The 56,812-nt window shown below is 69.9% G+C and carries 51 protein-coding genes (1 of these 51 cut by a window edge); 29 read left to right on the forward strand and 22 right to left on the reverse strand.

Annotation, left to right across the window (positions count from 1 at the left end; all coding sequences use genetic code 11):
- Positions 1 to 295: 295 nt before the first annotated feature.
- Entirely contained in the window at positions 296 to 1,246 is a 951-nt protein-coding gene (locus NS354_RS03660; protein WP_058593258.1) for a COX15/CtaA family protein, read from the reverse strand.
- A 283-nt stretch (positions 1,247 to 1,529) separates the two neighbouring features.
- Between NS354_RS03660 and sufB the strand changes: the two genes are divergently transcribed.
- The 12 genes from sufB (at position 1,530) to NS354_RS03720 (ending at position 14,027) form a co-directional block, all read left to right on the forward strand.
- On the forward strand, positions 1,530 to 2,948 hold the full coding sequence (gene sufB, locus NS354_RS03665) for a Fe-S cluster assembly protein SufB (protein ID WP_058593384.1): 1,419 nt from the start codon (positions 1,530 to 1,532) through the stop codon (positions 2,946 to 2,948).
- On the forward strand, positions 2,948 to 4,135 hold the full coding sequence (gene sufD / locus NS354_RS03670; protein ID WP_058593259.1) for a Fe-S cluster assembly protein SufD: 1,188 nt from the start codon (positions 2,948 to 2,950) through the stop codon (positions 4,133 to 4,135). The genes sufB and sufD overlap by 1 nt, the downstream gene beginning before the upstream one ends.
- Complete coding sequence (locus NS354_RS03675) at positions 4,135 to 4,461, forward strand: non-heme iron oxygenase ferredoxin subunit (RefSeq protein WP_058593260.1); 327 nt, start codon at positions 4,135 to 4,137, stop codon at positions 4,459 to 4,461. Before sufD ends, NS354_RS03675 begins: the two co-directional genes overlap by 1 nt.
- A 3-nt stretch (positions 4,462 to 4,464) precedes the next feature.
- Complete coding sequence (gene sufC, locus NS354_RS03680; protein ID WP_010157221.1) at positions 4,465 to 5,223, forward strand: Fe-S cluster assembly ATPase SufC; 759 nt, start codon at positions 4,465 to 4,467, stop codon at positions 5,221 to 5,223.
- A 17-nt stretch (positions 5,224 to 5,240) separates the two neighbouring features.
- Entirely contained in the window at positions 5,241 to 5,591 is a 351-nt protein-coding gene (locus tag NS354_RS03685) for a metal-sulfur cluster assembly factor (protein ID WP_010157222.1), read from the forward strand.
- A 164-nt stretch (positions 5,592 to 5,755) separates the two neighbouring features.
- The gene (zwf, locus tag NS354_RS03690) at positions 5,756 to 7,291 is read left to right on the forward strand and encodes a glucose-6-phosphate dehydrogenase (protein WP_058593261.1); all 1,536 of its coding nucleotides are present in this window, start codon (positions 5,756 to 5,758) and stop codon (positions 7,289 to 7,291) included.
- On the forward strand, positions 7,288 to 8,226 hold the full coding sequence (locus NS354_RS03695) for a glucose-6-phosphate dehydrogenase assembly protein OpcA (RefSeq protein ID WP_058593385.1): 939 nt from the start codon (positions 7,288 to 7,290) through the stop codon (positions 8,224 to 8,226). The genes zwf and NS354_RS03695 overlap by 4 nt, the downstream gene beginning before the upstream one ends.
- Positions 8,223 to 9,677, forward strand: coding sequence for an NADP-dependent phosphogluconate dehydrogenase (gene gndA, locus NS354_RS03700; protein ID WP_058593262.1), 1,455 nt, complete (start codon positions 8,223 to 8,225; stop codon positions 9,675 to 9,677). The genes NS354_RS03695 and gndA overlap by 4 nt, the downstream gene beginning before the upstream one ends.
- A 13-nt stretch (positions 9,678 to 9,690) precedes the next feature.
- Positions 9,691 to 10,410: a 6-phosphogluconolactonase gene (pgl, locus tag NS354_RS03705; protein ID WP_058593263.1), complete on the forward strand. Its 720-nt coding sequence runs from the start codon at positions 9,691 to 9,693 to the stop codon at positions 10,408 to 10,410.
- Positions 10,411 to 10,675: 265 nt separating this feature from the next.
- Positions 10,676 to 11,368 (forward strand): hypothetical protein, encoded by a 693-nt coding sequence (locus NS354_RS03710; RefSeq protein ID WP_153002101.1) that lies wholly within the window; start codon positions 10,676 to 10,678, stop codon positions 11,366 to 11,368.
- Between the two features lie 173 nt (positions 11,369 to 11,541).
- On the forward strand, positions 11,542 to 12,276 hold the full coding sequence (locus NS354_RS03715) for a hypothetical protein (RefSeq protein ID WP_153002102.1): 735 nt from the start codon (positions 11,542 to 11,544) through the stop codon (positions 12,274 to 12,276).
- Positions 12,277 to 12,428: 152 nt separating this feature from the next.
- Positions 12,429 to 14,027, forward strand: a complete 1,599-nt coding sequence (locus NS354_RS03720) for an ABC-F family ATP-binding cassette domain-containing protein (RefSeq protein WP_058593266.1) — start codon at positions 12,429 to 12,431, stop codon at positions 14,025 to 14,027.
- A gap of 69 nt (positions 14,028 to 14,096) precedes the next feature.
- Here NS354_RS03720 and NS354_RS03725 read toward each other — a convergent pair whose 3' ends face one another.
- From NS354_RS03725 to NS354_RS03740, 4 genes are read right to left on the reverse strand one after another with little or no spacing between them, the layout of a single operon-like run.
- The gene (locus NS354_RS03725; protein WP_058593267.1) at positions 14,097 to 15,029 is read right to left on the reverse strand and encodes a cutinase family protein; all 933 of its coding nucleotides are present in this window, start codon (positions 15,027 to 15,029) and stop codon (positions 14,097 to 14,099) included.
- Complete coding sequence (locus NS354_RS03730; RefSeq protein WP_082677875.1) at positions 15,022 to 15,954, reverse strand: SURF1 family cytochrome oxidase biogenesis protein; 933 nt, start codon at positions 15,952 to 15,954, stop codon at positions 15,022 to 15,024. Before NS354_RS03730 ends, NS354_RS03725 begins: the two co-directional genes overlap by 8 nt.
- Complete coding sequence (locus NS354_RS03735) at positions 15,947 to 16,192, reverse strand: hypothetical protein (protein WP_058593268.1); 246 nt, start codon at positions 16,190 to 16,192, stop codon at positions 15,947 to 15,949. The genes NS354_RS03730 and NS354_RS03735 overlap by 8 nt, the downstream gene beginning before the upstream one ends.
- Positions 16,189 to 16,563 (reverse strand): DUF3099 domain-containing protein, encoded by a 375-nt coding sequence (locus tag NS354_RS03740; protein ID WP_058593269.1) that lies wholly within the window; start codon positions 16,561 to 16,563, stop codon positions 16,189 to 16,191. The genes NS354_RS03735 and NS354_RS03740 overlap by 4 nt, the downstream gene beginning before the upstream one ends.
- A 131-nt stretch (positions 16,564 to 16,694) precedes the next feature.
- Between NS354_RS03740 and fabG the strand changes: the two genes are divergently transcribed.
- Together fabG and NS354_RS03750 are read left to right on the forward strand one after the other, a co-directional pair.
- Positions 16,695 to 17,405, forward strand: a complete 711-nt coding sequence (gene fabG / locus NS354_RS03745; RefSeq protein ID WP_058593270.1) for a 3-oxoacyl-ACP reductase FabG — start codon at positions 16,695 to 16,697, stop codon at positions 17,403 to 17,405.
- A 61-nt stretch (positions 17,406 to 17,466) separates the two neighbouring features.
- On the forward strand, positions 17,467 to 18,276 hold the full coding sequence (locus tag NS354_RS03750) for an isocitrate lyase/PEP mutase family protein (RefSeq protein WP_058593271.1): 810 nt from the start codon (positions 17,467 to 17,469) through the stop codon (positions 18,274 to 18,276).
- 15 nt (positions 18,277 to 18,291) lie between these two features.
- On the opposite strand, the gene serB is transcribed toward NS354_RS03750, so the two are convergent.
- On the reverse strand, positions 18,292 to 18,942 hold the full coding sequence (serB, locus tag NS354_RS03755; RefSeq protein ID WP_058593272.1) for a phosphoserine phosphatase SerB: 651 nt from the start codon (positions 18,940 to 18,942) through the stop codon (positions 18,292 to 18,294).
- 24 nt (positions 18,943 to 18,966) lie between these two features.
- Here serB and NS354_RS03760 point away from each other — a divergent pair, with 24 nt between their 5' ends.
- Together NS354_RS03760 and NS354_RS03765 are read left to right on the forward strand one after the other, a co-directional pair.
- Positions 18,967 to 19,758 (forward strand): ABC transporter ATP-binding protein, encoded by a 792-nt coding sequence (locus NS354_RS03760; protein WP_058593273.1) that lies wholly within the window; start codon positions 18,967 to 18,969, stop codon positions 19,756 to 19,758.
- Between the two features lie 121 nt (positions 19,759 to 19,879).
- Positions 19,880 to 20,128 (forward strand): type B 50S ribosomal protein L31, encoded by a 249-nt coding sequence (locus NS354_RS03765; RefSeq protein WP_010157237.1) that lies wholly within the window; start codon positions 19,880 to 19,882, stop codon positions 20,126 to 20,128.
- 76 nt (positions 20,129 to 20,204) lie between these two features.
- Here the strand turns inward: NS354_RS03765 and NS354_RS03770 are convergent, their stop codons facing one another.
- Complete coding sequence (locus tag NS354_RS03770) at positions 20,205 to 20,903, reverse strand: exonuclease domain-containing protein (protein WP_058593274.1); 699 nt, start codon at positions 20,901 to 20,903, stop codon at positions 20,205 to 20,207.
- A gap of 100 nt (positions 20,904 to 21,003) precedes the next feature.
- On the opposite strand from NS354_RS03770, the gene NS354_RS03775 reads away from it, so the two are divergent.
- Genes NS354_RS03775 through NS354_RS03785 form a run of 3 tightly spaced genes read left to right on the forward strand, consistent with a single transcriptional unit; the run spans position 21,004 to position 23,635 of the window.
- A complete protein-coding gene (locus NS354_RS03775; RefSeq protein WP_082677876.1) occupies positions 21,004 to 21,993 on the forward strand; it encodes an alpha/beta fold hydrolase in 990 nt (329 codons plus the stop codon).
- Positions 21,990 to 22,844, forward strand: coding sequence for a TrmH family RNA methyltransferase (locus NS354_RS03780; RefSeq protein ID WP_058593275.1), 855 nt, complete (start codon positions 21,990 to 21,992; stop codon positions 22,842 to 22,844). The genes NS354_RS03775 and NS354_RS03780 overlap by 4 nt, the downstream gene beginning before the upstream one ends.
- Positions 22,841 to 23,635 (forward strand): phosphatase PAP2 family protein, encoded by a 795-nt coding sequence (locus tag NS354_RS03785; RefSeq protein ID WP_058593276.1) that lies wholly within the window; start codon positions 22,841 to 22,843, stop codon positions 23,633 to 23,635. Before NS354_RS03780 ends, NS354_RS03785 begins: the two co-directional genes overlap by 4 nt.
- Before the next feature lie 370 nt (positions 23,636 to 24,005).
- Here the strand turns inward: NS354_RS03785 and chrA are convergent, their stop codons facing one another.
- Positions 24,006 to 25,229 (reverse strand): chromate efflux transporter, encoded by a 1,224-nt coding sequence (gene chrA / locus NS354_RS03790; protein WP_058593277.1) that lies wholly within the window; start codon positions 25,227 to 25,229, stop codon positions 24,006 to 24,008.
- 147 nt (positions 25,230 to 25,376) lie between these two features.
- On the opposite strand from chrA, the gene NS354_RS03795 reads away from it, so the two are divergent.
- The 5 genes from NS354_RS03795 to NS354_RS03815 all read left to right on the forward strand — a co-directional run bounded on the left by NS354_RS03795 (position 25,377) and on the right by NS354_RS03815 (position 33,541).
- A complete protein-coding gene (locus tag NS354_RS03795) occupies positions 25,377 to 26,033 on the forward strand; it encodes a phosphoribosylanthranilate isomerase (protein WP_058593278.1) in 657 nt (218 codons plus the stop codon).
- Positions 26,030 to 27,997 (forward strand): BCCT family transporter, encoded by a 1,968-nt coding sequence (locus tag NS354_RS03800; protein WP_058593279.1) that lies wholly within the window; start codon positions 26,030 to 26,032, stop codon positions 27,995 to 27,997. Before NS354_RS03795 ends, NS354_RS03800 begins: the two co-directional genes overlap by 4 nt.
- A gap of 207 nt (positions 27,998 to 28,204) precedes the next feature.
- Positions 28,205 to 31,210: a glycosyl hydrolase gene (locus tag NS354_RS03805; RefSeq protein WP_058593280.1), complete on the forward strand. Its 3,006-nt coding sequence runs from the start codon at positions 28,205 to 28,207 to the stop codon at positions 31,208 to 31,210.
- Between the two features lie 38 nt (positions 31,211 to 31,248).
- Entirely contained in the window at positions 31,249 to 32,574 is a 1,326-nt protein-coding gene (locus NS354_RS03810; RefSeq protein ID WP_193750695.1) for a carboxypeptidase-like regulatory domain-containing protein, read from the forward strand.
- A 103-nt stretch (positions 32,575 to 32,677) separates the two neighbouring features.
- Entirely contained in the window at positions 32,678 to 33,541 is an 864-nt protein-coding gene (locus NS354_RS03815; protein WP_241490327.1) for a M23 family metallopeptidase, read from the forward strand.
- Between the two features lie 52 nt (positions 33,542 to 33,593).
- Here NS354_RS03815 and trpD read toward each other — a convergent pair whose 3' ends face one another.
- Positions 33,594 to 34,664: an anthranilate phosphoribosyltransferase gene (gene trpD, locus NS354_RS03820; protein ID WP_058593283.1), complete on the reverse strand. Its 1,071-nt coding sequence runs from the start codon at positions 34,662 to 34,664 to the stop codon at positions 33,594 to 33,596.
- Between the two features lie 195 nt (positions 34,665 to 34,859).
- Between trpD and ctaE the strand changes: the two genes are divergently transcribed.
- Genes ctaE through qcrB form a run of 4 tightly spaced genes read left to right on the forward strand, consistent with a single transcriptional unit; the run spans position 34,860 to position 39,091 of the window.
- A complete protein-coding gene (gene ctaE / locus NS354_RS03825; RefSeq protein ID WP_010157250.1) occupies positions 34,860 to 35,474 on the forward strand; it encodes an aa3-type cytochrome oxidase subunit III in 615 nt (204 codons plus the stop codon).
- A gap of 20 nt (positions 35,475 to 35,494) precedes the next feature.
- Positions 35,495 to 36,304, forward strand: coding sequence for a cytochrome bc1 complex diheme cytochrome c subunit (qcrC, locus tag NS354_RS03830; RefSeq protein WP_058593284.1), 810 nt, complete (start codon positions 35,495 to 35,497; stop codon positions 36,302 to 36,304).
- A gap of 46 nt (positions 36,305 to 36,350) precedes the next feature.
- Entirely contained in the window at positions 36,351 to 37,466 is a 1,116-nt protein-coding gene (qcrA, locus tag NS354_RS03835) for a cytochrome bc1 complex Rieske iron-sulfur subunit (RefSeq protein WP_058593285.1), read from the forward strand.
- Positions 37,463 to 39,091 (forward strand): cytochrome bc1 complex cytochrome b subunit, encoded by a 1,629-nt coding sequence (gene qcrB, locus NS354_RS03840; protein ID WP_058593286.1) that lies wholly within the window; start codon positions 37,463 to 37,465, stop codon positions 39,089 to 39,091. Before qcrA ends, qcrB begins: the two co-directional genes overlap by 4 nt.
- 816 nt (positions 39,092 to 39,907) lie before the next feature.
- Here qcrB and NS354_RS03845 read toward each other — a convergent pair.
- The 6 genes from NS354_RS03845 to NS354_RS03870 form a co-directional block, all read right to left on the reverse strand.
- On the reverse strand, positions 39,908 to 40,381 hold the full coding sequence (locus NS354_RS03845; RefSeq protein WP_058593287.1) for a TetR family transcriptional regulator: 474 nt from the start codon (positions 40,379 to 40,381) through the stop codon (positions 39,908 to 39,910).
- A 2-nt stretch (positions 40,382 to 40,383) separates the two neighbouring features.
- Positions 40,384 to 40,827, reverse strand: a complete 444-nt coding sequence (locus tag NS354_RS03850) for a GNAT family N-acetyltransferase (protein ID WP_010157256.1) — start codon at positions 40,825 to 40,827, stop codon at positions 40,384 to 40,386.
- 12 nt (positions 40,828 to 40,839) lie between these two features.
- The gene (gene ctaF / locus NS354_RS03855; protein WP_010157257.1) at positions 40,840 to 41,262 is read right to left on the reverse strand and encodes an aa3-type cytochrome oxidase subunit IV; all 423 of its coding nucleotides are present in this window, start codon (positions 41,260 to 41,262) and stop codon (positions 40,840 to 40,842) included.
- 18 nt (positions 41,263 to 41,280) lie between these two features.
- Complete coding sequence (gene ctaD, locus NS354_RS03860; RefSeq protein ID WP_058593288.1) at positions 41,281 to 42,924, reverse strand: aa3-type cytochrome oxidase subunit I; 1,644 nt, start codon at positions 42,922 to 42,924, stop codon at positions 41,281 to 41,283.
- Between the two features lie 17 nt (positions 42,925 to 42,941).
- Positions 42,942 to 43,790 (reverse strand): aa3-type cytochrome oxidase subunit II, encoded by an 849-nt coding sequence (ctaC, locus tag NS354_RS03865; protein WP_082677877.1) that lies wholly within the window; start codon positions 43,788 to 43,790, stop codon positions 42,942 to 42,944.
- A gap of 161 nt (positions 43,791 to 43,951) precedes the next feature.
- Positions 43,952 to 44,326 (reverse strand): HesB/IscA family protein, encoded by a 375-nt coding sequence (locus NS354_RS03870; protein WP_058593290.1) that lies wholly within the window; start codon positions 44,324 to 44,326, stop codon positions 43,952 to 43,954.
- Positions 44,327 to 44,474: 148 nt separating this feature from the next.
- Between NS354_RS03870 and NS354_RS03875 the strand changes: the two genes are divergently transcribed.
- Complete coding sequence (locus tag NS354_RS03875; protein ID WP_058593291.1) at positions 44,475 to 45,044, forward strand: DUF3043 domain-containing protein; 570 nt, start codon at positions 44,475 to 44,477, stop codon at positions 45,042 to 45,044.
- On the opposite strand, the gene NS354_RS03880 is transcribed toward NS354_RS03875, so the two are convergent.
- The 7 genes from NS354_RS03880 to NS354_RS03910 all read right to left on the reverse strand — a co-directional run.
- Positions 45,041 to 46,102: a quinone-dependent dihydroorotate dehydrogenase gene (locus NS354_RS03880; RefSeq protein ID WP_058593292.1), complete on the reverse strand. Its 1,062-nt coding sequence runs from the start codon at positions 46,100 to 46,102 to the stop codon at positions 45,041 to 45,043. The two genes, NS354_RS03875 and NS354_RS03880, sit on opposite strands and share 4 nt — an antisense overlap.
- A 5-nt stretch (positions 46,103 to 46,107) precedes the next feature.
- Complete coding sequence (gene nrdR / locus NS354_RS03885) at positions 46,108 to 46,602, reverse strand: transcriptional regulator NrdR (protein WP_058593293.1); 495 nt, start codon at positions 46,600 to 46,602, stop codon at positions 46,108 to 46,110.
- On the reverse strand, positions 46,602 to 47,921 hold the full coding sequence (hisD, locus tag NS354_RS03890; protein WP_058593294.1) for a histidinol dehydrogenase: 1,320 nt from the start codon (positions 47,919 to 47,921) through the stop codon (positions 46,602 to 46,604). Before hisD ends, nrdR begins: the two co-directional genes overlap by 1 nt.
- A 76-nt stretch (positions 47,922 to 47,997) precedes the next feature.
- A complete protein-coding gene (locus NS354_RS03895) occupies positions 47,998 to 49,545 on the reverse strand; it encodes a DUF7059 domain-containing protein (RefSeq protein ID WP_058593295.1) in 1,548 nt (515 codons plus the stop codon).
- A gap of 53 nt (positions 49,546 to 49,598) precedes the next feature.
- Positions 49,599 to 51,050, reverse strand: coding sequence for a glutamate synthase subunit beta (locus NS354_RS03900; RefSeq protein ID WP_058593296.1), 1,452 nt, complete (start codon positions 51,048 to 51,050; stop codon positions 49,599 to 49,601).
- Positions 51,043 to 55,695 carry a glutamate synthase large subunit gene (gene gltB, locus NS354_RS03905; protein WP_058593297.1) on the reverse strand — a complete coding sequence of 1,551 codons (4,653 nt, stop codon included), beginning with the start codon at positions 55,693 to 55,695 and terminating at the stop codon, positions 51,043 to 51,045. Before gltB ends, NS354_RS03900 begins: the two co-directional genes overlap by 8 nt.
- A 351-nt stretch (positions 55,696 to 56,046) precedes the next feature.
- A protein-coding gene (locus tag NS354_RS03910) for an SDR family oxidoreductase (protein ID WP_058593298.1) crosses the window boundary here: on the reverse strand, positions 56,047 to 56,812 show its 3' portion. 2 nt of this gene lie beyond the right edge of the window; 766 of the gene's 768 nt are visible here — the last part of the coding sequence; its start codon straddles the right edge of the window (only 1 of its three bases is visible, at position 56,812); the stop codon is at positions 56,047 to 56,049.

The raw sequence follows: 56,812 nt of genomic DNA on the forward strand, positions 1-56,812 counted from the left end.
AGGAGTATAGGGGAGAGCGTCGGGCCGGGTCGGAGCGGGCGGCGGCGCGCGGCGGGGCCGGTCAGACAGTCGCGCAGGCTCCGGGTCAAGGGGCGGCATCAACGACTCTGTGCGCCCGTCCATCAGCACGCCCGGGAACAGCCTCGGGCTGCTGGCGGCGCCAGCGCGCCTGACCACAGCCCGTCAGGGGCCCTGGCGGCGCCACCGCACCCATTCACCCATTCACCCATGCACCCATGCACCGGGCTAGCAGGCGCCCGACGACAGCCCGCCGCGCTCCTGGAGCGCGAGCGGCCTAACCTACCGCGACGGGGGCCGCAGACGCGGTCGCCGGGCGCTTGAGGCGCAGTACCACAACGGTCATGGCGGCCGCGGTCAGCGCCGCGAGCACCATGTGCACGCCCACCGCGAGCGGGGGCAGGCCGGTGCGCGCCTGATAGATGCCGATCGCGATCTGGACGACGAGCGCACCCATGAGCGCCGCGATCCACCGGAGCGGCCGCAGGCGTCGCGCCGCCGCCCAGACGAGCAGCGCGAGCGTCAGGGCGAACGCGATGTAGCCCGGCCAGGCGTGGATGTGGCTCATCAGCACGGCGTCGATGCCGTCGCGCTGAATCGTCGCGTCGCCCGAGTGCGGGCCGCTCCCGGTGGTCAGCACGCCGAAGAGCACGGTGACGGCCATGGCGAGGGTCGTGATGTGGGCGAGGATCGCGAACCCCTTCGGCACGGCTCGCTCGCGCGGCCCGCCCGCCTCGTACATCCGGGTCAGGTACGCGGCGGTGATGCAGACGAGGGTGAGGGAGATGACGTAGTGGATCCCGACGAGGTTCGCGTTGAGGTGCAGCCACACGATCACGCCGCCGATGAGCGCCTGCAGCACCACGAGGCCGAGCACGACGGCCGAGATGGCGAAGAGGTCGCGCCGGGCGGCGCGGATGCGCCAGGTGAGGAGGAGGACGAGGATCGCGCTGACCAGCAGCGGGCCCGAGATCGTGCGATTGCCGAACTCGATGAGCGAGTGGTAGGTGAGCTCCTCGGTCGGCACGAGCGAGCCGGGGGCGCACAGCGGCCAGTTCGGGCACCCGAGACCGGAGCCCGTGAGGCGCACGGCGCCGCCGGTTCCGATGATCACTGTGTTCAGCACGAACGACACCCATGCGACGACTCGGAGGAATCGGGAGGGGAGTGCGGCGGCGGGCGCGGTCGGCCCCGGCGCGGTGGTGCTTGCAGTGGGCGCGCTGGACAACGGGTCTCCTCTCGGCTGCTTCCCAGAGTCATGCGACGCCCAGAGCGGACATCTCCCGAAACCATCGGAAACCTGTAGAATGGGAAGCTGTGGTTGCGAACGTCGAGCCGCCTGTTCGATGCCCGGCATCGGATCGTCCCGGTCGCGTTCGAAGCCCAGAATACTGCACCGCTGCAGGGAACCCGATGTGCGCGTCGATCTCACGCTTTCGCGCACGCCGCCGGCCGGATCCCTCCGGCTCGGCCGGGGTTCTCCGGGCGAGACGAAGAATGAGGGAGGGATCATGCCAGAGGTACTGATCGACCGACCCGAGCTCGAAGGCTTGGGCCAGTACGAATTCGGCTGGCACGACAGCGACGAAGCCGGCGCGATTGCGAAGCGCGGGCTCAGCGAGCAGGTCGTGCGCGAGATTTCGGCACTGAAGAACGAGCCCGAATGGATGCTCAAGCGTCGCCTGAAGGCGCTGCAGATCTTCGACCGGAAGCCGATGCCCGCGTGGGGCGCGGACCTGTCGGACATCGACTTCGACAACATCAAGTACTTCGTCCGCTCCACGGAGCAGCAGGCGACCACGTGGGAGGACCTCCCCGAGGAGATCAAGGAGACGTACGAGCGCCTCGGCATTCCCGAGGCCGAGCGCCAGCGCCTCGTCGCCGGCGTCGCCGCGCAGTACGAGTCGGAGGTCGTCTACCACCAGATCCGCGAGGATCTGGAGGAGCAGGGCGTGCTCTTCCTCGACACCGATACGGCGCTCAAGGAGCATCCGGAGATCTTCGAGGAGTACTTCGGCACCGTCATCCCCTCGGGCGACAACAAGTTCGCCGCGCTCAACACGGCCGTCTGGTCGGGCGGATCCTTCGTCTACGTGCCGAAGGGCGTCCACGTCGAGATCCCGCTGCAGGCCTACTTCCGCATCAACACGGAGAACATGGGCCAGTTCGAGCGCACGCTCATCATCGCCGACGAGGGCAGCTACGTGCACTACATCGAGGGCTGCACCGCGCCGATCTACAAGTCGGACTCGCTGCACTCGGCCGTCGTCGAGATCATCGTGAAGAAGAACGCCCGCGTGCGCTACACGACGATCCAGAACTGGTCGACCAACGTGTACAACCTCGTGACGAAGCGCGCGATCGCCGAAGAGGGCGCCACCATGGAGTGGGTCGACGGCAACATCGGCTCGAAGGTCACCATGAAGTACCCGTCGATCTATCTCACGGGCGAGCACGCGAAGGGCGAGACCCTGTCGGTCGCGTTCGCGGGCCCCGGCCAGCATCAGGACACGGGCGCGAAGATGATCCATCTCGCCCCGAACACCAAGTCGTCGATCCTCGCGAAGTCGATCGCCCGCGGCGGCGGCCGCACCGGCTACCGCGGCGAGGTGCGCATCGAGGCCAACGCGCGGCACTCCGCGAACTCGGTGGTCTGCGATGCGCTGCTCGTGGACACGATCTCGCGCAGCGACACGTACCCCGCCATTGACATCCGCACCGACGACGCGGAGCTCGGGCACGAGGCGACGGTCTCCCGCGTGAGCGAGGAGCAGCTGTTCTACCTCATGAGCCGCGGGCTCGCCGAGGAGGAGGGCATGGCGATGATCGTGCGCGGCTTCATCGAGCCGATCGCCCGTGAGCTGCCCATGGAGTACGCGCTCGAACTGAACAAGCTCATCGAGATGGGCATGGAAGGATCCGTCGGATAATGACGCAAGCTGTTGCACCGCAGGAAACGGCTCAGCACGGTTTGACCGCGCACTCCGACGGGGACTGGGCGAACCGCGTGCCCGTGCAGACCCGCTCGGAGCGCCCGAAGTCGACCGATGTCGCCGATTTCGCCGAGGTCACCGGCCGCGAGGCCGTCTGGAAGTACACGCCGGTCGCGAAGCTCGACGCGCTGCTCAACGGGCGGCTCGACGGGGGTCGTCTGCCCGTCTCCGTCTCCGAGATCGCCGGCGTCACCGCCGAGTGGGTCTCGCGTGACGACGCGCGGATCGGGCGCGCCGGCACGCCGGAGGAGCGCGGCGCCGCGGCGGCGTGGTCCGCATTCGGCGAGGCGCACGTTGTGACGGTCTCCTCGGAGGAGCCCGTCACCGCCGTCGTCACCCGCGACGCGCTCGACGCGGCGCCCCGCGCCGCGCACACGGTCATCGAGGCCGCGGCTCACGCGCAGGGCCTCGTGATCCTCGAGAACGCGGGCTCCGCCCAGCTCTCGGAGAACGTGGAGATCGTCGTCGGAGACGGCGCGAAGCTCACGGTCGTCAGCGTGCAGCAGTGGAACGACGACGCGATCCACCTCGCGAGCCACTACGCGACGGTGGGCCGCGACGCATCGCTCACCCACATCGTCGTCTCGCTGGGCGGCGGAGTCGTGCGTCTCAACCCGTCGATCCACCTCGATCACGAGGGCGCGAACGGCGAAGCGCTCGGCGCGTACTTCGCCGACGCCGGCCAGCACCTCGAGCACCAGGTCTACATGGACCACGACGCCCCCCACACCCGGAGCCGCGTGACCTACAAGGGCGCGCTGCAGGGCGAGGGCGCGCACACGGTGTGGATCGGCGACGTGCTGATCCGCAACAACGCGACCGGCACCGACAGCTACGAGCAGAACCGCAACCTCGTGCTCACGGAGGGGACGCGCGCCGACTCGATCCCGAACCTGGAGATCGAGACGGGCGACATCGAGGGCGCCGGCCACGCGAGCGCGACCGGCCGCTTCGACGACGAGCACATCTTCTACCTCCAGAGCCGCGGCATCTCGGCGGAGGAGGCGCGTCGGCTCGTGGTCCGCGGGTTCCTGTTCGAGGTCATCGCGCGCATCGGCGACGCCGCGACGGAGGAGCGTCTGCACGCCGCCGTCGAGGCCGAACTCGCAGACTCCGCCCGCTGATGCCGCGCCAGAAGGTGCTCGCCGTCAGCGACCTCGTGCAGGATCAGGCGACCCGGGTGGTCGTCGACGACGTGCCGATCGCGATCGTGCTCGACGCGTCCGGCGACGTCCACGCGATCGGCGACACGTGCAGCCACGGCCAGGTCAGCCTCGCGGAGGGCTTCGTGGACGGCGACACCCTCGAGTGCTGGGCGCACGGATCGGCGTTCTCGCTGATCACCGGCGTGCCCCAGAATTTTCCGGCCTACGAGCCGGTTCCCGTTTTCGTCGTCGAGATCGAGGACGGCGACGTGTACATCGACCCCAACGTTACGAAAGAGATTTAACACATGAGCTCCGTTCTTGAAATCAAGGACCTGCAGGTCAGCGTCGAGACCGAGCAGGGCGCCAAGCAGATCCTCAAGGGTGTCGACCTGACCATCAAGCAGGGCGAGACCCACGCCATCATGGGCCCCAACGGCTCGGGCAAGTCGACGCTCGCCTACGCGATCGCCGGGCACCCGCGCTACGAGGTCACGGGCGGGTCGATCCTGCTCGACGGCGAAGAAGTGCTCGAGATGGAGGTGGACGAGCGCGCACAGGCCGGCCTGTTTCTCGCGATGCAGTACCCGGTGGAGATTCCCGGCGTCACCAACGCGAACTTCCTGCGCACCGCCAAGACGGCGATCGACGGCGAGGCGCCCGCGATCCGCACCTGGATGAAGGACGTCAAGGAGGCCATGGGCAACCTGCGCATGGACGAGTCGTTCGCCGCGCGCAACGTCAACGAGGGCTTCTCGGGCGGCGAGAAGAAGCGCAACGAGATCCTGCAGCTCGAACTGCTGAAGCCGAAGTTCGCCGTGCTCGACGAGACCGATTCGGGCCTCGACGTCGACGCGCTCAAGATCGTCTCGGAGGGCGTGAACCGGGCGAAGGAGAACACGGGCCTCGGTGTGCTGCTGATCACGCACTACACGCGCATCCTCCGCTACATCCAGCCCGACTTCGTCCACGTCTTCGTGAACGGCCGAGTTGCGGAGCAGGGCGGGCCCGAGCTGGCGAACCGCCTCGAGGAAGAAGGTTACGACCGCTTCCTCGCAAGCGCGTAAGGCGTAGGCTGGTCTTCATGAGCGAGGAAACCACGACGGCGCCCCAGTCGATCGACCCCGAGTTCCGCGAGCAGGCGTACGAGGCGCTGAAGAACGTCTCCGACCCCGAGCTGGGCGTGAACATCGTCGACCTCGGGCTGATCTACGATCTCGCCTTCGACGAGGAGCACGACGCGCTCGTCATCAGCATGACGCTCACGAGTGCCGGCTGCCCGTTGACCGACGTGATCGAGAACGACATCGCCGAAGCGCTCGACGGGCTCGTGACGGCGTTCCGCATCAACTGGGTGTGGATGCCGCCGTGGACCCCGGAGCGCATCACCGACGACGGCCGCGACATGATGCGGGCGCTCGGATTTGCGATCTGACCGGACCCGCTGCGCTGATGCGGATCAGCGCGTCCTGTCGCAGGCAGTTCGGATTCGCGATCTGAGGTCGGCGCACGTGCGCTCGGGTGGTGCGGGCCCTCGGCTCGCACCACCGCGGCGCGTCGTGACCGCCCCCGGGTTCGCGTCGTTCTAGAAAGGCTGGGATGCAGCTTCCTTCCAACCCCCTCCGCTCGGCCGACGACCCGCGGCTGAGCCGCATCGCGGGCCCGAGCTCGTTGGTGATCTTCGGCGTGACGGGCGATCTCTCGCGCAAGAAGCTCATGCCCGCGGTGTACGACCTCGCGAACCGCGGCCTGCTCCCTCCCGGTTTCGCGCTCGTGGGGTTCGCGCGGCGCGACTGGAAGGATCGCGATTTCGCCGAGATCGTGCACGACGCCGTCCGCAAGTACGCGCGCACGCCGTTCCGCGAGGAGACGTGGCAGCAGCTCGCCGAGGGGATCCGTTTCGTGCAGGGCCAGTTCGGCGATCCCGAGGCGTACGACCGGCTGCGCGACACGGTGGAGGCGCTGGACCGCGAGCGCGGCACCATGGGCAACCACGCGTTCTACCTCTCGATCCCTCCGACGGCCTTCCCGGAGGTCGCGAAGCATCTGTCGAGCTCGGGTCTCGTGGATCGGTCGGGAGACGATCAGCGCTGGCGGCGGGTGATCATCGAGAAGCCCTTCGGCCACGATCTGAAGTCGGCCCGGGAGCTGAACGACGTGCTCGAGTCGGCGTTCCCCGCCGACTCGATCTTCCGCATCGATCACTACCTCGGCAAGGAGACGGTGCAGAACATTCTGGCCCTCCGCTTCGCGAATGCGATGTACGAGCCGATCTGGAACCGCAACTACGTCGACCACGTGCAGATCACGATGGCCGAGGACATCGGCGTCGGCGGTCGCGCCGGCTACTACGACGGCGTCGGAGCGGCGCGCGATGTGATCCAGAACCATCTGCTGCAGCTGCTCGCGCTCACGGCGATGGAGCAGCCCATCAGCCTCGGGGCCCAGCACCTGCGCGCCGAGAAGGAGAAGGTGCTGGAGGCGGTGTCGCTGCCCGACGACCTCGAGGCCTCGACGGCGCGCGGCCAGTACGCATCGGGATGGCAGGGCGGCGAGTTCGTCAACGGGTTCCTCGACGAGGAGGGCATGGACCCGCAGTCGCGCACCGAGACGTTCGCGGCGATGAAGCTCAACGTGAATACGCGGCGCTGGACGGGCGTGCCGTTCTACCTGCGCACGGGCAAGCGTCTCGGACGCCGCGTCACGGAGATCGCCGTGGTCTTCCGCAAGGAGCCGGGCAATCTGTTCGCGCAGGCCCAGCGCTCCGAGCAGGGGTCGAACGCGCTCGTGATCCGCGTGCAGCCCGACGAGGGGATCACGATCCGCTTCGGCGCGAAGGTGCCCGGGAGCGGTACGCGCGTGCGCGATGTGACGATGGACTTCGGGTACGGCCACGCCTTCACCGAGGCGAGCCCCGAGGCCTACGAGCGACTCATCCTCGACGTGCTGCTCGGCGACGCCCCGCTGTTCCCGCGACAGGCCGAGGTGGAGCTCTCGTGGCGCATCCTCGATCCGGTGGAGCAGCACTGGGCGGCGCACGACGGCCCCGTCGAGCAGTACGTTCCCGGTTCGTGGGGCCCGGCATCCGCCGATGAGATGCTCGCCCGAGACGGTCGCACGTGGAGGCGCCCATGATCGAGAGTCTGCCCGATACGACCGTCAGCGCGGTGACGCGCCGACTCGTCTCCATGCGGCAGGAGAGCGGGGTGTCGGCGCTCGGCCACGTGCTGACGCTGGTGATCTCCGCATCCGGCGACCTGGACGAGCAAGCGATCGCCGCCGCGAATCACGCGTCGAGCGAGCACCCGATGCGCGTCATCGTGCTGCTCAGCCGCCCGGAGGCGGAGGCGCGGCTCGACGCCGAGATCCGGGTCGGGGCCGACGCCGGCGCGAGCGACGTCATCGTGCTGCGGGCGTCGGGGGAGGTCGCGAGCGGCGTCGAGGCGCTCGTCACGGGCCTGCTGCTGCCCGACGCCCCGGTCGCGGTCTGGTGGCCCGAGGAGGCTCCGGATCGCCCGGGCGCCGACCCGCTCGGCCGCATCGGCCAGCGCCGGATCACCGACGCTGCGGCACCCGGCGGTTCGGGGTGGGAGGTGCGCGTCGCGGGGTACTCGGCGGGCGACACCGATCTCGCGTGGACTCGGTTGACGCGCTGGCGGGAGTACTTGGCCGCCGTGCTCGATCAGCCGCCCTTCGAGCCCGTCACCTCCGTCGAGGTCGTCGGCTCCGAGGCGTCGCCCTCGACGGAGCTGCTGGCGGCATGGCTCGAGCTCTCGCTCGGCGTGCCGACCACCTGCACGCTGCTCGCGCGTGAGCTGCACGCGGAGGGGCTGCACTCGGTGACCCTGCGCCGCAGCACCGGCGACGCCGTGCTCCAGCGCCTGTCGCCTGTACACGCCGCACTCAGCCAGCCGGGCCAGCCCACGCACCAGATCGTGCTGCCGCGCCGCACCCTCAGCGAGTGCCTCGCGGAGGAGCTGCGCGGCCTGGGCGAAGACGTGATGTACGGCCGAGTACTCGAACAGCTCGCGCGCAGCCGCGCCGCGCGCACCCCACACACTGACGCATGAACGAAGGAGCGAGCGTGACTGAAGCCGCAGCGAACATCGGAGTCGTCGGCCTCGCCGTGATGGGCGCGAACCTCTCGCGCAATCTGGCGAGCCGCGAGGGCAACACCGTGGCGGTGTTCAACCGCAGCCCGCAGCGCACCGAGGCCCTCGTCGCCGCCCACCCCGAGGCCGGGTTCGTGCCCGCGTTCAGCTACGCGGAGTTCGCAGCGTCGCTGCAGAAGCCGCGCACCGCGATCATCATGGTGCAGGCGGGCGCGGCCACCGACGCGACGATCGACGCCCTCGTCGAGGTGTTCGAGCCCGGCGACATCATCGTCGACGGCGGCAACGCCTACTTCCCCGATACGATCCGCCGCGAGCGCGCCGTGCGCGCGACGGGCATCAACTTCGTAGGCGCCGGCATCTCGGGCGGCGAGGAGGGCGCGCTGAACGGGCCGAGCATCATGCCCGGCGGCTCCGACGAGGCGTGGCGCACGCTCGGCCCGATCCTGCGCTCCATCGCCGCGGTGGCGGAGGGGGAGCCGTGCGTGACGCACGTCGGCCATGACGGCGCGGGGCACTTCGTCAAGATGGTGCACAACGGCATCGAGTACGCCGACATGCAGCTCATCGCTGAGGCCTACGACCTGATTCGCCGGGGCACGGGCAAGTCGCCCGCCGAGATCGCCGACATCTTCGCCGAGTGGAACCGTGGCGAGCTGGAGTCGTACCTGATCGAGATCACCGCAGAGGTGCTGCGCCAGAACGACGCCGCAACGGGTGAGCCCCTCGTCGACGTGATCCTCGACCAGGCGGGTGCGAAGGGCACGGGCGCGTGGACGGTGCAGACGGCGCTCGCGCTCGGCGTTCCCGTCTCGGGGATCGCGGAGGCGACCTTCGCGCGATCGCTCTCGTCGCACCCCGAGCAGCGCGCCGCAGCCGCTGAGCTCCCGGGGCCGGCGCGGGCGATCGCCGTCGACGACGAGGCCGCGTTCATCGAGGACGTGCGGCAGGCGCTCTACGCCTCGAAGATCGTGGCGTACTCGCAGGGCTTCGACGAGATCCGAGCCGGGGCCGCCGAGTACGGGTGGACGATCGACCTCGGCGCGATCGCGCGCATCTGGCGCGCGGGCTGCATCATCCGCGCGCAGTTCCTGAACCGCATCGCCGACGCCTACGCGGCCGACGCCGACCTGGCGCTCCTCATGGGAGCACCGTACTTCGCCGACGCGCTCGCGCGCGGGCAGGAGGCCTGGCGCCGCGTCGTGGTGCACGCCACGGCTGCCGGCATCCCCGCGCCCGCGTTCTCGTCGTCGCTCGCGTACTACGACGGATTGCGCGCCGAGCGGCTCCCCGCCGCGCTCGTGCAGGGGCAGCGGGACTTCTTCGGAGCGCACACCTACCGTCGCATCGACCGGGAGGGCGCGTTCCACACACTCTGGTCGGGCGACCGCAGCGAGATCCCGGCATAGCCCGGAGGCGACGATGCGCATCGAAGAGCACGGCTCGCTCGACGAGCTCGCGCGAGCCGCCGCGAGCGAGATCATCTCGGTCTGCCGCTCGCGGCAGACCGACGGGGGAGTGCCCTGCATCGTACTCACCGGCGGCACCGGGGGCGAGCGGGTGCTCTCCGCGCTCGCGTCGCACGACGAGCTCGCGCAGGTCGACTGGGCCCGCGTGCGCTTCCTCTGGGGCGATGAGCGCTGGGCCCCGGCGGGTCACGAGGATCGCAACGATCTGCTCGCCGACCGCACGCTGTTCGCGGCGACCACCGTCGACCAGGCGCTCGTGCACCGGGTCGCGGCCTCCGACTCCGGGGTCGGCCTCGACGAGGCCGCGGCGGCGTACGCCGAGGTGGTCGACGGCATCGGCCGGATCGACTTGGCGCTGAACGGGGTGGGGCCCGACGGCCACATCGCGTCGCTCTTCCCCGGCCGGGAGGAGCTCGAGGCGGTCGGTGCTGCCGCGCCTGCGGCCCTCGCGATCCGCCACTCGCCGAAGCCGCCGCCGGAGCGCGTCACCCTGACGCTCGCCGCGCTGCGCCGCGCGGATCGCGTCTGGCTCATCGCAGCGGGCGCGGGCAAGGCGGAGGCGGTCGAGCGCGTGCTCGGCGCTCGCGAACCGCTGCTCCCGGCCGCCCGGGTCTCGGGCACGCGCGAGACCGTACTGTGGGCCGACGGGGAGGCGCTGAGCGCGCGAAGTTGAGGGAGGGGAGCGCTTCCCTTATGCTCGACCGGGGGTGGTTATCGAAAGGTAAGCCACAATGCACACTCCGTTGGAACCGCCCGATACTGGGGGTATCGCACGAGAGTCCTGCATCGCCAGAACGAGCACTTCGCCGAACCGGGCGACGACGCTCATATCGTTCGACGGCCTACCCGCCCGGGTCGGGCTGCAAGCCGACGCGTACCCGTCCCGACGGTCGAACGTCGTCGCCGCGATCGTCGCAGTCGCCGTCGCCGTGTACTCGGTGCGCGAAGCGACGAGTGCGCAGAGCGCCTGGGCGCTCATCACGTTCCTGATCGGCACGCTGCTGTGCTGTCTGGTGCTGATGAGTTCGCTCGCCTTCCCATCCGCGTATCGCCCGGGCGCCGTGCGCATGATCATCGATACCGCGCCGCCGCGCCTCAGCCTGCACTCTCCCAGGGCACTCGCCCTCGAATGGTCCGCCTTCGCCGCGACGATGCTGTGGGCCGGTGCAGCCGTTGCACTCGTCATCTGCGCGCTCGTGCAGTACGGAGTGATGGCTGCTCTGCAGCACGTGCCGCGTTCGATGCTGGTGGCCCTCGCGGCCGCCGTGATCGCCCTCGCGCTTATGGTTCGCAAGGTGCGTCAGGAGTCGGAGGAGCCCTCCGGCCTCCACCTGACCCCGCAGCGGATCATCACCGCCGGTGAGGGCACCCTGCGCTACGTCCGCTGGCACGACGTGGCCCATGCGACCGTTGCGGTGCACCGGCTGCTGGGCCCGCACCTGGTGCTGCTCGACGGCGACGGACGCCGGCTCGGAGCGGTCAGCGTGCGCTATCTCGGTTCCGACCCGATGGTGACGGCAGCACTCGTCCGCTACTTCCGCGATCGCCCCGAGGAGCGGGAGCTGCTCACTGACCCGGAGCGCGCGATCGCGCAATTCCACCAGCACCTCGCGCGGCTGGAGGGCGAATGAAGCGCAGCACGGGCGTGCGGCGCGGAGTCGGGGCGAGGAGTGCGATCCAGCGCAGCGCACCCCGCGGCGCAGGGAAGTCGAATGCTGGTGCGCGTCGGCTCATCACCTCGTTCGAGGGCCTGCCCGCGCGGGTCGGGCTTCGATCCGACCCCTACCCGAATCGACGGTCGCTCATGCTCGCACGTCTGGGATTCGCCTTCGCCGCGATGGGAGTCCTCAGACTGGCAGGGGCCGCCGAGAACTCCTGGGCGACGGCGACTTCGCTGGTCATCGGTTTCGCGTGCTGCCTGGCCATCGTCATCACCCTGATCGACCCGCACGTCTTCACCCCGGGTGTCGTGCGAATCGAGATCGATGGCGCGCAGCGTCGAATCAGCTTCCGCTCCATCGCGGCCCTCGTCGTCGACTGGCTCGCCTTCGCGGTGATCATGCTCTGGGCCACCGCCGCCAGGGCATTCCTGATCGTGCAGGCCGAGACGGATGGAACGGATTTCTCACTCCTTCGAATGCCCCCGTCCGTCTTCGTCGTGCTCGGCCTCGGAGCCTTCGCGAGCGCCCACCTGGTGCGCAGGCACCGTCGCGCATCGCAGGTCCGTACGGGTCTGCACGTCACCTCAGACGCCATCAGCTGCGCGGGCGGCGGGCCGGCCGCCACGGTGCCGTGGCGGACGCTGCACCGCGCGTCGATCGAGAGGCCCGGTTTCGGGGCGCCGCGCCTCGTACTGCTCGGCGGCGACGGACGCCGGCTCGGAGCGGTCAGCGTGCGCTATCTCGGTTCCGACCCGATGGTGACGGCGGCGTTCCTCCACTACTTCCGCGACCGCCCCGAGGAGCGGGAGCTGCTCACCGACCCGGAGCGCGCGATCGCGCAGTTCCGCCGGCACCTCGAGCATCTGGAGGGCGAGTGACGCGCGGTGCGGGCGCGCGGTGCGGGCAGCGGGCCTGCGAGCGCCCGAACGCGCGAGCGGCTAGAATGGCGAGGTTGCCCTTTCGCTCAGCCCTGGTGCGAGAACGTCTCCCCAAGATGCGCTGAGTCGGCACGACCTAGGAGCCCTACACCATGATTTCCGTCGAAGACCTCGCCATCGACGTCGGCGCCCGCCGTCTCATGTCGGGGGTCACGTTCCGCGTGAACCCCGGCGACAAGATCGGCCTCGTCGGCCGCAACGGCGCCGGCAAGACGACGCTCACGCGCACACTGTCGGGGGAGCTGCAGCCGGCGGAGGGCGCGATCAAGGTCACCGGCGAACTCGGCTTCCTCCCGCAGGATCCCCGCACGGGCGACCCCGAGCAGATCGCGCGGCACCGCATTCTCGACGCGCGCGGGCTCGGCACGCTGCAGCAGAACATCGCGAAGGCGACGGAGGAGATGGGGTCGAGTGATCCGGCCGTCGCCGAGAAGGCCATGAAGCGCTTCGGCAACCTCACCGACCGGTTCCAGGCGCTCGGCGGCTACGCGGCCGAATCGGAGGCGGCCTCGATCTCGAACAATCTCGGTCTGCCCGACCGCATTCTCGATCAGCCGCTCAAGACGCTCTCGGGCGGCCAGCGGCGCCGCATCGAGCTCGCGCGCATCCTGTTCTCCGACGCCGACACCATGATCCTCGACGAGCCGACGAACCACCTCGACGCCGACTCGATCGTCTGGCTGCGCGAGTTCCTGAAGCACTCGAAGGCCGGCGTCATCGTGATCAGCCACGACATCGACCTCGTGGGCGAGACGGTGAACCGCGTCTTCTACCTCGACGCCAACCGTCAGGTCATCGACATCTACAACATGAACTGGAAGCTGTATCTGCGCCAGCGCGCCGCCGATGAGGAGCGGCGCCGCAAGGAGCGGAGCAACATCGAGAAGAAGGCCTCGGTGCTGAAGGATCAGGCCGCGCGCTTCGGCGCGAAGGCCTCGAAGGCCGCGGCGGCGCACCAGATGGTCGCCCGCGCCGAGAAGATGCTCGCCGGGCTCGAGGACGAGCGCCAGGTGGAGCGCGTCGCCAAGCTGCGCTTCCCCGACCCGTCGCCGTGCGGCAAGACGCCGCTCATGGCCGAGGGGCTCTCGAAGTCGTACGGCTCGCTCGAGATCTTCGCCGGAGTCGACCTCGCCATCGACCGCGGGTCGAAGGTCGTGGTGCTGGGGCTCAACGGTGCGGGCAAGACGACGCTGCTGCGCCTGCTCGCGGGCGTCGACGAGCCCGACACGGGCGAGCTCATCGCGGGCCACGGCTTGAAGGTCGGCTATTACGCGCAGGAGCACGAGACGCTCGACGTGCAGGCGAGCGTGCTGCAGAACATGGTCTCCGTGTCGCAGCACCTCACCGAGACGGAGGCGCGTCGTGTGCTCGGCTCCTTCCTGTTCACCGGCGACGACGTGCACAAGCCCGCGGGGGTGCTCTCCGGCGGGGAGAAGACGCGCCTCGCCCTCGCCATGCTCGTCGTCTCGAGCGCCAACGTGCTGCTGCTCGACGAGCCCACGAACAACCTCGACCCGGCCAGCCGTGAGGAGGTGCTCGACGCGCTCGCCCACTTCACGGGCGCCGTCGTGCTCGTCTCGCACGATCCCGGCGCCGTGGAGGCGCTGAACCCCGAGCGCGTGCTGATCATGCCCGATGCGACCGAGGATCACTGGTCGAAGGAGTACCTCGAGCTCATCGAGCTCGCCTAGGCGGCGCGCCGCAGTTCCGCGCCCGGATCATCGGGGAGGTGCGGCGTCAGCGTCCGCGCGACGACGATCTCAGCGAGGCGACGGTGTCGGCGTGGACGTCGGCGACGGCGTCTCACGCTCGTCCGCATCGCCCGGCTCGGCGTCGGCCTCCCGCCCGAGGTCCGCGCCCACCCGGTCGAGACGCGTGATCACGAAGGCGGCGCCGTCGCCCTGCATGCCGTTCGAGTAGTACTCGACGTGCGGCTCCTCGTCGAAGTCGAGGCTGCTCTGACAGATGAAGTCGCCGGCGACGCAGTAGTCGCGCACGCGCTCGCCCACCGCGTCGAGTGCGCCGTCGGGGCGGGGGAGCAGCCCGTCGGTCTCCACGTCGTAGCTGCCGACGTTGTACTCTTCGTCACCGACGAATCGCGGATCGCCGTAGAGCACGACGGCGAGCACCCGATCGAGCGTCTCCGCGTCGACCGAGCCCACGGTCGGGCCGACCATGCGGTCCTCGGGCGCCGCGAGCGCGTCGCCGACGACGAGGGCGCCCTGCGAGTAGCCGAGCAGTACGAAGCGCTGGGCGGGGCACGTCTCGGCCTGCACCCGCAGCACGTCGACGAGGGTGCGCACGCCGATCGTGCCGCCCTCCTTGATATCGGTGTCCGCGGGGTAGTCGAGATCGAGCACCTCCACGTCGCCGGGACGCGCCTGCGACACCGTGCGGGCGACGGGGGAGAGCAGCTGCCCCTGGCTCGGCTCGCCCGTGCCGCGGGCGGTGACCACGAGGTACGGGTCGCAGTCGACGGGGTCTACGATGGGTTCGGGGTGCAGCTCGGCGTCGTAGAGCTCGTCGGCCTTCGGCGGGGCCGGATTCTCGGTGACCTCCGAAAGCGACTCGCGGGTCTCCGACGGGTCGACGGGCGCCGCGCAGCCGCTCAGTGCGATCGCGGCCGCTCCGAGAAGAAGCGCGCACGGCAGCAGCAGGCGCCGCGAGCGGGGGCGCATCACGAGATCACCCATCGAGCAGCGCGTCCTCCACGTCGGCGTCGCTCGGCCCCCGGCGACGCTTCCGCTCGGCCGTCCTCCGGTCGAGCTCGCGCACCTCGTCACTGCCGACGTTGAGCGTGCGGTACTCGCGGCGCGCGGCGTAGACGACGCCGATCACGGCGATCGCGATGAAGATGTACCACTGCACCGCGTACGACAGGTGCGGGCCCTCGTCACGCTCGGGCTTCGCGGGGAGTACGCCGTGCTCCGCCTCGGGCGTCTCGCTGACGAGCATGCCGTACGCGCCCGTGTACGCCGAGTCGGCGACGCCGGCCAGTGCGGCGAGCTCGGGCAGTTCGATGCTCGCGACCGCTCGCCCTGCGGTCGTACGGCCGGGGATCTCGGGCTCGGAGGCGCGCAGACGCGCCTCGACCACCGCGGTTCCGCTCGGGGGGAGGGGCAGGTCGGCGGGGTCGACGTCGTCGGCCGATGCGCCGTCGATCGGCACCCACCCGCGATCGACGAAGAACGTCGCGCCCTCCGCCGTGCGCAGCGGCTGGATCAGGTCGGAGCCGACGCCGCCGGGGCCCGGGCGGTTGCGGGCGAGGAACGGTTCGCCGACGTACTCGCCCTCGATGCGCACCGTGCGCCACTTCTGGCGATCCTCGTCGAACTGCGACAGCTCCGGCAGCTCCTGGGTGAGCGCGACCGGCTCGGCGTCGTAGTTGTTGTCGATGCGGTCGATCTCGGCGCGGGCCTCGGCGCGGCGCTCGAACTGCCAGTTGCCGAGCAGCACGCACGCGATCGAGAAGATGAGCAGCATCGCGGCGTACCCCGCCCAGCGTCCCGAGCGCAGGAACGACCACCCCACGCGCGGCGGTTCCCCGCGCTCGTACGCCGAAGCCGACCGGGCTGCCTCCGTCGCCGCGCTCCGGTCGATCGTCCCATGGTCAGTCATCCAGCTCTCCCACCGCGCGCACCTCGAGCGGGAAGCTCCGGGCCTCCAGAAAAGCGTACAGCGTCTCCCGATGCTCGTCGCAGGCCAGCCACGTCTTGCGCCGTTCGGGGCCGTGGATCTTCGGGTTGCGCCAGAGGATCGCCCACGGCGCCTCCTCCCGGCACCCCGCCCGCGAGCACTCGAAGCGCCGCTCCGGTGCGCCGCCGAGCGTCAGCGACGGCGTCGCGATGCCGCTCACTGCGCCGCTCCGGGCTCTCGGGAATCCCCGCCGCCTCCGCGGCGCTCGGGGTCGACGTCGATCACGATCACCTCGTGAGCGGCATCGCTCGCGTCGAGAGGCTCGGGTTCGGCGGCCTCGAGCCGCAGCGGCTCCGGCTGGTCGGGCACCTGCTCACCGCCGTGCGCGACCGCGTTGCCGACGAGCACCGCGAACCAGGGGAGGATGATGGCCCCCGCCGCCGACAGCAGCACCCACCAGTCGCGCACCCAGAAGAGCGACACCACGCAGGCGACGCGGAGCGACATCGCGATGAAGTACATGCGCATCCGGTGCGCGCGATCCTCGGCCGGGTTCACCCCCGCCGACGTCACGTCGTAACTCTTGGCCATGCGCCCCTTCTCCGTCGTGCCCAGACTACGCCGTTCAGCTGAATCCCCGCCCCGGGAACGCCGCGCGCCACCCGGCCCGCGCGCCGCGCATCGGTAGGCTGGACGCCACTCGTTCAGACGGAAGGAACTCCATGCCCACCTCGCGCACCGTACTCGTCACCGGCGGCAACCGCGGCATCGGCTACGCGATCGCCGAACGCATGCTCGCCGACGGCCACCGCGTCGCCGTGACCTCCCGATCGGGTTCGGGGCCGGAGGGGACGCTGACCGTGCGCGCCGAGATGACGGACGCGGCTTCGATCGACGCCGCCTTCACGGAGATCGAGGCGCAGCTCGGCCCGGTCGAGGTGGTCGTGGCGAACGCCGGGATCACGAAGGACACCCTGCTGCTCCGCATGACGGAGGAGGAGTTCACCAGCGTCATCGACACGAACCTCACCGGCACCTTCCGCGTGGTGAAGCGCGCGGCGAAGGGGCTGCTCAAGGGGCGGTTCGGCCGGGTGATCCTGATCTCGAGCGTGGTCGGCCTGTACGGCGGACCGGGGCAGATCAACTACTCCTCGTCGAAGGCCGGCCTCGTCGGGTTCGCGCGCTCCCTCACCCGCGAGCTCGGCTCGCGCGGCATCACCGCGAACGTCATCGCGCCGGGGTTCATCGAGACCGACATGACGGCTGCGCTCCCCGAAGCGCAGCAGCAGCAGTACCTCGGGTCGATCCCCGCGGGCCGCTTCGGTCAGGTCGCCGAGATCGCGGGTGCCGCGTCCTTCCTCGCGGGCGACGACGCCGCCTACATCTCGGGCGCCGTGATTCCGGTCGACGGCGGCCTGGGCATGGGGCACTGACGCCGGTCGGGGCGGCGGCGCACCCTTCCGTCCGCGCCGCCCCGACCAGTAGCCTGAGCGCATGAGCACACCACAGCAGACCCGTTCACTGGCCCGCGTCGCCGTCGACGCGCAGACCCTCGCCGATCTGTACGCGGCGCCCGAGGCCCTCCGCGTCGTCAACGTCTGGGATGCGGTGAGCGCCCGCGTCGTGGCGCAGCTGCCGGGCACCCGAGCGATCGCCACGGCGGGGCACAGCATCGCGGCCAGCCACGGGTACGCCGACGGGGAGCAGATTCCGCTCGACCTGATGATCGACGCCATCGCGCGCATCGCGTCGGCCACCGATCTCCCCGTGACCGCCGACCTCGACGGCGGGTTCGCGGACGCCGGGGAGACGGTGCGGCGCGCCATCGGCGCGGGAGCGTCGGGGGCGAACATCGAGGATCGCCTGCGCCCGCTCGACGAGTCGGTCGCGATCATGCGCGCGGCGGTCGAGGCGGGGGAGCGGGAGGGCGTGCGCTTCGCCCTGAACGCCCGCACCGACGCGCTGGTCCGGGGCGGCGACCGACCGCGCGACGCGTCGATCGCCGACGCCGTCGAGCGCGGGCGCGCCTACCTCGACGCGGGCGCGACCTGCGTCTTCGTGCCCGGCGTGCTCGACGCCGACGACACGCGCGCGCTCGTCGCGGGCATCGGCGAGCGCAAGATCAGCGTCATCGGGCTCCCCGGCGCCCTCACCGCGGCGGAGTACGAGTCGCTCGGCGTCGCACGCGTCTCGTACGGCCCGATGCCGCAGAACGTGGCGCTGACGGCCCTCAAGCGTCTCGGCGAATCGCTGCTCGCCGACGGTGTCATCCCCGAAGGCACCGAGGCGCTCAACAACTTCTGAGCCCGGGCCGCAGGGTCAGGAGAGCCGGTCGAGCAGCGGGATCGCGAGCGCCAGATCGTCCGCGATGGACACATCTGCGCGCTCGCGCACGACCGGCTTTCCGTTGAACGCCACCCCGATCGCGGCGATCGCCATCATCTCCAGGTCGTTGGCCCCGTCGCCGATGGCGATCGTCGCCGACAGCGGGATCCCCGTCTCCGCCGCCCACTCCCGCAGCGCTGCGGCCTTCGCCACTGCGTCGACGATGGGGCCCACCGTGCGGCCCGACAGCGCGCCGTCGACCACTTCGAGCCGATTGGCCCGCCACAGGTCGATGCCGAGGTCGGCTGCGAGCGGATCCAGCACCTCGTGGAACCCGCCCGAGACGACGCCGACGCTGCCGCCGCGCGCGTGCACCGCGGCGACGAGTTCGCGGATGCCCCGCGTGGGCCTGACGCGCGCGTAGGCCTCGGCGAACACCGTCTCCGGAGTGCCCGCGAGCGTCGCGACGCGCTCGCGCAGGCTCTCGGCGAAGTCGAGCTCGCCCCGCATCGCGCGCTCGGTCACCGCCGCCACCTCGGCGCGGCTCCCCGCGGCGTCCGCGAGCAGCTCGATCACCTCGTCCTGAATCGTGGTGGAGTCGCAGTCGAGCACGACGAGGGGGCGTGTGATGCCGGGAGAAGTCATGATTCCCAGGATAGGCTGAGGCGCATGGTCACTGTGCTCCGCCTCACCGATGTCTCCTACGTGCGCAACGGCAGGCCGATCCTCGACGGGATCGACTGGTCGGTCGACGATGCGGAGCGGTGGGTGATCCTCGGGCCGAACGGCGCCGGCAAGACGACGCTCATGAAGCTCGCGACCGCGGGGGAGTACCCGACGCGGGGGAGCGTGGACGTGCTCGGCGAGCGCCTCGGTCGCGTCGACGTGTTCGAGCTGCGCAACCGCATCGGCTTCGTCTCCTCGACCGCGGCGCGGCGCATTCCCGCGAGCGAGCTCGTGCGCGACGTGGTGCTGACCGCCGCGTACTCGGTCGAGGGGCGCTGGAACGAGGAGTACGACAGCATCGACGTGCGCCAGGCCGAGCGCATCCTCGCCGAATGGGATCTCGGCGCGTACGCGGATCGGGCGTTCGGCACGCTGAGCGATGGTGAGCGCAAGCGCGCGCTCATCGCGCGCGCCGTGATGACCGATCCCGAGCTGCTGCTGCTCGACGAGCCGAGCGCGAATCTCGACCTGGGCGCGCGCGAGCGCCTGCTGCAGATGCTCTCGGGCTTCGCCGCGTCCCCGTCCTCGCCGGCCATGGTGATGGTGACGCATCACGTCGAGGAGATCCCCCCGGGGTTCACGCATGTGCTGCTGATGCGGGAGGGCAGGATCGAGGCGGCGGGGCCGATCGCCGAGACCCTCACGGCGGCCGCTCTGGAGTCGACGTTCGGCATGCCCTTCGACCTGTCGGAGGCCGATGGGCGCTACGCGGCGGTGGCGCGCCCGACGGCCTGAGCGAGCCCGTTCTCCCCGGGGTCTGGTAGAGTAGCGCTTTGGTGCGATTGCAATCGCCGATCCCAAGACCTCCGAGCGTGCTGCTACACGCTCACTCCCAGGCAAACACGAAGGAACTCTCATGAAGACCGATACCCACCCCGAGTACAACGCAATCGTCTTCCGCGACCTCGCGTCGGGGGAGACGTTCCTCACCCGTTCGACGCTCACCAGCGAGAAGACGATCGAGCTCGACGGCGAGACCTACCCGGTGATCGATGTCGAGATCTCGAGCGCCTCGCACCCGTTCTACACGGGCAAGCAGCGCATCATGGACTCGGCCGGCCGCGTCGAGAAGTTCAACAAGCGCTTCAAGGGCTTCGGCGCCTGATCCGAAGCAGCAGTACCGGAAGAGGGCCGGGCGATCCGATGAGGATCGCCCGGCCCTCTTCCGTGCGCGGCCAGGGTCAGCGGATCGGCCACCGTCCATCCGCGACGAACGACGGATTCCGGGCACGGCGCATGTACTCCTGGAAGCTCGCCGCCTGCGCCGCCGCCCACTCGACCTGCAGCCGGTGGATCTCGTCGAGCTCCTCGGGCACGACGTCCGCGTACTTCGCGGCGATGCGCTGGAGCACGCGACCGGCGGCGATCGCATCGTCGCCGGCGTCGTGCGCGTTGCCGATCTCGACGCCGTGATGCGCGGCCACCGCCTCGAGCGTGCGCTTGCCCTTGCGGTAGCGGTCGAGCTGCTTGTCGAGGATCAGCGGATCGAGCACGGGGGAGATGTCAGCCGGCCAGGGCACCCCGTGCCGTGCCGCCTCGGCCGCCAGCAGCGTCAGGTCGAAGGGCGCGTTGTAGGCGACGACCGGGAAGCCGCGTTCGATCATCTCCATCAGCTGATCGACGATCTGCCGCACGCCGACCGACGCCGCGATGCCGCTCGTGCGGGCGATCTCGTTGCTGATGCCGTGCACCTGCACCGCGGCGGCGGGTATCTCGACCCCGGGGTCGAGCAGCCAGTCGTAGCGTTCGGACACCTCGCCGCCCGCGCCGAGCAGGGCGATCGATGCGCTCACGATGCGGGCGTGCGCGGTGTCGACTCCCGTCGTCTCGGTGTCGAATACGGCGAGGTCGGTGGCCCACAGCGGAAGCGTTTCGGTCACGGAGTTCCTTTCGTCCCTGTCGATCGTAGCGATTGACGGGAGGCGCCGGCGCCCCGGCGGCGGCAGGAGCCTGTCAGGGGCGCTCAGTAGAATCGTCTCCGTGACTCACGCCCCCCGCGCCCTCCGCATCTCCGCACTCGGTGCAGACACCCGAGCCTGGGAGTACGGGGCGGAGGCGGGGGAGACCCTGGTCCTCGTCCACGGGTTCCGCGGCGATCACCACGGGCTCGAGGGCATCGCGATGCGGATCGCCGAGCTCAGGCCCGAGCTGCGGATCGTCGTGCCCGATCTGCCGGGGTTCGGCGAGAGCGCGGCGATCCTCGGGCGCACCCACGATCTCGATCTCTACGGCGAGTGGCTGCGCGCGTTCGCCTCGGCCGTCGCGCCCGACGGCTTCGACGTGCTCGGCCACTCGTTCGGATCGCTCGTGGTCGCCTGCGCCATCGCCGGCGGGTTGACGCCGAGACGACTCCTCCTCGTCAACCCGATCTCGTCCCCGGCGCTCTCCGGGCCGCAGGCTGCGCTGACCCAGCTCGCGATCGGCTACTATCGAGCCGCCGATCTGCTGCCCGAGCGCGCCGCGCGGGCGCTGCTCGGCAGCGCGGCGATCGTGCGCGTCATGAGCGAGGTCATGGCGAAGACCGAGGATCGCGCTCTCCGGGCCTGGATCCACGACCAGCACGCCCGGTACTTCAGCACGTTCGCGCACCCGACGACCCTGCTGGAGGCGTTCCGGGCATCGGTGTCGCACACCGTCTCCGAGTTCTCCGACGCCTTCACGATGCCGACGCTCATCATCGCGGGGGAGCGCGACGACATCACGCCGCTCGTCGAGCAGCTCGACCTGCATCGGCGCGTGCCGGGCTCCGAGCTCCGCATCGTGCCCGGCTCCGGCCACCTCGTGCACTACGAGGCGGTGAACGACGCCGCCGCATACGCCGTTGATTTCATCGCGCCGCTCACGGTCGCGTCGCCGCGTGCGCGCATCGTCGGCGTCGCGGCCCCCGCGCCGGCGTCCGCATCCGCGGATGCGACGACGACCGCCTCCACGTCGATCTCGGCGTCGGCCTCGGGGGAGGAGCGCCCGTGAGGGTGACGCGCATCGACGACCTCTCCGATCCTCGGCTCACGGACTACACGCAGCTCACCGACGTCGCGCTGCGCCGGGTGCGGGAGCCCGAGGAGGGGCTGTACCTCGCCGAGTCGCCGAAGGTGATCGAGCGAGCGCTGGGCGCCGGTCATCGACCGCGTTCCGTGCTGCTGCTCGAGGAGTGGATCGCCCGGGTGGAGCCGCTGCTCGCGGCGTTCCCCGACGTCGACGTGTTCGTGGGGGAGACCGACCAGCTCGCAGAGCTCACCGGGTTCCACCTGCACCGCGGCGCGCTCGCGTCCATGCATCGACCGGCGCCCCGCGATCCCGAAGCGCTCCTGCGGCAGTCGCAGCGCGTGGTGGTGCTCGAAGACCTGGCGGATCACACCAACGTGGGCGCGATCTTCCGATCCGTCGCGGCGCTGGGCGCCGACGCGGTGCTGCTCACGCCTGCGTGCGCCGACCCCCTCTACCGCCGGGCCGTGCGCGTGAGCATGGGCGCGGTGCTGCAGGTTCCGTGGGCCCGCCTGCCGGACTGGCGCGAAGCCGGGCCCATGATCCGCGGAGCGGGCTACGAGCTCACCGCCTTCGCGCTGCGCGACGATGCGGAGGATCTTGCGACGTACGTCGACGTGCTGCCGGATCGCCTCGCGCTGATGTTCGGCACCGAGGGTGCGGGCCTCACGCACCGTGCGCTCGCTGCGGCGACGCGTTCGGTCGTCATTCCGATGGAGCACGGCGTGGACTCGCTGAACGTGTCGACTGCTGCGGCGCTCGCGCTGTGGGCCGTGCGCACTGCGGATGCACGGGATCGCGCCGATGCGGGAGCGCGGCGGGGAGACGGCGCGTGAGCGGAGCGGGGGCCGGCCGGCGGCGAGCGGTCTGGTTCCTGGCCTTCTGGGCAGTCGTCGGCGTCGCATCGTACGTGCTCGGCGTGCGGAACGTGCTCGGCCAGCGCGCGGAGGAGAGCGTGCTCGACGCCGCTGAGTTCACCTTCACCCCGCCGGCGCCGCTCAACCTCGTCTCCGTTCCCACCATCGCGATCGCCCTCGCCGTCGTCGGCATCATCGCCTGGGCGTCTCACGGCTTCAGGCGGGCGCTCGTCGTCACGGCGATTCCCGCGGCGGCGATCGTGGCGGCGCAGTTGCTGAAACTGCGCCTGCTGACCCGCCCCGAGCTCTTCGAACTCGATGCTGCGAACACGTTCCCGAGCGGCCATATGACGGTGTTCGCCGCGATCAGCTGCGCGCTGATCTGGGCCGTGCCGAGCCGGGTGCGAGCCGTCATCGCCCTCGGCGGCGCCGCCCTCATCGCGGCGGTCGGATGGCAGCTGCTCGCCTACGGGTGGCATCGGCCGAGCGACGTGTACGGCGGGATCGCGCTGGCCGTCGCGGCGTTCGCGCTCGCGGCACTGATGCTGCCGCCGACCTCGCGCGGAACCGCCGTGCTCGGGCGCAGCACCGCTGTGGGACTCGCGATCGTCGGATGGGTCTGCGTCGGAGCCGCCGTGGTGCTCGTGGGCATCGCCGTGGCGAATGAGAACTCGGCTCTGATGCTCAGCGCCGGCGAGTTCGGCGGGGTCGGCGCCGGCGCGCTGGCGGCGCGCACCATGCTGATGCTCGCCGGTTCGCGCGCGGGCTGAGTCGTGCGCGACGCTCCATCGCACCACTCACCACCTGCACGATAATCTATATTATGTCAGTTCGAACGCGCGGCGGCGTTCGCCGACTCCCCACCTGCGCGTGGTGCACGAAACTCCAGCTGCAGCAGCGCCACCGCCGCCGCGGGCGCCCGGCGCTCCCCGGTGCGCGCCGGCCCACGATGGAGCCTCGCATCATGCGACGGATGAGTTCACCCGGCGCGCGGCGCCATTCGCCGGTCAGTTCGCGAATCCCGGGGCCGCACTCGCACTGGTCGGCGCAGCGATCCAAGCCTCCCCTGGTATGATTATGCATGAATAACATGCATTCGTCCAGCGAGCGCGTCTCTCGCCCCTGAGCGCGTCCCTCCGTTCAGACCACCGCGGCCACGCCGCCGCACAGCGCTCCAGCGACCACCACGATCCACGGGGGCACGCGGCAGAGGAGCGCCACGAGCGACAGCAGTGCGAGCCCGAGCGTCGCCCACCCCGTCACCCCGTGCACGAGTACCGGGTCGACGAAAGCCGCCGCGAGCACTCCGACGACGGCCGCGCTGACCCCGCGCACCGCCCCCGAGATCGTCGGCCGGCGCTGCAGACGCGTCCAGAACGGCAGCACGCCGAGCAGCATCAGGAATCCGGGCGCGAAGATCGCGATGAGCGAGAGAAGCGCGAACGCCACGCGCTCGATGCCTCCTCCGGCGCCGTCCCACACAGCGCCGACGTACGCGGCGAAGCTGAAGAGCGGGCCCGGCACAGCCTGAGCCGCTCCGTAGCCGAAGAGCAGCTGCTCCTGTGAGATCGCTCGAGCGATCGCCGGCTCCGCCTCCAGTGTGGCGAGCACCACGTGCCCACCGCCGAACACCGTCGAGCCGGCCCGGAAGGCCGCGTCGGCGAGAGCGACCGCGCCGTTCCGGGTGAGAGCGGCGAGCAGGGGAAGCACCGCGAGCAGCGCGGCGCACAGCGCGAGCGAGGTGAGCGCCGCGCCGCGCGACCACGATGCCGCTCCCCCTGCGCGGCGGTCGTCGGTCTCGGCGCCATCCGATGTCGGCCGGAGCACGACGGCGCCGACGAGCGCTCCCCCGCACAGCACCGCGAGCTGTCCCCAGACTCCTCCGATCAGGAGGACCGTGAGCGCGGCGACGACCGCGATGCTCCCGCGCATCGCATCGGGTGCGAGCGAACGCCGCATGCCGTGCACCGCGTGCGCGACGACGGCGACGGCCACGGCGAGCACGCCGCGCAGCACGCCGTCGGCCACCGGCCCCGTCAGTGCGGCCGCACCGAACGCGAACGCGAGCATGATGAGCGCCGAGGGCAGCGTGAACGCGATCCACGCGCCCACGGCGCCCGCGAGGCCCGCCCTCCGCAGCCCGAGGCCGAACCCGACCTGGCTCGACGCCGGGCCGGGCAGGAACTGGCAGAGCGCGACCAGGTCGGCGTACTGCGCATCGTTCACCCAGCGCCGACGAACAACGAACTCCTCGCGAAAGTAGGCGAGATGCGCGACGGGACCGCCGAATGACGTGCACCCCAGGCGGAGGAACACTCCGAATACCTCGAGCATCCGAGCTCGGGTGTGCGAATCCGTCGCCATTCCATGATCGTAGCGAGTGCGTCGGCCTGCTCCCGCGCACGCGAGCACTGTTCACCGGGCCGACAGGTGAACTGCGCGCGGAGCCGGGCGGATTCGCCTCGCACCCTTCGTTCGGTACGCTGGAGCGTCGGAAACGGAAGGATGAGCATGTACGTCAAGATCTGCGGGTTGCGCGATCCCGCGCACGCGGCGCTCGCTGCCGACCTCGGCGCGAACGCCGTGGGCGTGGTGATGAGCCTCCGGAGCTCCCGTCATGCGACGGCGGACGAGGCGCGTGCGGTGATCTCGGCGGCTCGCGCAGTGCGCCCCGACGTGGACGCCGTGCTCGTGGTGAACACGATCGGCGCTGAGGAGGCCGCGGCGCTGGCGCACGAGCTCGGCTTCGACGTGCTGCAGCTGCACGGGAACTATGCGGCGGAGGATGTCGCGGCTGCGCGAGCCTCACTCCCCCGGGTCTGGCGGGCGACGTCGCTCGCGCACTTCCCCGAGCTGCGCGCGGGCGAGCTCGGCGAGGAGCGGCTGCTCCTCGACGGCGCCGTCCCGGGTTCGGGGGCGACGTGGGATCTGACGCCGCTCGGCGCGGATGCCGAGCTCAGAGCTCGGATCGGGAACGAGTGGCTGCTGGCCGGAGGCCTCGATCCCGAGAACGTCGCGCAGGCGATCACTCTCGCCCGCCCCGGCGGCGTCGACGTGTCGAGCGGCGTCGAGCGCTCCCCCGGGCAGAAGGACCCGGACCTGATCAGCAAGTTCATCGGGGCCGCGCGCGCAGCGTCGGCGCCCGTGGAAGAGGGCGGACGCGAATGAACGAGACGCACGAGCCGGCGAAGCGCACGCGGAAGATCACGCTGCCGACGCCGCCACCCGTTCCGCACCCCGGGCTGATCCCGGGCATCGGCGTCGAGCAGACGGGCGTCAGGTTCGCGACGAACTGGGTCGTGCTCGGCGTGGCCGTTGCGAGCACGCTGGCGGTCATCGTCTGGGCGTTCGTCGCGCCGGATTCCATCGCGGTCGTCGGCGGTGCATCACTCACCTGGGTCACCGAGAACTTCAGCTGGCTCTTCGGCTCGCTCGCGATCGCCGTGGTGTGCTTCATGCTCGTCGTCGGGTACGGCCGCACCGGAGGAATCCGCCTCGGCTCGGACGACGAGGAGCCCGAATTCTCGACGCTGTCATGGATCTCGATGCTCTTCGCGGCGGGGCTCGGAATCGGCCTGCTCTTCTACGGCCCGCTCGAGCCGCTGACCTACTTCCTGAGCCCTGCCCCGGGTCTCGACGTCGAGCCCGCGAGCGCGGAAGCCGCGCTTCCCGCCCTGGCGCAGACCATCCTCCACTGGGGGCCGATCGCCTGGTCCTTCTACGCGCTCGTCGGCGGCGCCATCGCGTACAGCGCGTACCGGCGCGGCCGCGCTCCGCTCATCTCGGCGCTCTTCGAACCGGTCTTCCCGGGGAGCAGCAATCGGGTTCTCGGGCGCGTCATCGACATCTTCGCGATCATCGTGACGCTCTTCGGCACCGCCGTGTCGCTCGGCATCGGCGCGCTGCAGATCGAGAGCGGGTTCAGCATCGTGACCGGCCTCGGCCCGATGGGCAACGCGTTCATCGTGGGCGCCATCGCGATCCTCACCGCCTGCTTCATCGCATCGGCCGTGGCCGGGGTGAAGAAGGGCATCCGTCGACTCTCGAACTTCAACATGCTCCTGACGGGCGTGCTCGCCCTGTTCGTCTTCATCGTGGGCCCGACGGTCTACGTGCTCAACTTCCTGCCCGCATCGATCATCGAGTTCTTCCAGCAGGCGATGATCATGCTCGCGCGCAACCCCAATCAGGGCGAGGATGCGACCCAGTTCCTCTCGCAGTGGACGACGTACTACTGGGCGTGGTGGGTCTCCTGGACCCCGTTCGTGGGTATGTTCATCGCGAAGATCTCCCGCGGCCGCACGATTCGCGAGTTCGTGACGACGGTGGTGCTCGTGCCCTCGGCGATCGTGATCACGTGGTTCGTCATCTACGGCGGAACCGCCATCTTCCAGACCCTTCAGGGCGCTCGACTCGACGCCGGCGGCTCGGGCGAATCCGTGCTCTTCGACATGCTGGGGGCGCTCCCGTTCGGCACGGTGACCTCGGTGATCGCGATGCTCGCCGTGCTCGTGTTCTTCGTGACCGCCGCCGATTCCGCATCGATCGTGATGGCGTCGATGTCGCAGACCGGACGCCCCGAGCCGTCGAAGTGGGTGACGATCGTGTGGGGCCTGCTGCTCAGCCTCATCGCGATCGCGCTGCTGCTCGCAGGCGGGCGCGACACGCTCGCGGGCCTGCAGTCCCTGATGGTCGTCTCCGCGCTGCCGTTCGCCTTCGTGGTGATCGGGATCATGATCGCCTGGGCGAAGGATCTGCGCACCGACCCGTACATCATCCGTCGCGCGTACGCGCGCGCCGCGATCGCGCAGGGCGTGCGACGCGGCATCGACGAGCACGGAGATGACTTCGTGTTCGGCACGAGCAGCGTCCCCGCGAACGAGGGCGCCGGAGCCGGGTTCGACAGCGAGGATCCCGCGCTCACCGAGTGGTACGTCGATGCGACCACCGGCCCCATTCAGCAGGTGACCGGCGCGGACGTGCGTACGGCGCTGGAGCCAGGTCGGATCACGCCGCCCGGTCCGGAGCGCGACGACCGCACGGCGTCGGGCGATGCGGCGATGACCACGGCTCCCGACGACGAGAGCGGCGAGAATCGCGCCCCCGAGGATCGCTCCCCCGGCGAGCGCTGACGCGCAATCGGACCGAAACCGACTCGACTCGCGGCTGACTGATTCGAGCACCGCAGCCCCCGGCGATAGCACGTCGCGTGACGCTCCGGCAACGTTGACTTTGCGCTGGCGCGCTCAGTAGGCTTTTCGTGCACGGTTTTGAAACGATTCAACTCAACGGCGAGTGCGCGAGACCACGGCGCCGTTGTCGCAAGGGAGCGCAATCGCATGCCACACGACGTCGACCGCCGTCCATCCGGACTGACACGCCGACAACTCATCCGCTACTCCGCCGTCACGGCCGCAGGCGTCGCAGCCCTCTCGGCCTCGCCGGCATCGGCGGTCCCACTCGCCAGAGCTGAGGCGACGGCCGCCGCCGGCACTGCGCTCGACGGCTTCACCCGGCCCGCCGTCGCCACCGCCCCGCGGTTCCGCTGGTGGTGGCCGAACGGGCAGGTCGACCTCGAGCAGATCGCCGCCGAGGTGCGCACCGCGGCTCGCTCCGGGTTCGGCGGGCTGGAGATCTCCGACGTGCACCACAGCGTCAAGAGCGGCCTCGACATCGAAGAGTTCGGCTGGGGCGGCGCGCACTGGGTCGCAGCGGTCGAAACCGCTCTGGCGACCGCCGAGGCCGAGGGCATCGAGATCGACATCACCCTCGGCCCCTCCTGGCCCGCCGCGACGCCGAACATCACGCCGCAGTCGCCGGCCGCGATCAAGGAGATCGCGCACGGCTCCGTCACCCTCGCCCCGGGCGCCGCGTTCTCCGGAGCCCTGCCCGAGCCGATCACTCCCCCGGAGCCCGGCGTCACCGAGCGCACGCTCATCGGCGTGCATGCGCTCGAGATCGTCAGCGTGGCGAAGACGACGGTGCTCCGTCGCGCCAGCATCGTCGACCTCACCGGCGACGTCACCGGGGAACGGCTCGAATGGACCGCGCCCGCGACGGGCGGCTCCTGGGTGCTCCTCGCCTACTGGGAGCGGGGCAGCGGCCAGCGCCCCGAGGGCGGCGAGCACACCGATCCGACATCGTACGTCGTGGACCACTTCAGCGCCGCGGGCGCCCAGACGCTCATCGACTACTGGGAGGCGAATCTCCTCACCGACCGCATCAAGAGCCTGCTCGGGTCGGTGGGCGGCAGCTTCTTCGAGGACTCGCTGGAGATCGAGACCCACGCGACGATCTGGACGCCGAAGGCGCGCGAAGAGTTCCAGCAGCGCATGGACTACGACATCTTCCCCTTCCTCCCGGTCCTCGTCGAGACCAAGGAGAAGTACCTCTACGACTACGACGACATCGTCACCACGCGCGTGCGCGACGACTTCAACCAGGTGATGAGCGACCTCTACACGGAGCACCACCTCATCCCGCTCCGCGACTGGGCGCACGCGTACGGTCTCGAGTACCGCGTGCAGGCTTACGGGCTGGAGCAGGATTCCATCGCCCAGGCCGGCATCGTCGACATTCCCGAGACGGAGTCGCTCGGAGCGAAGAACGTCGATGACTACCGCGTGCTCGCGAGCGGCCGCGACATCGCCGGCCGCACGCTGCTCAGCTGCGAATCGTCGGCGTACCTCAACAAGGCCTACCTCACCACCTGGCGCAACGAGGTGCTCTTCACGCTCGCGGAGACTTTCTGCGGCGGCGTGAACCAGACCGTGCTGCACGGCTTCGCATACGCCGCGGCACCCGGCGCGGCGTGGCCCGGGTTCGCCGCCTTCTCCCCTTACAACGGCGGGGTCGGGTACTCCGAGGCGTGGGGGCCGCGGATGCCGGTCTGGGCGCACCTCGATCGCGTTGCAGCGGCGATCTCGCGCACCCAGTGGGTGCTCCAGCAGGGCCGACCGCAGTACGACATCGCGTTCTTCCGGCAGAAGGGCTGGGCGCAGACCGGGATCGGCGCGCCGTGGGCGACGGCGGCGGGCATTCCGATCGGCTGGTCGCACGGCTTCCTCAACGAATCGGGTCTCTTCCAGGAGAGCTCGGTGCTGCAGGGAGGGCGCTTCGCGCCGCAGGGCGGGAACTACCGCGCGATCATTCTCGACATCGACCGCTTCCGCGGCAGCGAGGCGACCATGTCGGTGCGGGCGGGAGAGGCGCTGCTGGCGCTCGCGGAGAAGGGCCTCCCCCTCGTCTTCTTCGGCGACTGGAGCGCGCCGGCGTCGACCGGATACCGCGATGATGCGACGAACCGCAGGGTGGCCGAGCTCATCGCGCAGATGCGGGCGCTGCCGAACGTCGCCGACGCCGCGGGCAACGACGACATCCCGGTCGCGCTCGACGCGCTCGGGGTCGGACGCACGGTGAGTCACGCGAGCTCGACGCTGAAGCACATCCATCGAGTCGACGACGGCAACGACTACTTCTACTTCGTCAACGCCAAGCACAACCCCGCGAAGGATCGGCTCGCGCTGATCGAGCAGGAGGTGACCGTGATCGGTGCATCGGACGCGCACGTGCCGTACGCGCTCGACGCATGGACGGGCGCGATCCGCCCCATCGCGAACTACCGGAGGAACGGGGCCGCGATCACGCTCGCGCTGCGGCTCCAGCCGGCGCAGTCGACCGTCATCGTGCTCGCCCCCGCCGGCTGGGCCGGAACGACGGCGCCGCGCGCCGTGGTCGTCGAGTCGAGCGGAGACGACGTCTCGGTGGCGCCGGACGGCGCGGTATACCTGCATGCGACCCGGTCCGGCCCGCATTCGGTGCGGTTCGCGAGCGGACGCGAGAAGCAGACGCTCGTGCCCGCGCTCCCCGAGCCGCTCAGCCTCACGGAGTGGTCGCTCAGTCTCGATGACTGGCAACCCGCAGCCGACGGCGTCGCGACGCAGCACGTGACCCACCGGGTGGAGCGCGATGCCCTCGGCGCGTGGTCGCAGATCGGCTTCGCCGAGGTCGCCGGGATCGGCGACTACCGCACCTCCTTCGCGCTCGACGCCTCGTGGCGTCCGGGCACGGGAGGTGTGCGGCTCTCTCTCGGGCAGGTGCTCGACACCTTCCGCGTGTGGGTGAACAGCGTGCCCGTCGATCAGGTCGACCTCACCGACACCGACATCGACATCTCCGCTTACGTGCGCCTCGGCCGCAACACGCTGCGCGTCGAAGTCGCCTCTCCCCTCATCAACCGGCTGCGCGTCGTCACCCCCGCCGTCTACGGCGTCGTGGCACCCCAGGCCTACGGCCTCAGCGGACCGGTGTCGATCGCCCCCTTCGGAAAGGCGCGGGTGGCTTGACCATGAGCTCCGTGCACATCAACACGAGAAAGTTCCTCATGACCCGTCGCTCCCCCCACCGCCGCGGACTGCCCGGAGTCGCGGTCGCGGCCGTCGTCGCGCTGCTCCTCGGACCCCTGGGGTCGACCTCCGCCCAGGCCGCCAATGCGACCATCGAGGGGAGCGTGACGGAGGCCGATGCTCCCGTCGCACGAGTCACGGTCTCCGCCTACCGCTGGGACGACGAGCGCGGCTCGTGGGACTTCGAGCAGGAGTCGGAGACGGCGCCGGACGGCACGTGGGCGCTCGACTTCCTGCCCGACGGCGCGTACACCCTGCAGTTCGACACCTCCGTATCGACCGCGCGGTTCGCACTGGGTGAGTCGCTCGGCCGCAACGCGACCTACGCGGACGACGAGCCGACGTTCGAGATCGCCGACGGAACGACCCGAGCGGCGCCGTTCGCCGAGCACGAGCTCGAGCGCTGGGGCGGCGAGGTCACCCTCTCGGTCACCGATGGCGGCGAGACGCTCATCGATCTCGACGACGCGGTGGCGCAGCTGCGGGGCATCGATATGAACGGAGACGCCTCGGAATCGCAGCGCGAGTACGCCGACGAGTCAGGCGTCGTCACGATCTCCCGAGTGCCCGCCGGCGGGTATGTGCCCTGGGTCGCCGCCCGGGGCGAAGCCGCGGCACCCGCGCCGACCGACGCGCTCGTCCTGCCCGGCGCCGCGGTCGATCTCGGAGCCGCCGCGCTCGGACCGGCGCCGGAGGGAACGCTCGTCGGAGGCGAGCCCGCACTCACCGGCGAATCGCGCGCCGGAGAGACGCTGACGATCGTCGATCCCGAGTTCGACCCGGATCCCGAACGCGTCTCCCACCGCTGGAGCGCCGCCGGCAGCGCTCTGTCCGAGACCAGCGCATCGCTCGAACTCACGGAGCCGCTCATCGGCGAGTCGGTGACGGCGTGGGTGTTCGCGCACCGGGCGGGCGCTGCGCCGTTCATCGGCCTGGTCGCCTCCGACCCCGTCGCACCCGCTGCGGCCGGCGCCGGGGCCGATGCCGCGGCGTCCGGAACGGGAGCCGCAGCCGACGCGTCCGGGTCGAGCACCGCGGGCGGCGCGGCCGCGGGCGACTCGGACTCCGCTGGTGCCGACGCCTCGGCCGCAGCCGGCGGCGGATCCGATGCGGGATCGGACGGGGCGGGCGCCGGTGCCGGTGGGTCCGGCGGGGGCGACGGGTCGGAGGACGGCCCGCTGCCGGTCACCGGAGCCGAGCTGACGGGTATCGTCGCGCTCGCGCTCGCACTGCTCGCGGGCGGGGCGATCCTCGTCCTCCGCCGTCGCAACCGACTCGATCCCGCCGCTCCCGGGTCTGAGTGACGCAGGGATGGGCGTCGCCGTCCGGTGGCGCCCATCAGCCGCACCGAGTACTCTGGCCCCTATGCCCGAGCGGGTCGATCCGCTGCCCTCGACGAAAGACCGCATGACTCACTCCGCACCTCTGCTCGACGCCCGGAGCGGCGACGAGCGCACGGATCGCGCAGCGCTCGGCCCGTCCGTGGCGAGCCCTCGCATCGCGCACATCCCCGATGCCGCATCGCCCGCCGCCGCATCGCCCCGAGCGACGCGCACCGCGGTCACTCGCGTCTGCGCGTCGGTCAGCGTGTGCGGACTCGTCGCGACCCTCGCCCTGCCCCTGGTGCAGCAGCCGGATTCGGCGGATTCCGCCGCAGCCAGCCAGCGTCTCTTCTCCGAGGTGTCGGTCGACGACCTGCCGTCCTCGCTCGCAGACATCGACGTGGTCGACACCGACGCCCCCTCCCCCGTCGGCTACTCGTTCCGCGCAAGGTCCGTCGTCAACTACCCGTTCGCCGCGCCCGTCGCGCTCACCGACCCGTTCGGCTACCGCACCGCGCCCGTCGAGCAGTTCCATGACGCGCAGGACTTCGGGGCCGCCGCGGGCACCGAGGTCCTCGCGATCGCCGACGGCGTCGTCTCCGAAGCCGGCGAGGCGACGGACGGCTGCGGCTTCGCGCTCACGATCGACCACGAGATCGACGGCAAGCAGGTGACGAGCCGGTACTGCCACATGCAGACCGACTCGCACTCGTGGGAGGTCGGTGATGCCATTCGGATGGGCGAGACCGCGGGCCGAGTCGGCTCGACGGGAATCTCGTTCGGAGCGCACCTGCATCTCGCGCTGCGCGTCGAGGACAAGCCGATCGACCCCATGCCCTTCCTCGCGAAGTACTACCGCACCGACCGCAGCGAATCGACGACACCGTCACCCGCACCGCGAGACGCGGAGTCGCCGCGTCAGGATTCCGGGGTCGAGTCGACGGGCTGAGAGATCGAGCTGCGGCCCGCGCCGCAGCCGTCCCGCTCCGCCCGGACGCGGCTCACACCGGTGCGGACGAGGAGACCGACGTGGCGCGCGCCCAATCGGTCAGCTTCGCCGACGCCCTTCCCGAATCGATGGCCTCCGCCGCGACCTCGAGCTTCTCGGCGAGGCGGTCGAGCAGCGCGCGCTCCGCGCTCTCCGGCTGCTGCGCCAGGTCGAAGGCCACGAGGCCCGCGGCGGCGTTCAGCAGCACGATGTCGCGCACGGGGCCCCGCTCGCCCGCGAGCACGCGGTGCACGACCTGCGCGTTCTCGTCGGGCGTTCCCCCGACGAGATCGCCGATCTCCGCGCGCGGCAGGCCCAGATCGCGCGGATCGATGTCATGCTCCGTCAGCCCGCCGCGGCTCACCTCCCAGAGGCGCGAGTGCCCGGTCGTGGTGAGCTCGTCGAGGCCGTCGTCGCCGCGGAAGACGAGCGCCGACGCACCGCGCAACCGGAAGACTCCCACGAAGATCGGCACTCGATCGATGTCGGCGACCCCGACCGCTGAGGCCTCGGGGCGCACCGGATTGCACAACGGACCGAGGAAGTTGAACACCGTCGGGATCCCGAGATCCTTCCGAGCCTCGGCGACGTGGCGGAACCCGGGCAGGAAGCGCGCGGCGTGCACGAAGGCGATCCCGGCCTCGCCGAAGGAGCGCGCGAGCTGCGGGCCGTCGAGCGCCAGATCGATGCCGAGGGCGCTGAGCACATCCGAGGATCCCGAGAGGCTGCTCGCAGCCTTGTTCCCGTGCTTCACCACCGGCGCTCCCGCAGCAGCGGCCGTAATGGACGCCATGGTGGAGATGTTCACCGTACCGAAACGATCGCCCCCGGTGCCGACGATGTCGAGCGACATCGCCGGCAGATCGAGCGGCAGCGCCTCCGCCAGAATGGCGTCGCGGAAACCGATGACCTCGTCGACGGTGACCCCCTTGGACCGCAGCGCGACGAGGAACGCGCCGATCTGCGCTCCGCTCGCCTCGCCCGTCATGAAGCGCGACATCGCCCACTCGGCTTGCGAGACGCTCAGGTCGTCGCCCTCGAGCAGCGTGGTGAGTACGGTCGGCCAGGTCCGTTCGTCGATCATGGGTCGATTCTATCTACGCCGGAAAACCGCGTGATCGCGCCACTTCATCGGATGAATGCGGGCGTCCGGGTGCGCAGCGGAGAGGCTCGGAGACGGTAGGCTACCGGGGAAGGCTGCAGAAAGTTCGGCTCGCCGTGTCCGGGTGAAAATGCACACCTGACTTTCAGCCATAATGGAAGGGTGACAACGACCACTATGAATACCAAGTCAGCCGTGCCCGCGGTGAAGCGACCGAATCTCGTCGCCGTGGGTACGATCGTGTGGCTCGGCAGCGAGGTCATGTTCTTCGCGGGCCTCTTCGCGATTTACTTCACGCTGCGCGCCATGAACCCCGAGCTGTGGGCTGAGCAGACCGAGAAGCACAACTTCACGTTCGCGCTGATCAACACGCTCATTCTGGTCGCGTCGTCATTCACCGCGCAGGCGGGCGTCTTCGCCGCCGAGCGCATGCAGCCGCGCGCCACCGGCGCGAGCCCGAAGAAGTGGGGAACCGTCGAGTGGTTCTACCTGACCTTCTTCATGGGTGCCATCTTCGTCGCGGGTCAGGCGTACGAGTACGCCACCTTCGTCTCCGAGGGCATCACGCTCGCCTCGGATCCGTACGGCTCGGCGTTCTACATGACCACCGGCTTCCACGGCATCCACGTGTCGCTGGGTCTCGTCGCCTTCCTGCTGGTCATCGGGCGCATCTACGCCGTCAAGAACTTCACGCACAAGGAAGAGACGACCGCTGTCGTCGTGTCGTACTACTGGCACTTCGTCGACGTCGTGTGGATCATCCTCTTCATCGTCATCTACGTCCTCAAGTAGGGTCAGGAGCAATCGACATCATGGCTCGCGCCAAGAAGAATCTTCGCAAGTCCGGCCGCCGGCACCCGCTCGCAACGGCCGCGCTCGTCGCCGTGGGACTGCTCGTGACCGGTGCAGCGTACGCCGGCTTCAGCCAGACCTCGGCGACCGCAGAGGTCGACCTCACCTCCCCCGCGACCATCGAGGCCGGCGAGAAGCTGTTCGGCGCCAACTGCGCCACGTGCCACGGCGCCGCCGCAGAGGGGACGCCCGACGGCCCGACGCTCATCGGCGTCGGTGCGGCCTCCGTCAACTTCCAGGTCGGTACCGGCCGTATGCCGCTCGCCTTCCAGGGGCCGCAGGGCATGGTCAAGCCGCAGCAGTTCACCGAGGAGCAGACGCTGCAGATGGCTGCGTACGTCGCCTCGCTCGCCCCGGGACCCGGCCTCCCCGAGACCCAGTACCTGCAGGCGGACAGCGATGACGAGGGCATCGCGAGTGGCGCCGAGCTCTTCCGGATCAACTGCGCGATGTGCCACAACGTCGCAGCTGCGGGCGGTGCGCTCACCGAGGGCAAGTTCGCCCCGAAGCTCACCGGAGTCGCTCCGACGCACATCTATGAAGCGATGATCACCGGCCCGCAGAACATGCCCGTCTTCAACGATGCGAACATCACGCCGCAGCAGAAGGCCGACATCATCTCGTACCTCAAGTACATCGAGAACCAGCCCGCGGTCGGCGGCATCACGCTCGGATCCATCGGCCCCGTCGCCGAGGGTCTGTTCATCTGGGTGATCGGACTGGGCGCCATCATCGGCCTCACCGTCTGGGTCACCGCGAAGTCGAACTAGTCGACGACGCGTCACAGTTTTCATGAGTCAGGAGTCAAGGAGCAACATGGCAGAGGAAGCGAAGAACAACGGCGGCGATCACGCCGCCGTCGTTGCCGCCGGCCACGGCTCGGTCGGAGCGGGCGCAGGCACTGCGGTCATTCCGTCCGACGCCGTGCAGAATCCGGGCCTTCCCCCGCACCGCAAGCGCGTGACGGATCTCGATCCGAAGAAGGAGAAGAGCGCCGAGCGCACGGTGTACACCCTCTTCTACCTCTCGATCGCCGGCAGCCTCGGCGCGGTGCTCGCCTACATGTTCTTCCCGATCGAAACGGGTGAACTGCTGGCGATCCGCCTGCACACGATGTTCGTCGGCCTGGGCATGGCACTCGCCCTGCTCGCGGTCGGCATCGGCGCCGTGCACTGGGGCAAGGCCATCATGGCCGACCACGAATCCGTGGACTACCGCCATCCGGTCGCGAGCGACACCCCGACGCGCGAAGCGTCCGCCGAGGTGTTCAAGCTCGCCGACGAGGAGTCGGGCTTCTCCCGCCGCTCGCTGGTGCGCAACAGCCTCATCGGCGCGCTGATCGCATTCCCCCTCCCCGGTATCACGCTGCTGCGCGGGCTCGGGCCGCAGGATCGCGATCCCGTCGAGCTGGCGCACCACACGATGTGGGCCGAGGGCGTGCGCCTTGCACGCGACCCCTCCGGCGTTCCGATCAAGGCCAGCGAGGTCACGATCGGCTCTGCCTTCCACGTCATCCCCGAAACGCTCAACCACGAGGACTTCGAGAAGATGACCCTCGACGAGCGAGGCGGCAGCGTCCACCTGCTCGACGCGAAGGCGAAGGCCATCGTGCTGCTCATGCGCCTCAACCAGGAGGATCTCCGCGAGCTCCCCGAGCGCAAGGACTGGTCGTACGACGGCATCGTCGCGTACTCCAAGGTCTGCACGCACGTCGGCTGCCCCGTCGCGCTCTACGAGCAGCACACGCACCACCTCCTGTGCCCCTGCCATCAGTCGCAGTTCGACGTCTCCGAGCACGCGAAGGTGATCTTCGGCCCGGCGAAGCGCCCGCTTCCCCAGCTGCCCATCACCGTCGACGACGAGGGCTACCTCGTCGCGCAGAGCGATTTCCATGAACCCGTCGGCCCGAGCTTTTGGGAGCGCCTCAAGTGAGCAGCACTGTCACCGAATCCCCCGCGTCGAGCCAGCAGGCTCAGAACGGCTCGAGCCGCTTCACGGCCGCAGCCGCGAACTACCTCGACGAGCGCACGAAGATCGGCGTCGCGGTCAAGGAGTTCGGCCGCAAGGTCTTCCCCGACCACTGGTCGTTCCTCCTCGGCGAAGTGGCACTGTACAGCTTCGTCGTCATCCTGCTCTCGGGCACCTTCCTGACGCTCTTCTTCCAGGCCTCGATGGTCGAGACGCACTACACGGGCCCGTACGTGCCCATGAAGGGCGTCGAGATGTCCGTGGCCATGGCCTCGACGCTCGACATCTCGTTCTCCGTGCGCGGCGGCCTGCTCATGCGTCACGTGCATCACTGGGCCGCGCTGCTCTTCGTCGCGTCCATCGGTCTGCACATGCTCCGCATCTTCTTCACGGGCGCGTTCCGCAAGCCGCGTGAGCTGAACTGGGTGATCGGCTTCGTGCTCTTCATCCTCGCGATGGCGGAGGGCTTCACCGGCTACTCGCTCCCCGACGACGTGCTCTCGGGCAACGGCCTCCGCATCATCGACGGCATCATCAAGGCGATCCCGGTCATCGGAACCTACCTGTCGTTCTTCTTCTTCGGCGGCGAGTTCCCGGGCACCGCGATCGTCGGCCGCCTGTACATGCTCCACATCATGGTGCTGCCGGCGCTGGTGATCCTCTTCATCGCACTGCACCTCGCCTTCGTGGTCATCCACAAGCACACCCAGTACCCCGGCCCGGGCAAGACGCAGCAGAACGTCGTCGGCTTCCCGGTGCTGCCGGTGTACGCGGCGAAGGCCGGCGGGTTCTTCTTCATCGTGTTCGGCGTGATCGTGCTCATCGCCTCCTTCGTCGGCATCAACCCGATCTGGAACTACGGCCCGTACGACCCGTCCCCGGTCTCCGCCGGTACCCAGCCCGACTGGTACATCGGCTTCGCCGACGGCATGCTCCGCCTCATCCCGCCGGGGCTCGAGACGGAGTGGTTCGGCTACACCTGGTCGTGGAACATGCTGATCCCGCTCGGCATCATCGGCATCTTCATCGTGCTCGTCATGATCTACCCCTTCATCGAGGCGTGGGTCACCGGTGACAAGCGCGAGCACCACATCCTGGATCGTCCCCGCAACGCCCCGACCCGCACCGCGATCGGCGCCGCCGGCGTCACGTTCTACGCCGTGATGTGGGCGGGAGCGAGCTCGGACCTCATGGCGACGCACTTCCAGCTGTCGATGGAGGGCGTGATCCACGGTCTCCAGGCGCTGCTGATCCTCGGCCCGATCTTCGCCTACCAGGTCACGAAGCGCATCTGCCTCGCCCTGCAGAAGAAGGACCGTTCGATCGCGCTTCACGGCTACGAGTCGGGTCGCATCGTGCGGATGCCCGGTGGCGAGTTCATCGAGGTGCACAAGCCGCTCGACGAGTACGAGTCGTGGCAGCTGGTGAGCTACCACGATTACGCTCCCCTGATGCTCCGCCCGAACGACGACGGCCGCATCCCGTTCGGCAAGCGCCTGCGCGCCGGGTTCAGCCGCTGGTTCTTCGAGGATCGCATCGTTCCGCCCACGCAGGGCGAGATCGAGCAGGGGCGTCACGAGGGTCACTGACCCGCGGAACGCACCGCTGAGGCAGAGCCTCTGAGCACACCCCGGGTGTCGCACTGATTCGCAGTGCGACACCCGGGGTTTCTCGTTGTCGGCACATCCGTTGCATGGTGGCGGTGGCGGGCAGCTGCGCACCACTGTCGGTGCCGCGCGACCCGCGACACCTGCGCCGAACAGCCGAGCACGGGCGCACTCCGCGTCAGCGTGCAAACGCGTCAGCGTGCGAGCGTGTAGGCGTGCAATGCGCGTGGGCCTACGCAGCGTGTGGCCCCCGCCCCGGCCGCCCGACACCCCCGCCTGCGATCGACAGTGTCGCACCGTACGCTTGCCCGAGCGCCTGCATGCCGCTCCCCCGCCTGCACTTCATGACGCGGTGTCTGCGCGGCCCCACGCCCTGGGATGAGCGAACTTCTGCGGCCACCGGTCGCCCGTCTTCGGCACGGCGCACGTCGAGCGCGAACCCGCGCGGGTCAGCAGCCTTCGTTCGCTCGGCATCGTCTGCGTGCGCCCACGAGGCTCCGCGCTGGCAGAACCGGACATCCGCGACCGGGCCCGCGCGAGGTGTGCTCGTCACGTCGCGGAACGGGGCTCCCTCATACGAGATCTCCCCCTCCGCAGCGAGCGCGCGGCTGCGCGCAGAACGGATCAGGGGCGGGGACCTCATATGAACTCGAAGTCGACAGAGCGCAGGAATTCCTCAGGCGATGCACCCAGAGACGACGATAGACCGTGTCGGCCGTGAAGCAGTCGTTCCCTTCTTCACGCAGAAGCACGACAGCACCCGGTGCCGCACCGGTACGCGTCACGAACGTGAAGCAGCTACTCGCGCTCGAGCGCGTGATCGAGCATCGCGACTCCGGCGGAGCCGTACACCTGCTCGAAGTCGGCATCTCCGTACGCCTCGCGGAAGCCGCTGAGAAGCGTGATCAGGTCAGCAGCGAGCTGCGGGGCACTGACGGCGGTGAGCGCCTGCAGAATGGTGCGCTCCGCGTCCGCCAGAAGCGCGGGTGCGGCCCGCTGCGGGTGCCCCCCGGTACCGTCGCTCGCGTGCGTACGCAACCCACGGCGCTCGTGCGCGAGCACCATGCGAGTCGCGGCAGCGCAGGTCTCGAGGAAGAGCGCTTGCTTGTTGATGAAGTTGGAGTAGACGTGCGGTTGCGGCACCCCTGCTCGTGCCGCGATCGCGGCGGTCGAAGCGCCGTGAAAGCCGAAGAGGCCGAACTCGATGAGTCCGGCCTCGATCAGGCGTTCACGATTCTCGCCGGGCCGCCTCCGGGCGCGACGCTCGCTCATCTCTATCCGAGCTCGAGAATCTTACGGTAATGCTCGCCGACAGCTTCAAAGCCGCGGTGATTGTAGAAGGAGCCGAATCGTGCGGTGGATGCCGAGAGCTGACGCACTCCGCGCCCCATGCAGTAATGCTCGTTGGCCTGCATGAGGCGATCGCCGACGCCCTTGCCACGGGCGCCCTCGTCGACGACGATCTCCTGCAGGTGAGCGGTGAGGCCGGGGGCATGGAGCAGGCGCGAGACCGTCATCAGCGAGTAGCCGACCACCGTGTCATCGAGCTCAGCGATGAAGAGCACGTTGGTCTCCTGATCGCGATGCCGCAGCACGTTGTCGTAGGCGACGGAGAATTCGTCTCGGCCGATCGGCTCGCGACCGGTCGTGAACTGACGCGCCAGCCCGAACACTGCTGCGTCGTCGTCTCCGCGGCCCCTCCGAATGATGATGCTCACTCCGTGCCTTCCTTAGCGGGCGAAGTTGCCGCGGTAGTACTCGTACACCCAGCCGACGACCGCGACGATCACGACGGGCAGCGACAGGAACGACAGCCAGAAGTTGAACCCGATGCACAGGCCCAGGACGACGAGCGAGGCGCCGAATGCCAGAACGATCGGCCACCAGCTCCACGGGCTGAACTCGCCGAGCTCGGGGTCGCCGTCGTCGATGTCGGAGTCGTCGCGGTCCTCGACGAGCACCCCTCCCTGCTTGCGCTGCACGAGCATCAGGTAGGAGGCGATGAATCCGGTGAGGCCACCCGAGAGGAGGATCGCGGTGGATCCGGCCCACTCGGGGTATCCGTGCGACAGCATGTTCCACACGGTGTAGACCGCGGCCAGCACGACGAGGTAGACCGTCAGAATCCAGAAGATGACGATGTTGGATTTCATTGCTCGTTACTCCTCAGCTCACTGCTTCTCAGCGAGCTCGCGCTCGGTCTGCCGCACCGGTTGTTCGACACCGCTGATCTCGGGATGATTGAGATCGAACGCGGGCGACTCGGAACGAATCCGCGGAATCGATGTGAAATTGTGGCGCGGCGGCGGGCAGGAGGTCGCCCACTCGAGCGAGCGGCCGTAGCCCCACGGGTCGTCCACGGTCACCTTCGGCGCACGACGCGCGGTGAGGTACACGTTCAGCAGGAACGGGATCATCGACGCGCCGAGGATCATGGCACCGACCGTGGAGAGCTGATTGCCCCAGGTCACGCCGTCCGACGGCAGGTAGGTGTAGTAGCGGCGCGGCATAGCCATGACGCCCAGCCAGTGCTGCACGAGGAACGTGGTGTGGAAGCCGATGAAGAGCACCCAGAAGTGGATCTTGCCGAGGCGCTCGTCGAGGAGCTTGCCCGTCCACTTCGGCCACCAGAAGTAGAAGCCGGCGAACATCGCGAAGACGACGGTGCCGAAGACGACGTAGTGGAAGTGCGCGACGACGAAGTACGTGTCGGAGAGGTGGAAGTCGAGCGCCGGCGATGCCAGGATGACGCCCGTCAGACCGCCGAACACGAAGGTCACCAGGAAGCCGATCGACCAGAGCATCGGCGTCTCGAAGGTGATGGAGCCGCGCCACATGGTGCCGAGCCAGTTGAAGATCTTCACGCCGGTCGGCACTGCGATGAGCATGGTCATCAGCGCGAAGAACGGCAGCAGCACCGATCCCGTCACGTACATGTGGTGCGCCCACACCGTCATCGACAGGGCGGCGATCGCGATGGTCGCGTAGATCAGCGTCTTGTAGCCGAAGATCGGCTTGCGGCTGAACACCGGGAAGATCTCGGAGACGATGCCGAAGAACGGCAGCGCGATGATGTACACCTCGGGATGACCGAAGAACCAGAAGAGGTGCTGCCAGAGGATGGCTCCGCCCTCGCCGTTGTAGATCTTCGCACCGAAGATGCGATCCGCCGCCAGGCCGAACATCGCTGCTGCGAGCACCGGGAAGACGAGCAGCACCAGGATCGACGTGATGAGCGTGTTCCAGGTGAACACGGACATGCGCCACATGGTCATGCCGGGAGCGCGCATCGTGATGATCGTCGTGATGAAGTTCACGCCGCCCATGATGGTGCCGAAGCCGGAGACGCCGAGGCCGAGCACCCAGAGGTTGCCGCCGACGCCCGGCGAGTAGGTCATGTCGGAGAGCGGAGCGTAGGCGAACCAGCCGAACGAGGCCGCGCCCTGGGGGGTGAGGAAGCCGCCGACCGCGATGAGCGAACCGAACGTGTACAGCCAGAAGGCGAACGCGTTGAGGCGCGGGAACGCGACGTCGGGGGCGCCGATCTGCAACGGCATGATGACGTTCGCGAACCCTGCGAACAGGGGCGTGGCGAACATCAGCAGCATGATGGTGCCGTGCATCGTGAACAGCTGGTTGTACTGCTCCTTGGTGGCGACGACCTCGAGACCGGGAGCGAACAGCTGCGCGCGGATTACGAGGGCCATCAGGCCGCCGACCAGGAACCACACGAAGGAGCTGATCAGGTACATGTACCCGATCACCTTGTGGTCCGTGGACGTCAGCCACGAGACAATGACATTGCCCTTCTTCATCTTCTTGCTATCCCTCGTTACTCGTTCTGAGCCTTCGCCTGGTCACCCTCGAAGTGATCCTGGTTCGGGTTGTATTCCTCGGGCACCTGACCGGTGTTGCCGGCCTCGCGCAGCGTCTCGATGTACGCGTCGTACTCGTCCTGCTCGACGACCTTGACCTCGAACAGCATCATGGAGTGGTACTCGCCGCAGAGCTCGGCGCACTTGCCCATGAACGTCCCGGTCTTGGTCGGGGTGAAGCTCATGTAGTTGGTCTGACCGGGGATCATGTCCTTCTTGTAGAGGAACTCGACCACCCAGAAGGAGTGGATGACGTCGCGCGTCTCGAGGCGGATCTCGGTCGTCTTGTCGACGGGCAGGTAGAGCACCGGCATCGTCTCGGGCTGGGCCTCGCCATCCTCGTCGGTCTGCACCTGGACGCCCTGGAAGTACACATCCTCGTCGACGTAGTTGAAGTCCCACGACCAGCGCTTGCCGACGACCTCGACGACGTTCTCGGGGTTGTCGTAGCGCGCCTCGATCTTGCTCTGCTCCTGCGCGGTGAACGCGAAGAAGCCGATGACGAGGATCACGGGGACGACGGTGAAGAACGTCTCGATCGGCATGTTGTAGCGCAGCTGGACCGGCAGGCCGGTCTGGCCCTTGCGCCGGCGGTAGGCGATGGTGGCCCAGATGATGAGCCCCCACGTGATGATGCCGACCGCGAGCAGTACGATCCAGGAGGTGACCCACAGGCCGGTCACTCCGTCCGTGTGGTTCGTGGCACCTTCCGAGCCGGCGGGGAGGAAGCCCCGCTGCTGCTCGGGGGTGCAGCCCGCCAGGATCAGCGCTGCGGAGAGCGCCACCGGGGCTGCGACCCATTTCATTCGACGATTGGAACGCACCGCATACCTTTCGAAAACGTTGTTTCGCCGCACGCATGCGGGCGAAGCTGATGACTCCCTGACAGCTTAGCGCGAACGGGACCGTTCCCCGAACCACCGGGGGGTGTCGCGGACATCGTTCGCGCGGGCGCGTCGCGCCGACGTCAGCTGAAGCTGTCGCCGCACGCGCAGCTGCCCTGGGCGTTCGGGTTGTCGATGGTGAAGCCCTGCTTCTGGATCGTGTCCTCGAAGTCGATGGTCGCTCCGTTGAGGTACGGGATGCTCATCATGTCGACGACCACGCCGACGCCGTCGAACTCGACGACCGCATCGTTCTCGAGCTCGCGCTCGTCGAAGAAGAGCTGATAGATCAGCCCCGAGCAGCCGCCCGGCTGCACGGCGATGCGGAGGCGGAGGTCGTCGCGCCCCTCCTGGGCGAGGAGGCTCGCCACTTTGTCGCGGGCCGCAGCGCTCAGCTGCACGCCGTGCGCCTGCTCGGTGGCGGGGGCGCCCTCCGGTGCGATCGTGTCGGTGCTCATGCGTAACTCCTTGCTCACGTCGTGATCGTTCGCCCCCAGTCTACCGCTCGGCCGCGGCGGGCATCGGAGGCAAGTCGCGGTACGCTAGAGGTCTTCGGCGAACGCCGGGTGAGGTGGCGCGCACAGCGCTCGGAACGGGAGGATCTGCGTGGCTCAGAAGGGCGCTGCGAACGAGCAGGGTGCAACGGACGGCAGCGAGGCCGTCGTCGGCAAGGGGCGCCCCACGCCCTCGCGCAAGCAGGCGGAGGCCGCGAACGCACGCCCGATCGTCGGCTCCCGCGACAAGGCGGCGATCAAGGAGCAGCGGCGGCAGCAGGCGGAGCTGCGCGAGCGCGCTCGCATCGGCATGATGCAGGGCGACGAGCGTTTCCTCGGCCCGCGCGATCGCGGCCCGCAGCGTCGCTTCGTGCGCGACTACGTCGACGCGCGTTGGAACGTCGGCGAGATGCTCATCCCGATGATGCTCGTCGTGCTGGTGATGACGTTCATCCCCGGACCGGTGCAGGTCGTCAGCCTGTTCGTCATCTGGGCCTTCGTCGGCCTCGCCGTGCTCGATGCGGTGTTCCTGGGCATGAGGCTCAAGCGGAAGCTCGGCGAGAAGTTCGGCGAGGATCGCGTGCAGCCGGGCTACCGCTGGTACGCGGCGATGCGCGCGTTCCAGTTCCGCCCGCTGCGCGCCCCGAAGGCCGTGATCAAGCGCGGCGCCTTCCCGAGCTAGTACCGCGCGCCCGGCGCGCCGCTCCCCCGGTATCCGGCTCTCAGAAGCCCCCGGTTGATGCTGCGCGCCCAGAGCGGCCCCGCGTAGATGAAGGCCGTGTAGCCCTGCACCAGCGTCGCGCCAGCGCGCAGCCGCTCGAGTACGTCGAACGCGCTCTCCACGCCGCCGACCGAGATCACGCAGAAGTCGGGGTCGGGCTCGGCGGCCCGGATGCGTCGCAGCACGTCCAGCGATCGGTCCTTGAGCGGTTCGCCCGAGAGCCCGCCGGCGCCGATGCGCGCGATCTCCTCGTCCGATGCGCTGAGGCGCTCCCGCGACACGGTGGTGTTGGTGGCGATGATGCCGTCGAGTCCGAGCCGCTTCGCAAGGGCGACGATCCCGTCGATCTGGTCGTCCTCCATATCGGGAGCGATCTTCACCAGCAGCGGCGTCGTGCCCGCCGCTTCGCGGACGGCCGCGAGCAGCGGCTCGAGCAGTTCCAGTTCTTGCAGACCGCGCAGGCCCGGCGTGTTGGGCGAGCTGACGTTGACGGCCAGGTAGTCCGCGATCGGGGCGAGTCGCTCAGTGCTCCAGACGTAGTCCGCGACCGCGTTCTCGACCTCGGTGACGCGGCTCTTGCCGATGTTCACGCCGATGACGGGTCGTCGCCGGCGCAGCCGGGCGCGCTCGATGCGGGGCACGGCCGCCGCCGAACCGCCGTTGTTGAACCCCATGCGGTTGATCAGCCCGCGGTCGGCGACGAGCCGGAACATGCGCGGCTTCGGGTTTCCGGGCTGCGCGTGCCGCGTCAGGGTGCCCACCTCGATGTGCCCGAAGCCGATGGCGCCGAGCCCCGCGATGGCGGTCGCGTTCTTGTCGAAACCCGCGGCGAGTCCGAAGGGGCTCGGGAACGTCTGCCCGAGCGCTCGAACGCGCAGCGCGGGATCGGGGCCGCAGATCCCGCTCACCACGCGCCCCGCGAGCGGAGCTGCCTGAATGACGCGGAACGCCCAGTGGTGGGCCGTCTCGGGGTCCATGCGTCGCAGGACGGTCTTGAAGAGAATCGGGTACCAGCGCATTGCGGTCACTCCCCCTGCTCGGTGTCTCGGCGCGCGCCTCGGGCGGCGGGCTCGTTCGGGTGCGCGCGGAGCTCCTCGATCGCGGAGTCGAAGTCGGCGAGGGATTCGAAAGCCTGGTAGACGCTCGCGAAGCGCAGGTACGCGACCTCGTCGAGCTTGCGGAGGTGGGGCAGGATCGCCAGCCCGATCTCGTTCGCGTCGAACTGGGCGATGCCGCTGGACCGCACGGACTCCTCGACCTGCTGGGCGAGCACCGCGAGGTCGGCTTCGGTGACCGGCCGCCCCTGGCACGCCTTGCGCACGCCGCTCATGACCTTCTCGCGGCTGAACGGCTCGACGACGCCGGAGCGCTTGATCACGGTGAGGCTGGCCGTCTCAGTGGTCGTGAATCTGCGTCCGCACTCGGGGCACTGGCGGCGGCGGCGGATGGACAGGCCGTCATCGGCCGTTCGCGAGTCGATGACGCGCGAGTCGGGGTGCCTGCAGAACGGGCAGTGCATCAGAGGCCCTCCTTCCCGGCTTCGAAGCGCGCGGTCACGGCATCGGCGTGCGCGGGCAGGCCCTCGGCTTCGGCGAGGGCTCGGAGCGGTCGCTCCAGCTCGCGCAGCGCGTCGCGCTCGTATCGGATGATCTGCTGGGGCCTGAGGAAGGTGTGGGCGCCGAGTCCGGAGGCGAAGCGCGCCGTGCCGCCCGTGGGCAGCACGTGGTTGGAGCCCGCGAGATAGTCGCCGAGGCTCACCGGCGTGTAGCCCCCGAGGAAGATCGCACCGGCATCGGTGATGTCGCGGAGCACCCCCTCGTCATCGCGCGTCTGGATCTCGAGATGCTCGGGGCCGTAGGCGTTGCTCACGAGCGCGGCAGTGCGCAGATCGTCGACCAGCACGATCGCGGACTGCGGACCGGAGAGCGCCTCAGCCACGCGCTCGGCGTGCCGGGTCGACGCGGCGCGGGACGCCACCTCCTGCTCCACGCGCAGCGCGAACTCCTCCGAATCGGTCACGAGCACCGATGCCGCCGCCTCGTCGTGCTCGGCCTGGCTGATGAGGTCGGCGGCGACGAACGCCGGGTGCGCCGATCCGTCGGCGATGACGAGGATCTCGGTCGTGCCGGCCTCCGAGTCGATGCCCACGAGCCCCGACACCACGCGCTTCGCGGCCGCGACGAAGACGTTCCCGGGGCCGGTCACCACGTCGACGGCCTCCAGCCCGATCTCGGGCACTCCATGGGCGAAGGCGGCGATCGCACCCGCGCCGCCGATGGCGTACACCTCGGTGATGCCGCAGAGCGCCGCGGCCCAGAGCACGGCTGGATGCGGCAGGCCTGCGTTGTCTGCCTGCGCCGGTGAGGCGAGTGCCAGGGCCGGCACACCAGCGGTCTGAGCGGCGACCGCGTTCATCACCACGGACGACGGGTAGGCGGCCTTGCCTCCCGGGGCGTACAGGCCGACCCGGCCCACCGGCTGCCAGCGCTGGCGGATCACCGCGCCGTCGGTGAGGTGCGTGACCCGTTCCTCGGGCACCTGCGCGGCGGAGCCCTGCCGCAGCCGTGCGATGAGCGCGCGGAGCGCGGCCTCGACCTCGGGAGGGCAGGTCTCCAGCGCCGCGGCGATGCTCTCGGCGGGCACGCGCAGCCGGTGTCCCGTGACTCCGTCGAAGTCGCGGGCCTGGTCGCGGAGGGCCGCTTCGCCGCGCTCCGCCACGTCGGCGACGAGCGGGCGCACCCGCTCGACGGCGACTTCGGCGCTCACAGCGGCGCGCGGAACCAGTTTGAGCAGTGCATCCCGGGAGAGCGCACGGCCCCGGAGATCGATCGTTCGCATCACCTCACCAGTCTACTGAGGCGTCCCCGGACCTCGTGACCGACGGCGGCAAGGGCTGCGGCGCGCCCGGCCGCGATCAGGACGCGGGCGCGAGCATGCCGAACCACACGAGTTCGCGCACGCTCGTCACCAGCGCCTCCCGGGCGGCGGCTGCATCGACCTCCAGCAGCGTCGCGAGGGCGTCGGCGATCTGCGCGAGCGCGAGCTCCCCGTCGCAGGCTCCGAGCGCGCCGGCGAGCAGCGTGTCCGCCGCGACCCGCCGTGCGATGGGACGCGCGGTCTCCAGGCCGATGCGGCGGGGTGCCTCCTCACCCGGGCGGTGCTCGCGCAGCTCCACCACCGCGGAGTCGAGCACCCAGCGCACCCCGAGCACCTCGTCGGCGGTCATGCGCGCGGTGTCGCAGCCGACCGCGAACGCGCGCTGCAGCGCGTCGCCCAACCCGGCCTCCGCGGAGAACGCTCCCGAGGCCGGGTCGAGGTGGACGACGGACTCGGCGCCCCGACCCGCCGTCGTGCGCTGGATCCGCACCGATCCGAGTCCGACCGCGATGATCCGCCGGCGCGCGAAGTCCTCGATCCAGGTCGACAGGAGCCGCTCGAACTCGGCGTCTCCCGGCCGCGCGCCGCCGTCGCGCACCCACGTCTCGGCGTAACTCGCCGGGTCGACGCGGTCGCGCTCGACGACCCAGGCGCGCAGCGGCCCCGTGGCGCTCTCGGCCGAGCGGATCCACTCGGCGACGCGGGCGAGCCCGTTCGCGCCCCACGGCGACTCCCAGTTCGCGAGGCAGAGCAGCGTGCCGCCCGGCGCGAGGCGCTCGGGGCCGGCCTCGATGACGCTCTGCGCCAGCGCGTCGCCCGTGCGCCCGCCATCCCGGTACTCGTAGACGGGACCGTCGCCCGTGCGCGGGGTGATGACGAACGGCGGGTTCGACAGGATGAGGTCGAAGCGATCCTCGGCGACGGGCGCGAACAGATCGCCGATCCGGAAATCGATCCGGTCGTCGACGCCGTTCAGGCGTGCGTTCATGCCGGCGATTTCGAGGGCGCGCTCGGAGATGTCGGTGGCGACGACGCGTTCTGCGACGCGCGTGAGGTGCATGGCCACGATGCCGCAGCCGGTGCCGAGGTCGAGCGCCGATGCGACCGGAGCCGTCGGCGCCTGGGCGAGGAGGGAGCGCGTCGCTCCGCCGACGCCCATGACGTGGCGCTCGAGTGCCGGCCCGCGTCGCAGCTGGTCGTCGAGATCGGAGAGCACCAGCCAGTGCTCGTCCGCGGAGATGCGCACCGGATTGAGCGACAGGGCGGCGCCGAGCATCGCCTCCACCCCGGAGTGCGGTGACGGGACGGTGCGCGCGATGCCGAGCTCCGTCGCCCCGCCCGCCGTCAGCTCGGGGAGCGCGCGGTCGAGCTCGCTCGCCGCGACGCGCTCCCCGAGCAGGAAGCAGCGGACGAGGATCGCGAGCGGTTCGCTCTCCCCTCCCGCGAGGGCCCGAAGCGCCGGTGCGAAGACGCCGCGCTGCCGGGCGGCGTCCGCAGGCGCGCCGAGCAGCGCCTCAACCGATTCGACCGAGTAGGCGGCTGCTGCGAGATCGGCCCGCAGCCGATCCACGAGTTCTGCATGCATCCGCCCAGCGTATCCCCCGCCGCGGGCCGCCCGCTCACCCCGCTGGCGGGTGGCTACGCGAAGGCACGATCATGGGCGGTGACCGGGCTCGGCAGCACGGTGCCCCCGGTCAGATATCGGTCGACCGACGCGGCGACCGCCCGCCCCTCGGCGATGGCCCAGACGATCAGCGACTGCCCGCGACCGGCATCGCCCGCGACGAAGACGCCGGGGAGACCGGTCGCGTAGTCGCGATCCCGTTCGAAGGCCCCTCGCGGAGAGCGCTCGATGCGATGCGCGGGATCCTCGATCTCCTCGGGGCCCGTGAAGCCCATGGCGATCAGCACGAGGTCGGCGGCGAGCAACTGCTCCGTACCGGCCTTCGGAACCCGCCCGGCGTCCGTGTACTCGGTCTCGGCGACGCGGAGCCCGGTCACCTCGCCCCGATCATTCCCCACGAACTCGACGGTCGACGCCAGGAAGCGGCGCTCGCCGCCCTCCTCGTGCGAGCTCGACACCTCGAACAGGGTCGGGTGCACGGGCCAGGGCTGGCCCGCGGTGCGGAACTCCGACGGCTTCTTGCCGATCGCCAGGTTCGTCACGGAGGCCGCGCCTTGACGGTGGGCGGTGCCGATGCAGTCTGCGCCCGTGTCGCCGCCGCCGATGACGATGACGTGCTTGCCCGCGGCGTCGAACGGGGTCGCGGAGAGCGCGCCCGACTGCACCCGGTTCGATGCGCCGAGGTAGGTCATGGCGGGGAGGATCCCCGCGAACTCGCGGCCGGGGAGGGTCAGCTCGCGCGCAACCGTCGCGCCTGTCGCGACGACTACCGCGTCGTAGCGACGGCGCAGCTCGCTCCACGTCATGTCGCGCCCGATCTCGACCCCGCATCGGAACCGAGTGCCCTCCGCTTTGAGCTGCTCGATGCGCCGGGCGACGAGGCTCTTCTCGAGCTTGAAATCGGGGATGCCGAACCGGAGCAGCCCTCCGGGCTCCTCGTCCCGCTCGTAGACGGCGACGGTGTGGCCGGCGCGGGTGAGCTGCTGCGCGGCGGCGAGGCCGGCAGGGCCGGATCCGACGACGGCGACCGTCTTACCGGTGAGCCGCGACGGCGGCATCGGCACCACCCACCCGTTCGCGAACGCCTGATCGATGATGCTGTTCTCGATCTGCTTGATGGTGACCGCGGGCTGGTTAATGCCGAGCACGCACGCCGACTCGCACGGCGCGGGGCAGGCTCGGCCCGTGAACTCGGGGAAGTTGTTCGTCGCATGCAGGCGCTCGATCGCCTCGCGCTCCCGCCCCCGGAACATGAGGTCGTTCCACTCCGGGATGAGGTTGCCGAGGGGGCAGCCCTGGTGGCAGAAGGCGACCCCGCAGTCCATGCAGCGCGAGGCCTGCTTGGCGACGAGCTTCGGATCGGCCGGATCGACGACCTCGCGCCAATCCTTGAGCCGCAGGGCGACCGGACGCTTCGGCGCGAGCTCGCGCTCGCGCACCTTCAGGAATCCGCGCGGATCAGCCATGAGTCGCCTCCAGAATCTCGGACCAGACGTGGTCGCCATCGGGGTCGATCCCCTGTTCGCTCGCCCGTTCCCGGATCTCGAGCACTCGTGAGTACCCGCGGGGGATCAGGCGGGTGAACCGCGCGAACGTGCGCTCGGGATCGCGCGCGAAGTCATCGAGCAGTTCCGCGGCCACGCGCGACCCCGTCTGCTCGGCGTGCCGCTTGACGAGGTCGACGATCCGCACTCGCAGCGCAGCGGCCTCGCCGACCGGCACCCCCGCGTCGGCGCCTTGCGCCCCGGCGAGCTGCTGCAGCATCAGGGCGCCCGACGCGAGCTCCGCAGGGTTGACGTGCGCGTGGTCGAGGTCGAGCACGATCGCCTCCCCGCCCGACATGCCGGCGCCGATGTTGCGGCCGGTCGGCCCGAGGATGAGTGCGAAGCCGCCGGTGAAGTACTCCAGTGCGTGATCGCCGGTTCCCTCGACGACGGCGGTCGCTCCGGAGCCGCGCACGAGGAATCGCTCGCCCACGACGCCCGCGATCCACAGCGAGCCGCTGGTCGCGCCGTAGCCGATGACGTTGCCGGCGATCACATTGCCCGATGCGGGGTGCCCCGCGTCGGGGTGCGGCTTGATGACGACCTCGCCGCCCGAGAGACCCTTGCCGACGTAGTCGTTCGCGTCCCCGATGAGTCGCAGGACGATGCCCGCGGGCAGGAACGCTCCGAGCGACTGCCCCGCGGATCCGGTGAGGGTGACGTCGATGGTCTCGGGGGCGAGCCCGTCGGCGCCGAACCGCTCCGTGACCGCGTGCCCGAGCATGGTGCCGACCGCGCGATCGATGTTGCGGATCGGCAGATCGATGACCACGGGGTCGCGCCGCTCGATCGCGTCGGAGGCCATGCGGATCAGCTCGCCGTCGAAGTGGGCGTCGAGCTCGTGATCCTGCGCCCGCCCGTGGCGGCGCGGCTCCCCCTCGGCGAAGACCGGCCCCCGCAGGACGGGGGTCAGGTCGAGCCCCGAGGCCTTCCAGTGGGCGATCGCATCGTCCACGTCGAGCGAGGAGGTGTCGCCCACCGCCTCGTCGATCGATCGGAACCCGAGAGAGGCGAGGATCTCCCGAACCTCCTCGGCGATGAAGCGGAAGAAGTTGACGACGTGGTCCGCCTGGCCCGTGTAGCGCGAGCGCAGATCGGGGTTCTGCGTCGCGACGCCCACCGGGCAGGTGTCCAGATGGCACACGCGCATCATGATGCAGCCGGACACGACGAGCGGGGCGGTGGCGAACCCGAACTCCTCGGCTCCGAGCAGCGCCGCGATGACGACGTCGCGGCCGGTCTTCAGCTGCCCGTCCGCCTGGAGCACGACCCGCTCGCGCAGCCCGTTCAGCATCAGCGTCTGCTGGGCCTCGGCCAGGCCGAGCTCCCACGGGGATCCGGCGTGCTTCAGCGAGTTCATCGGACTGGCGCCGGTGCCGCCATCGTGCCCGGAGATGAGGATCACGTCGGACAGCGCCTTCGCCACGCCCGCCGCGACGGGGCCGATGCCGCTCTGCGCGACCAGCTTGGTGCTGATGCGCGCCGACGGGTTCGCCCGCTTCAGGTCGAAGATGAGCTGCTTCAGATCCTCGATCGAGTAGATGTCGTGGTGCGGGGGCGGAGAGATCAGACCGACTCCGGGAGTGGCGTGCCGCGTGCGCGCGATCCACGGATACATCTTCGTGGGGGGAAGCTGGCCGCCTTCACCGGGCTTCGCGCCCTGGGCGAGTTTGATCTGGATCTCGTCGGCGTGCGTGAGGTACATCGAGGTGACGCCGAACCGCCCCGAAGCGACCTGCTTGATGGCGCTGCGGCGCTCCGGGTCGAGCAGGCGATCCTCGGATTCGCCGCCCTCGCCCGTGTTCGACTTCGCGCCGAGGCGGTTCATGGCGATCGCGAGCGTCTGGTGCGCCTCCGGCGAGATCGACCCGTAGCTCATCGCGCCCGTCGAGAACCGCTTCACGATCTCCCCCACCGACTCGACCTCGTCGAGCGGCACGGGCTTGCGCTGCGGCGAGAAGCGGAACAGGCCGCGCAGCGTCATCAGCCGCTCCTGCTGCGCGTTCACGCGCTCCGTGTACGCCGAGAAGATGTCGCGCCGACCGGTGCGGGTCGCGTGCTGCAGACGGTAGATGGTCTCGGGATCGAAGAGGTGCGGCTCCTCTCCGCGGCGCCACCGGTACTCGCCGCCGGTCTCGAGCGTGCGGTGCGCGACCGCCGCCGGATCGTCGGGGTACGCCGCACGATGCCTCGCGGCGACCTCGGCGGCGATGACGTCGAGGCCGACGCCCCCGAGCCGAGATGTGGTCCCGGTGAAGTACCGGTCGACGAGTTGCTGCGCGAGCCCGATCGCCTCGAAGGTCTGGGCGCCGCAGTAGGAGGCGACGGTCGAGATGCCCATCTTGCTCATCACCTTGAGCATGCCCTTGCCCAGCGCCTTGATGAGCCCGGCGACCGCACCCTCCTCGGTGATGCCGGGGATCGAGCCGTCGCGCACCAGCAGCCCGACGGTCTCCATCGCCAGATACGGGTTCACGGCGGCGGCGCCGTATCCGATCAGGGCCGCGACGTGATGCACCTCGCGCACGTCGCCGGCCTCGGCGACCAGTGCGACGCGCATGCGCAGGCCCTCGCGGATCAGATGGTGGTGCACTGCCGAGACCGCGAGCAGCGACGGTACGGGGGCGAGATCCTTGTTCGAGTCGCGATCGGAGAGGATCAGGAACTCGGCGCCCGCCTCGATCGCCGCGCTCGCCTCGATGCAGAGCGATTCGAGTCGCTCGGCGAGACCACGCGCGCCCGAGTCGACCTGGTAGAGCCCGCGCAGGGTCACGGCCCGCTCGCGCAGCGGGTCGTCGCCGAAGTGCTGGATGCGGGCGAGCGCATCATTGTCGATCACGGGGAAGTCGAGGATCACCTGGCGCGCGTGCTCCGCGGACTGCGTCAGGAGGTTCTCCTGCGGCCCCATGCCGGCGCGCAGGCTCGTCACGAGCTCCTCCCGCAGCGCGTCGAGCGGAGGATTCGTCACCTGGGCGAACTGCTGCACGAAGTAGTCGAAGACGAGGCGCGGCCGCTCGGAGAGCGCCGCGATCGGCGTGTCCGTGCCCATCGCGGCGAGCGGTTCGGCGCCGTCGCGCGCCATGGGGGTGAGGAGCACGCGCAGCTCCTCATCCGTGTAGCCGAAGGTGCGCTGACGGCGCTCGATGGAGGCGGGGGGATGCACGAGGTGCTCGCGCTCGGGCTGCTCGGAGAGCCTGATGCGCCCCTCGGCCAGCCACTCCCCCCAGGGCGCGGCCGCGGCGAGCTCGGACTTCACCGTCTCGTCATCGCGGATCGCCCCCGTGGAGAGGTCCACGGCGAGCATGCGCCCGGGCTGCAGGCGACCGCGGCTCACCACCCGCTCGGGCGCGATGTCGAGCACGCCGGTCTCGCTCGCGATGACGAGCATGCCGTCAGCGGTGACGAGGTACCGGCCCGGGCGCAGGCCGTTGCGGTCGAGGAGCGCCACGAGTTCGCGCCCGTCGGTCGCGATCATCGCCGCAGGCCCGTCCCAGGGCTCCATGATCAGGGAGTGGTACTCGAGGAAGTCGACGAGCGCCGCCGACATGCCCGGCTCCGATTCCCAGGCCTCGGGCACCATCATCGCGAGCGCGTGGGGCAGCGTGCGACCCGCCATGACCAGCAGTTCGAGCACCTCGTCGAAGCTCGCCGAGTCGCTGCCGCCCGGCGTGCAGATCGGGAGGAGCGGCTCGATGTCGCCGAGCTGCTCGGATGCGAGCTGCGCCTCGCGCGCCCGCATCCAGTTGCGGTTGCCGCGCACCGTGTTGATCTCCCCGTTGTGCGCGACCAGGCGCAGCGGCTGCGCGAGATGCCAGGAGGGGAACGTGTTGGTGGAGTAGCGGGAGTGGACGATCGCGAAGCGGCTCGTGAAGCGCGAGTCGCTCAGCTCGAGATAGAACCCGGGCAGCTGCAGCGTCGTGACCATCCCCTTGTAGACGATGGTGCGGGAGCTGAGTGACGGGAGGTAGCTGCCCGTCTCGTGCTGCACGCGCTTGCGGACGCGGAAGGCGCGCCGCTCGAGCTGCTCCGAGGAGAGCTTCAGGCCGGCCGCCGGCTCGAGCACCAGCTGCTCGATCTCGGGACTCGCGGCTCGGGCGCTCTCTCCGAGCACCTCGGGCCGCACGGCGACGGGGCGCCACGCGAGCACCGAGAGGCCCTCCTCCGCCGCGATTGCGGAGATGCGGTACCGCGTCGCGCGACGCTCGGTCGATGCGCGGGGCAGGAAGACGAGACCGGCGGCGTACCCGCCCGGCTCGGGCAGACGCAGGTTCGGGTCGAGGCGCGCGAGCTCTTCTCGGATCAGCGCGTCGGGAATGTCGCTGAGGATCCCGGCGCCGTCGCCGGTGCCCGCGTCGGATCCGACAGCGCCGCGGTGCTCGAGGTGCTCGAGCGCCTCGAGTGCCATCTGGATGATGCCGTGGCTCGCCTCGCCGGTCAGCGCGACGACGGATGCGAGCCCGCAGGCGTCTCGCTCATCGGCGGGGTCGTAGAGCCCGACCGGGCCGGGAAGGAGCGAACCCGGCACGGTCGTGCGCGCCGGAGGGACATGCGGTGAGCGCTGCGGCATCGACGTCCTCTCGATCTGGGGACGACGTCGGTCCCGGTGCGGATCCGCCCTGCGCGTCGCGGATCCCGGGGGTCGCGCCGGCGAGCGGTGACTGAGCTCCGAATGTAGCACTCCGTTTCTTCGGTGAAACGCGGAGGTGAACGCACGTTGTGATCGGGATTCGGAATCGTGCCGCCAAAAGCCGAATATTCGTCGGATTTCCTTGACTTCTTCCGCACACGACTTCGGCAGGAAACACTCTCGAAACAATCGGATGCCGCATACGCCCCCGGGGGCGGCGCACGCGGTGTTCGATATTCGAAAAACGACCCTGGGGCCGTTCAGATATCGAACACCGCGCGAGCGGAAGAATCACCCCTCGGGAGCGAAACCGCTCGTGTCTCCCACCAGTCGCGTGTGGTCCTCCGGCACCGGATCCACGGCGGCGCGCGCCACCTCGGCCGCGAACTCCGCGACGTTGTACAGTCGGCCCGCCTCCTCACGGCGCGCCTCGATCGCGCCCGGATTCAGCCGGTTGAGCAGGGTCGCCGTCACCGTGCCCTCAATCATGTCGCCCGACACCACGGTGAACCCGATCCCCCGCGCCTCGAGATCGGGCACGAGCTCGCGCAGCGCATCCTCACCGGCCCGCTTCGACTGCGCCACGGGCACGTACTCCGGCATCGTCGGGGTCGTACGGATGAAGTGCGCCTGATGACTCGTCACGAACACCACGCGCGACCCCTCGCCCATGAGCGGCAGCGCCGCCTGCAGCACCGACAACTGCGCATCGCGGTTGAGACGCAGTGCGTAATCCTCGCCCATGTCGCTCTCCATGCCGCCCGAAGCGTTCAGCACGAGAATGTCAAGCCCCCCGAACTCCTCGCGCACCGAGTCCATCATCCGCTGCACGGATTCGGGGTCCGTCAGGTCGGCGCCCTGCACGAGCGCGCGCACGCCGAGATCGCGGAACTCCGCGGCGAGCTTCTCGGCACGCGGCGCCTTGTTGCGGAAGTTGACGACCACGTCCGCGCCCGCCTGCGCGAAATAGCGCGCCGTATCCGCGCCGACCCCGCGGGACGATCCCGTGACGAGCGCGCGGCGGCCGGCGAGGCTGCCGGGTTCGAGAATCTGGGTC

The sequence above is a fragment of the Leucobacter chromiiresistens genome (assembly GCF_001477055.1).
Lineage (GTDB): Bacteria > Actinomycetota > Actinomycetes > Actinomycetales > Microbacteriaceae > Leucobacter > Leucobacter chromiiresistens_A.

Excerpts from the sequence above, each read along its gene's own strand:
- hisD (WP_058593294.1), bottom strand. The coding sequence starts at position 47,921 with ATGCGAACGATCGATCTCCGGGGCCGTGCGCTCTCCCGGGATGCACTG.
- NS354_RS03750 (WP_058593271.1), top strand. The coding sequence starts at position 17,467 with ATGAGCACACCACAGCAGACCCGTTCACTGGCCCGCGTCGCCGTCGAC.
- NS354_RS03685 (WP_010157222.1), top strand. The coding sequence starts at position 5,241 with ATGAGCGAGGAAACCACGACGGCGCCCCAGTCGATCGACCCCGAGTTC.
- NS354_RS03810 (WP_193750695.1), top strand. The coding sequence starts at position 31,249 with ATGACCCGTCGCTCCCCCCACCGCCGCGGACTGCCCGGAGTCGCGGTC.
- NS354_RS03765 (WP_010157237.1), top strand. The coding sequence starts at position 19,880 with ATGAAGACCGATACCCACCCCGAGTACAACGCAATCGTCTTCCGCGAC.
- NS354_RS03695 (WP_058593385.1), top strand. The coding sequence starts at position 7,288 with ATGATCGAGAGTCTGCCCGATACGACCGTCAGCGCGGTGACGCGCCGA.
- trpD (WP_058593283.1), bottom strand. The coding sequence starts at position 34,664 with ATGATCGACGAACGGACCTGGCCGACCGTACTCACCACGCTGCTCGAG.
- NS354_RS03720 (WP_058593266.1), top strand. The coding sequence starts at position 12,429 with ATGATTTCCGTCGAAGACCTCGCCATCGACGTCGGCGCCCGCCGTCTC.
- NS354_RS03730 (WP_082677875.1), bottom strand. The coding sequence starts at position 15,954 with ATGACTGACCATGGGACGATCGACCGGAGCGCGGCGACGGAGGCAGCC.
- sufC (WP_010157221.1), top strand. The coding sequence starts at position 4,465 with ATGAGCTCCGTTCTTGAAATCAAGGACCTGCAGGTCAGCGTCGAGACC.
- NS354_RS03715 (WP_153002102.1), top strand. The coding sequence starts at position 11,542 with ATGCTCGCACGTCTGGGATTCGCCTTCGCCGCGATGGGAGTCCTCAGA.
- NS354_RS03845 (WP_058593287.1), bottom strand. The coding sequence starts at position 40,381 with ATGAGCGAGCGTCGCGCCCGGAGGCGGCCCGGCGAGAATCGTGAACGC.
- ctaE (WP_010157250.1), top strand. The coding sequence starts at position 34,860 with ATGAATACCAAGTCAGCCGTGCCCGCGGTGAAGCGACCGAATCTCGTC.
- chrA (WP_058593277.1), bottom strand. The coding sequence starts at position 25,229 with ATGGCGACGGATTCGCACACCCGAGCTCGGATGCTCGAGGTATTCGGA.
- qcrC (WP_058593284.1), top strand. The coding sequence starts at position 35,495 with ATGGCTCGCGCCAAGAAGAATCTTCGCAAGTCCGGCCGCCGGCACCCG.
- NS354_RS03815 (WP_241490327.1), top strand. The coding sequence starts at position 32,678 with ATGACTCACTCCGCACCTCTGCTCGACGCCCGGAGCGGCGACGAGCGC.
- sufD (WP_058593259.1), top strand. The coding sequence starts at position 2,948 with ATGACGCAAGCTGTTGCACCGCAGGAAACGGCTCAGCACGGTTTGACC.
- NS354_RS03880 (WP_058593292.1), bottom strand. The coding sequence starts at position 46,102 with ATGCGCTGGTACCCGATTCTCTTCAAGACCGTCCTGCGACGCATGGAC.
- ctaF (WP_010157257.1), bottom strand. The coding sequence starts at position 41,262 with ATGAAATCCAACATCGTCATCTTCTGGATTCTGACGGTCTACCTCGTC.
- gndA (WP_058593262.1), top strand. The coding sequence starts at position 8,223 with ATGAACGAAGGAGCGAGCGTGACTGAAGCCGCAGCGAACATCGGAGTC.
- gltB (WP_058593297.1), bottom strand. The coding sequence starts at position 55,695 with ATGCCGCAGCGCTCACCGCATGTCCCTCCGGCGCGCACGACCGTGCCG.
- NS354_RS03760 (WP_058593273.1), top strand. The coding sequence starts at position 18,967 with ATGGTCACTGTGCTCCGCCTCACCGATGTCTCCTACGTGCGCAACGGC.
- NS354_RS03795 (WP_058593278.1), top strand. The coding sequence starts at position 25,377 with ATGTACGTCAAGATCTGCGGGTTGCGCGATCCCGCGCACGCGGCGCTC.
- nrdR (WP_058593293.1), bottom strand. The coding sequence starts at position 46,602 with ATGCACTGCCCGTTCTGCAGGCACCCCGACTCGCGCGTCATCGACTCG.
- sufB (WP_058593384.1), top strand. The coding sequence starts at position 1,530 with ATGCCAGAGGTACTGATCGACCGACCCGAGCTCGAAGGCTTGGGCCAG.
- NS354_RS03800 (WP_058593279.1), top strand. The coding sequence starts at position 26,030 with ATGAACGAGACGCACGAGCCGGCGAAGCGCACGCGGAAGATCACGCTG.
- serB (WP_058593272.1), bottom strand. The coding sequence starts at position 18,942 with ATGACTTCTCCCGGCATCACACGCCCCCTCGTCGTGCTCGACTGCGAC.
- qcrA (WP_058593285.1), top strand. The coding sequence starts at position 36,351 with ATGGCAGAGGAAGCGAAGAACAACGGCGGCGATCACGCCGCCGTCGTT.
- ctaD (WP_058593288.1), bottom strand. The coding sequence starts at position 42,924 with ATGAAGAAGGGCAATGTCATTGTCTCGTGGCTGACGTCCACGGACCAC.
- pgl (WP_058593263.1), top strand. The coding sequence starts at position 9,691 with ATGCGCATCGAAGAGCACGGCTCGCTCGACGAGCTCGCGCGAGCCGCC.
- NS354_RS03725 (WP_058593267.1), bottom strand. The coding sequence starts at position 15,029 with ATGGGTGATCTCGTGATGCGCCCCCGCTCGCGGCGCCTGCTGCTGCCG.
- zwf (WP_058593261.1), top strand. The coding sequence starts at position 5,756 with ATGCAGCTTCCTTCCAACCCCCTCCGCTCGGCCGACGACCCGCGGCTG.
- NS354_RS03805 (WP_058593280.1), top strand. The coding sequence starts at position 28,205 with ATGCCACACGACGTCGACCGCCGTCCATCCGGACTGACACGCCGACAA.
- NS354_RS03900 (WP_058593296.1), bottom strand. The coding sequence starts at position 51,050 with ATGGCTGATCCGCGCGGATTCCTGAAGGTGCGCGAGCGCGAGCTCGCG.
- NS354_RS03675 (WP_058593260.1), top strand. The coding sequence starts at position 4,135 with ATGCCGCGCCAGAAGGTGCTCGCCGTCAGCGACCTCGTGCAGGATCAG.
- fabG (WP_058593270.1), top strand. The coding sequence starts at position 16,695 with ATGCCCACCTCGCGCACCGTACTCGTCACCGGCGGCAACCGCGGCATC.
- NS354_RS03870 (WP_058593290.1), bottom strand. The coding sequence starts at position 44,326 with ATGAGCACCGACACGATCGCACCGGAGGGCGCCCCCGCCACCGAGCAG.
- NS354_RS03740 (WP_058593269.1), bottom strand. The coding sequence starts at position 16,563 with ATGGCCAAGAGTTACGACGTGACGTCGGCGGGGGTGAACCCGGCCGAG.
- NS354_RS03895 (WP_058593295.1), bottom strand. The coding sequence starts at position 49,545 with ATGCATGCAGAACTCGTGGATCGGCTGCGGGCCGATCTCGCAGCAGCC.
- ctaC (WP_082677877.1), bottom strand. The coding sequence starts at position 43,790 with ATGAAATGGGTCGCAGCCCCGGTGGCGCTCTCCGCAGCGCTGATCCTG.